This window comes from Micromonospora sp. NPDC005205 (genome assembly GCF_040608275.1).
GTDB lineage: Bacteria > Actinomycetota > Actinomycetes > Mycobacteriales > Micromonosporaceae > Micromonospora.
The window spans coordinates 57,014-114,684 of sequence record NZ_JBEXHV010000002.1; the positions used below are offsets into that span (position 1 = coordinate 57,014).

The following is a 57,671-nucleotide window of genomic DNA, read 5'->3' on the forward strand; positions in this document are numbered from 1 at the left end:
GTCGTTCGGGTCCATCCCCGGCGGGAGCTGCGGCATGCCGCCCGGGAAACCGGCGGGCATCCCGGCGCCGGCGCCGGTACGCGGACGACCGCCACCCTTGGTGCCCTTGCGCTTGTTCTTCGGCGACTTGGTCGCCTTGCGGCGGCCACCGCCGGGCAGGCCCATCATGCCGCCCATCTGCTTCATCATCTTCTGCGCGTCGGCGAAGCGGTTGAGCAGCTGGTTGACGTCCATCACGGTGACGCCAGACCCGTTGGCGATGCGCGCCCGGCGGGAACCGTTGATGATCTTCGGGTTGGTCCGCTCGCCCGGGGTCATCGACCTGATGATCGCGGTGACCCGGTCGAAGTGACTGTCGTCCAGATCGGCGAGCTGGTCCTTCATCTGCCCCATGCCCGGCATCATGGCCAGCACGTTGGCGATCGGGCCCATCCGCCGCACCGCGATGAGCTGGTCGAGGAAGTCGTCAAGGGTGAACTGCTCACCGCCCATCAGCTTGGCGGTCATCTTCTCCTTCTGATCGGAGTCGAAGGCCTGCTCGGCCTGCTCGATCAGAGTGAGGACGTCGCCCATGCCGAGGATCCGGCTGGCCATCCGGTCGGGGTGGAAGACGTCGAAGTCCTCCAGTTTCTCACCGGTGGAGGCGAACAGGATCGGCTGCCCGGTGACCTCACGGACCGACAGCGCGGCACCACCACGGGCATCGCCGTCGAGCTTGGAGAGCACCACACCGGTGATGCCGACGCCGTCGCGGAACGCCTCGGCGGTGCGGACGGCGTCCTGACCGACCATCGCGTCGATGACGAAGATGACCTCGTCCGGCGAGACGGCGTCGCGGATGTCGGCGGCCTGCTGCATCATCTCGGCGTCGATGCCGAGGCGGCCGGCGGTGTCGACGATGACGATGTCGCGGGCGGCGCGCTTCGCGTGCTCGATCGACGCGCGGGCCACCTGCACCGGGTCACCGGTGCCGTTGCCGGGCTCCGGGGCGTACACCTCGACACCGGCCCGGCCACCGAGCACCTGGAGCTGCCCGACGGCGTTGGGGCGCTGGAGGTCGGCGGCGACGAGCAGCGGCTGGTGTCCCTGGCCCTTCAGCCAGCGGGCCAGCTTGCCGGCGAGGGTCGTCTTACCGGAACCCTGGAGGCCGGCCAACATGATCACGGTCGGCGGCTGCTTGGCGAACTGGAGCCGCCGGCCCTCGCCGCCGAGCACGGTGATCAGCTCTTCGTTGACGATCTTGATGATCTGCTGGGCCGGGTTCAGCGCCTGGGAGACCTCGGAGCTGCGGGCCCGCTCCTTGACGGCCGCGATGAAGCCCTTGACCACCGGCAGCGCGACGTCCGCCTCCAGCAGCGCGAGGCGGATCTCGCGCGCGGTGGCGTCGATGTCGGCGTCGGTGAGCCGCCCCTTGCCGCGGAGCTTGGTGAAGATCCCGGACAGGCGGTCACTCAAGGTGTCAAACACGCGAACATCCCGTTTGTCAGTGTTCCGGCGGGCACAACGCGGCCGGCACTGCGGAGTCCGGCCACCGCTAGGGTAACCGCCCGGCCGTAGGGCCGCTGTCGCCCGGCCCGGGCCTCACCCCGACACCAACCCCGACTGGTACGCGAACACGACGAGCTGGGCCCGATCCCGGGCTCCCAGCTTGCCCATCGCCCGGCTGACGTGGGTCCGCGCGGTCGCTGGGCTGACCACCAACCGTGCGGCGATCTCCTCGTTGTTCAGGCCCTCACCGACCAGGCCGACGACCTGACGCTCCCGATCGGTCAGCGCCTCCAGTCGCGGGTGCGGACGAAGCACCCGGGACGGCCGGGTGGCGAACTCCCGCACCACCCGACGGGTCACCGACGGCGACAGCAGCGCCTCCCCCTCGGCGACGAGCCGGATCGCGCGCAGCAGCTCAGTCGGTCTGGTGTCCTTGGTGAGGAACCCGCTCGCACCGTGCCGCAGCGCGTCGAAGACGTACTCGTCCAGCTCGAAGGTGGTGAGCACCACCACCCGCGTGCCGGTCAGGTCGGGGTCGGCGACGATACGGCGGGTCGCCTCGATGCCGTCGATGCCGGGCATCCGGATGTCCATCAGCACCACGTCCGGCCGAACCCGGCGGGCCAACTCGACCGCCCGCAGCCCGTCGGACGCCTCGCCGGCCAGCGCCAGGTCGTCCTCGCTCTCCACCAGCGCGCGCAGCCCGAGCCGGACGAGATCCTGGTCGTCGGCGATCAGCACCCGGATCACGTGGTCGGCTCCACGGGCAGCCCGGCGTACACCCCGAACCCGCCCCCGGCGCGCGGCCCGGTGGTCAACCGCCCGCCCAGCGCCGCGACCCGCTCGCGCATGCCGGCCAGACCGTGGCCGCCCTCGCCGTCGGCCGGAGCCGTCCCGGCGCGGTCGGCACCTACCCCCCGGTCGGTGACCTCGACGGTCACCTCGTCGACGCGGTAGTTCACTGTCACCTCCGCGCTCGCCACTCCCGCGTGCCGCAGCACGTTTGTCAACGCCTCCTGCACCACCCGGTACGCGGCCAGGTCGACCGCGGCCGGCACCTCCCTGGGCTCCCCGACGACGCGCACCTCGACGGCGAGCCCCGCCCCGGCCAGCCGGTCGCGCAGCGCGGGAAGCCGGGCCAGGCCGGGTACCGGCTCGCGCTCGGCGCCCCGCCGCACCGCACCCAGGGTGACCCGCAGCTCGTCCAGCGCCTCGCGGCTGGTCCGGCTGATCGCGGTCAGGGCCACCTCCGCCTGCTCCGGCCGCTTCGGCAGCAGGTGCAGGGCGATCTCCGCCTGCATGCTGATCGCGGCCAGCCCGTGCCCCACCACGTCGTGCACCTCCTGCGCGATGCGCAGCCGCTCCTCGTCGGCCTGCCGTCGCGCCTGCTCAACTCGGCTGCGGGCCTCCTCGGCACGGGTACGCGCGGTCGCCTCACGGCTCACCCGCACCACCACCCCCACCGCGAACGGTACGACCGCCCAGGCCGACGCGGGCAGCACTCCCGTCCAACCCGGCGCGGGCCCCCGCCCGAAGAAGACGTGCGCCAACAACAGTACGAACGCGCCGCCGGTGGCGAGCGCCGCCGGTCGCACCGGCAGCCACCCGGCCACGGTGTAGACCGCGACCAGGAACGTGACCAGGATCGGCCCGTACGGGTAGCCGATCAGCAGGTACGTCGAGGTGGCCACTGTGACCACGGCGAGGACGGCGACCGGAGCACGCCGCCGCACCAGCAGGGCGAGCGCCGCGACGGTGATCAGCACCCGACTCACGGCGTCCACCGGCCTCGACCCCGGCTGGTTGTCCCCGGCCAGACCGGTGGCGAGCAATCCGAACCCGAGCAGCACCAGGGCGAGCACGGCATCCGCCGCAACCTCCGGCCACCGCCACTGCCCGCTGCCTCGCATGGCCGTCATTCTGCCCGCGCCGTGGCCATCTGACGTGCGTCAACGAGCGGCATCGCGGCTACGCCCCCGGACGTACCCGCCGCAGGGACCAAACACCCGATCGCACCGCGCTGGCGTCGGACGCCCTCACGAGCCTGATGACTGTGAGGCATCACGATGACTGTGAGGCATCACGCTCGTGGGAGTGACCGGCCGAGCGGCCGAGCGGCCGAGCGGCCGAGCGAGCATCCAGGCGCAACGCGCGGCACACGGCGACCAGTCGGCCGGCCGGGTCAGCGCGCCGCAGCCGACAGCGACGCCGACGGTGCCGCCGTGGGTCAGACGGCGGCTAGGACGGCGGCCTCCAGGCGGGCCCGGGTGGCGTCGTCCGGCCAACCGCCCACCAGGTAGAAGGCGTCGACCACGTCGGCGCCGAGGGTGGAGATGCGGGCCGCCCGCACCAGAGCGCCGGCCTCGTCGAGAGCGCAGGTGACTCGGTAGAGCAGCCCGGCGGCGTCGGCGGCGCGCAGTTCCAGCAGTACGGCGTCAGTGGCCGCCTCGCGGTGCCAGACCACTCGTGGAGCCGCGCCGCCGCCACGGCTGGCGAGCGCACGGCCCCGCAGCCGTTGGGTGACCGACACGTCGCCGGCTACCGCCCGGCGCAGGTCGGCGCGGAGCGGGACCGGGTCCGGCGGAAGGCCGTAGCGGGGCTGCACCCGGCACTCGACCAGGGCCCGGCCGTCGACGGCGGAGGCGTCCGCGGAGATCACCTCCAGCCGGTGCAGGGCCAGGCAGCCGGCCACAGTGGCGAGCAGACCCCGTCGGTCGGCCGCCGCGACCGACACCCGGTCGCCGGTCAGGTGGACGACCGGCAGGGGCCCGGCCAGCAGCTCCGGGTCCGGGGCGGGTGGCTCGGGGAGTACCCCGGTGTCCAGCGCGGTGCGGACCCGGGCGACCAACTCGGCGACGAGTCGGCCCTTCCAGTCGGACCAGGCCGCCGGCCCGGTCGCCGCCGCGTCGGCGCGGACCAACGCGTGCAGCACGTCGAGGGTGCCGGTGTCTTCGACCGCCTCGACCACCGAGGCGATGGTGACCGGGTCGCTCAGGTCCCGGCGGGTGGCCACGTCGGGCAGCAGCAGGTGCAGCCGGACCAGCTTGCCGATCAGCTCGACCTCGGCGGTGGGCAGACCGACCCTGGTGGCCACCGCCTGGGCAACCGGTACGCCGACGGTGCTGTGGTCACCGGGGAGTCCCTTGCCGATGTCGTGCAGGAGAGCGCCGAGGAGCAGCAGGTCCGGGCGCTCCACCTCGCGGGCGTGTCGGCTGGCCTCGTGCGCGGTCTGTACGAGGTGCCGGTCGAGGGTGAAGCGGTGCACCGGGTTGTGCTGGGGCAGGCTGCGCAGCCGGGTCCACTCGGGCAGCCAGCCGTCGACCAGCCCGTACCGGTCGCAGGTCTCCCAGGCCGGCACCAGGCCGGGACCGGCTCCCAGCAGGGTGATCAGCGCGGCCCGGGCCTCGGCCGGCCAGGGGGCCGGCAGGGGCGGACAGTACGCCGCCAGCCACTCGCACGTGGCCCGCGCGATGGGGATTCGGGTGGTGGCCGACGCGGCGGCCACCCGCAGCGAGAGGCTCGGGTCGGGGCGTGCCCCGATCGCCGTGCGGGCGAGCACCAGCTCGCCGTCGTGTTCGACCACGTCGCGGGCGACCGGGCGGCGGGCCGGACGGCCGTTGCCGCCGCGGGAGCGGCCGGAGCGCAGCCGGTCGGCGGCCCGGAAGGCGTCGTCCAGGGCGTGACTGACCGTGCGGGCGTCACCGGCGACCCGACGCAGCAGCACGTCACCGTCGTGCACCACGGCTCCCGGCCGCCCCTCGGCCTCGGACGCGCCGGGCTGGAGTTGTCGCAGGCCGAGCAGGTTGGCCACTCCGTCGCGCTCCTGGGCGACCAGCCGGTCGACCCGTCGGCCGACCTGCTGGTGCAGCGCGTCGCGGGTGTCCAACAGGCGCAGGTGAGCGGCGCGTACGGCAGGACGCAGCGCGTCGGTGATGCCGGCGGCGGAGATCGCCCGCAGCAGCCCCACGTCGCGCAGACCACCGGCGGCTTCCTTGAGGTCGCCCTCCAGCAGGAACGCCAGCTCACCGTGGGCCTGCCAGCGGGCCTCGGTGACCTCGCGCAGGCCGGCGAGGTGCCGGACGGCGGTACGCCGCCAATGATCGGCGGCGGTGCGGATCAGCGCGTCGGCCAGCGCCTGGTCCCCCACGATCAACCGGGCGTCGAGCAGCCCGAGGGCTACCTTGACGTCGTCCTGGGCCACCGAGAGCGCCTCGGCGACGGTGCGTACGGAATGGTCGAGCCGCAGGCCCGCGTCCCAGATCGGGTACCAGACCGAGGCGGCCAACTCGTCTGTGCCGGGCACCCCGGCGTGCACCAGCACCAGGTCGAGGTCGCTGTACGGAGCACACTGCCGCCGACCCAGGCCCCCGACGGCCAGGAGTGCCACCCCGTCCCGCGGCGGCAGCAACCCCCGCAGGAACGAGTCGTAGGCCGCGGCCCGCCCCCGCCGGGCCGCTTCCCCGATCCCCCCGGGAACGCCGACGACCTCGTTGATCAAGAGGTTCGCGTCGCCGTCATCGGCGGGTCCTGACGCGTTCTTCTTGATCAACGAGGTCATGTCAGTCGTGGCCGCGTCAGAGTGCGTCGAGGCCGCGTTCGCCGGTACGTACCCGGACGACCTCTTCGACACCGGTGACCCAGACCTTGCCGTCACCGATCTTGCCCGTGCGGGCCGCTCCGACGATGGCGTCCACCACCTTGTCGACGTCGATCTCGTCGGTGAGCACCTCGACCCGGATCTTGGGCAGGAACTCGACCGTGTACTCGGCACCCCGGTAGACCTCGGTGTGCCCCTTCTGCCGCCCGTACCCCTGAACCTCGCTGACGGTCAGCCCGGCCACCCCGAGGGCGTGCAGGGCCTCCTTCACCGCGTCCAGTTGGTACGGCTTGATGACTGCGGTCACCAGCTTCATGTCCAACCCCTCCATCCCAGGAACGTTAACCGGCGACCTTTTCGCTGACCGGCTCGGCGGGCTCCGCCTCCGGCTTGGCACCACTCGTCGTGCCGCCACCGGGGGTGCCGATGCCGGCCATCGCGAACGCGCCACCCGTGCCGCCGCCGGCCGGGGACAGGTCGTAGCTGCTCTCGGCGTGCTCGGCGATGTCGATGCCCTCGACCTCGTCCTCACCCTTGACCCGGAAGCCGATCGTCTTCTCGATGACGAAGGCCAGCACCCAGGCGATGCCGAACGACCAGACGGTGACGATCAGGCCGGCGAGGGCCTGCCGCCCGAGCTGGGTCGCGCCGCCGCCGTAGAAGAGGCCGTCGGAGGCACCCACCACGTCGCTGATCGCGGCGTTGACCGAGTTGGTGGCGAAGAGACCGAGCCAGAGCGAACCGATCCAACCACCGACGAAGTGCACGCCGACCACGTCGAGCGAGTCGTCGTAGCCGAGCTTGTACTTGAGGCTGATGGCGAGCGCGCACACCGCGCCGGCGACGACGCCGAGCAGGACGGCCGCCCAGGGGGCGATGAACCCGCAGGCCGGGGTGATGGCGACCAGGCCGGCGACGGCGCCGGACGAGGCACCGACCATGGTCGGCTTCCGGTCCTTGATCCACTCGACAGCGATCCAGCCGAGCACCGCAGCCGCCGTGGCGAGCTGGGTGTTGATGAAGGCGAGGCCGGCGACCGAGTCGACGGTCAGCTCCGAGCCGGCGTTGAACCCGAACCAGCCGAACCACAGCAGACCCGCACCGAGCGCGACCAGCGGGATGTTGTGCGGCTTCATGCCCTCCCGCGGCCAACCGAGCCGCTTGCCGAGGACCAGGGCAACGGCCAGGGCCGCCGCACCGGCGTTGATGTGCACCGCGGTGCCACCGGCGAAGTCCAACGCGTGGATGTCAGCGCCGATGATGCCGCCGCCCCACACCCAGTGGGCGACCGGGAAGTAGACCAGGGTGGCCCAGCCGAAGGCGAACAGCAGCCAGCCGGCGAACTTGGCCCGGTCGGCGATGGCACCGCTGATCAGCGCGACGGTGATCACCGCGAAGACCATCTGGAAGGCCATGAACACGTAGAGCGGAACCCCGATGCCGCTGGGGTTCTCCGCCGTGGCGCCCCACAGGTCGGTTTCGGCGAGGAAGGTCTTGGTGCCGAGGTACGCGCCCGGGTCGCCCCAGAAGCCGTTCACGTCGGTCCCGAAGGCGACGCTGAATCCGTAGAACCACCACAGAATTGAGATGAGCCCGATAGCCGAGAAGCTCATCATCATCATGTTGAGTACGCCCTTGGCCCGGTTGAGGCCGCCGTAGAACAGCGCCAGTCCGGGGGTCATGAGCAGCACGAGCGCGGTCGAAACCAGCAGCCACGTAGTATTGGCGCCGTCGATCGTCGGTGCTTCAGGCACGCTGGCCTCCTAAAGGTGAAGTCCTCCTTCGCGGCTTTCCGGGGCAGCGTCGCCCGTAGGCCGGTTGCGCGGAAGCTTCGCGGCCGCCTGTTTCACTTTGGGTCCCGTGCGGGTTTCCGTTTCGTGACGGGTTGTTTCGGACGTGTCACGAACTCCGCACAGTCGTCAGCATGGACGATTGTGGATCGACCGGACGGCGATCGTCGATGGCTGACCGGTCAACGGCATCGACCGGTGCGCGTGACGCGCCCGGCCGAGCATCGCCGGACCGGCGCTCAGCGGAGGGCGTTCTCCAGGGTGTGCCGCTCGTAGTCGAGCAGTCGCAGATCGCGCATCGGTCGACGCAGGTGGCCCTTGTGCACGATCCGGACGAACGCCGGCTCACCGGCGGCGGCCATCCGGCGGATCCCCTCGACGTGGTCCACGATCCGTTTACGGATGGTCCGGATCAGCCGGTGCCGGTCCCGGGGGATCAGCCCGTACGCGTCGGCGAAGAGCCGGAGGCGGCGAGGGCGGTCCGGGTTCTTCCAGCCCAGCGTGATCGAGTCGCGGTCCGCGAAGATCGGCACCCAGGTCCAGGCGGCGTACGCCACGTCGTAGATCCGCGCTCCGGGCGAGGCGAGGTCGAAGTCGATCAGCCCGAGGGTGCCGTCCGGACGCCAGATCACGTTGTGCGGCGCGGCGTCGTGGTGGCAGATCACCTCGGTGTCCGGCGGTGGGGGCCCGAACGAGCGCCAGACCGCCGCCTGCGGAGGAGTGAAGCCGTACTGCGCGTCGTGAAACATGCGCAGCATGGTGGCGACGGTGACCAGGGCCTCGTCGGTCACCCAGTGCGGGGCGAGCGGATATTCTCCGCACTCCCCCTCCAGGTACGACAGCACCTCACGGTTGCGCTCGTCCATCCCGAGGGCCCGGGGGGCTCCGGTGAACCCCACGTACTCCAGGTGGCGCAGCAGCGCGTGCACGGACGGGGTCCACGGACCGGCGTTGCGCCGGACCGTGTCACCCACGCGGACAACGGTGCTCACGTTGCCGCCGTGCAGCGGGATCTCCTGCGAAGTCACGTACGGTCTCCCGAGGCGCTGCGAAGGATGGCCCGGGTCACGCCAGCCCGCGTACGCGCGATCGTCAGTGGTCACCCGAGACTACGCGTCCCGGCCGGTGGCCTCGGTCCCCAGCAACGCGTCGACGAACTGCGCCGGGTCGAACGGGGCCAGGTCGTCCTTGCCTTCGCCGAGGCCGACCAGCTTCACGGGGATGCCGAGCTTGCGTTGCACGGCGATCACGATGCCGCCCTTGGCGGTGCCGTCGAGCTTGGTCAGCACCACGCCGGTCACGTTGACCACCTCGGTGAAGACCCGGGCCTGCTCCAGGCCGTTCTGCCCGGTGGTGGCGTCCAGGATGAGCAGTGTCTCGTCGATCGGGCCCTGCTTCTCCACCACGCGCTTGACCTTGCCCAGCTCGTCCATCAGGCCGATCTTGTTCTGCAGGCGGCCGGCGGTGTCGATGAGCACGGTGTCCACGCCGGTGTCGATGCCGCGCTTGACGGCGTCGAACGCGACGCTGGCCGGGTCGGCTGCCTCAGGCCCCCGCACGGTCTCCGCTCCGACACGCGAGCCCCAGGTCTCCAGTTGGTCGGCCGCGGCGGCCCGGAAGGTGTCCGCCGCGCCGAGCAGCACGCTGCGACCGTCGGCCACCAGCACCCGGGCGATCTTGCCGCAGGTTGTGGTCTTGCCGGCGCCGTTGACGCCGACGACGAGGACCACCGCCGGCACGCCGTCCTTGGGGGCGGTCCGCAACGAGCGGTCCAGGCTCGGGTCGAGCGCGTTGACCAGCTCGGCGGCGAGCAGTGCCCGCAGCTCGGAGGCCGAGCGGGTGCCGAGCACCCGGGTGCGCTCGCGAAGCCGGTCGACGATGTCGCGGGTGGCGTCGACGCCGACGTCGGCGGTGATCAGGCTGTCCTCGATCTCCTCCCAGACGTCCTCGTCGAGGTGGTCACGGGCGAGCAGGCCGAGCAGGCTCTTGCCGAACACGTTCTGTGAGCGGGACAGCCGCGAGCGGAGACGGACCAGCCGCCCGGCGGTCGGCTCGGGCACCTCGACCTGCGGTTCGAGCACCGGCGGCGGCTCGACCAGGACGCCGGTGGACAGATCGGACTCCGGTGCCTCGACCGGCGGGCCGGCGAGATCCTCCTCAGCCCTGGTGTCGACCTCCGTGCGTGGCAGCGGAGGCTCAGGTCGTCGCCGCAGGCGCGGCACGACCAGCCCGACTGTGCCGGCGATCAGCACACCGAGCAGGACCAGAGCGAGGACGAGATATTCGGCCATGCCGGAATCCTGTCAGATGCCGGCGGCGGCGTCCCAGCCACCGCACCCCGAGCCGTGCACGGAGTCTGAACCACCGCTCCCCTGGGCGGTGCCCGGCATCTCAGCCACGGCCCGCAGCCGGTGCCCGGAATCCGGCGGTAGGCTCGCGCCATGTCCGCCGCACACCTCCTCATCGGCCCACTCCTGCGGCGAGTCGTGGACACCCGGGCCACCATCTGGGTAGAGACCGCCGGGCCCGCCGTGGTCACCGTCCGTACCGCCGACGGCGCCACCGGCACCGCGCCCACCTTCTCGGCGTACGACCATCACTACGCCCTCGTGGTCGTGGAAGGGCTCACTGCGGACAGCGAGACCACCTACGAGGTGCTCGTCGACGACGAGCTCGTCTGGCCGGTGCCGAGCAGCGGGTTCCCGCCGAGCGTGATCCGCACCCGGGCCGCCGACGACCGGGACCAGCCGGTCAATCTGATCTTCGGCTCGTGCCGGGAGACCACCCAGCACGCCACCACCCGCAAGCTGCCACCTGACGCGCTGGACGCGTACGCCCGGCGGTTGATGGCGGACCCGGAGTCGAACCCGCTGCCCGACCTGCTGGTGCTGCTCGGTGACCAGGTCTACGCCGACGTCACCTCGCCCACTGTGCGCCGGCTGCTGCGTCGACGGCGGCGGCGGCCGAAGGGCGCTCCCGCCGACCAGGTGGTGAGCTTCGACGAGTACACCAAGCTCTATCTGGAGTCCTGGCGTGATCCGGAGATCCGCTGGCTGCTCTCCACGGTGCCCAGCGTGATGATCTTCGACGATCACGAGATCATCGACGACTGGAACACCTCGGCGGCGTGGCGGACCGAGGTACGCGAGCAGCCGTGGTGGGCGGAGCGGATCGGCAGTGGGCTCGCCTCGTACTGGGTCTACCAGCACCTGGGCAATCTCTCCCCCGACGAGATCGTCGCCGATCCGGTCTTCGCGAAGGTCGCCGCCGCGGAGGACGCCACCAGCGTGCTGCGTGAGTTCGGCCACCGGGTCGACCAGGAGTCCGACCTGGCGCACGACACCGAGCGCTGGCGCGCGGTGCAGTATCAGTGGAGCTACGCGCTGGATCTGGGCCGGACCCGGCTGGTCATGCTGGACAACAGGTGCAGCCGGGTGCTCGAGCCCAACAGCCGGGCGATGCTGCCGCCCGGCGAGTGGGCCTGGTTCCTCGACCAGGCGCACGGGGTCTACGACCACCTGGTGGTGGGCGCCTCGCTGCCCTGGCTGCTGCCGCAGGGCATCCACCACATCGAGGCGTGGAACGAGAAACTGGCGGACTCACGTCGACCGTGGGTGGCGCGCGGGGCGGAGAAGCTGCGGCGTGCGCTGGACCTGGAGCACTGGGCGGCGTTCCGGCGGTCCTTCGAGGCGCTCGCGGAGACGTTCGCCCGCATCGGCACCGGCACGCCGCGGCAGTCCGGCGCGCGGATCGGGGCCGGCCCGGCGTACGCACCACCGGCGTCGATCAGCGTGCTCTCCGGTGACGTGCACCACTCGTACGTGGCGCGGGCCCGGTTCGCGGACCCGGCGGTGGTCACTCCGGTGCACCAGCTCACCTGTTCGCCGATCCACAACCAGGTGCCGGCGGGCATTCGCCCGCTGATGAAACTGGGCTGGTCGCCGGGTCCGGCCGGGGCCACCCGGGCGCTGGCCCGTTCCGCGGGCGTACGCCGGCCGGGGGTGCGGTGGCGCAAGCTGGCCGGCCCGTACTTCGGCAACGCGGTCGCCACCCTGACGCATGAGGGGCGAAGGGCCGACGTGGTCATCGAGGGCACCACAAAGGACGGCCACCTACGCCCTGTGATGCGGCGCCGACTCTCGGCCGCCGCACGGCCGACCTCGCCGTAGTCTCTACGCGTGGACGAGCACCTGCCAGAACCGATCCGGGCGGTCGAGCACGAGTTGACCGCCCTGCTGCGTCGTGGGCGGGCGGTTTCCTGGGAAATCGCCCGCGAGGTGCACCCGAACCTGGAGCCGAACACCTACGGGCTGCTGCTGTGGTTGCGGCGCAGTGGGTCGATCCGGTTGACCGAGTTGGCGGCGCGGCTCGGTGTGGGCAAGGGAACGCTCAGCCGGCAGATCAACGCCCTGGAGGCCCTCGGCCTGGTCTACCGCGACCCCGATCCGAGCGACCGGCGGGCCGCGCAGATCACGTTCACCGAGGAGGGCCAGCGCCGGTTCGACGCCGCCCGGTCCGCGCGGGTGGGAGAGTTGCTGCGCACGCTGAACGACTGGCCGGCCCGGGACGTCGAGGAGTTCGCCCGGCTGCTCGGCCGGTTCAACGACTCCTGGCAGTAGGGGCATCGAACAGGGAATAGCATCGCGGTCCGTCAAGTTGTTGCTCTAGGCAACCAAGGCATACGGTTGCTCCAGGCAACTCTCAGGCGGCCCGTGCGTACCAGCCCCGCCGTTCCACCTCGACTCCGCTCGGAGGCAACAACGATGAGCCAGGCGACAGCGCCTCCCCAGGCGACCGCCGTGACCATGACCCACCGGCAGATCCTGGAAGCACTCTCCGGCCTGCTGCTGGGTCTGTTCGTCGCGATCCTCTCCTCCACGGTCATCTCGAACGCGCTGCCGCGGATCATCACCGAACTGCACGGCGGCCAGTCCGCGTACACCTGGGTGGTGACCTCGGCCCTGCTCGCGACCACAGCGACCACCCCAATCTGGGGCAAAATGGCCGATCTGACCAACAAGAAGACACTCGTCCAGCTCGCGCTCGGGATCTACGTGCTGGGCTCGGTGCTGGCCGGCCTCGCCCAGGGCACCGGTGAGCTGATCGCCTGCCGGGTGCTCCAGGGCGTCGGCGCAGGCGGCCTCACCGCACTGGCTCAGGTGATCATGGCCACGATGATCGCGCCGCGCGAGCGGGGCCGCTACAGCGGCTACCTCGGCGCCGTGATGGCCGTCGGCACCATCGGCGGCCCGCTGATCGGCGGCGTGATCGTGGACACCTCCTGGCTCGGCTGGCGCTGGTGCTTCTACGTCGGCGTGCCGTTCGCCATCATCGCGCTTGTCGTGCTCCAGAAGACCCTGCACCTGCCCGTGGTCAAGCGGAAGGCGCAGATCGACTGGTGGGGCGCCACCCTGATCACCGCCGCCGTCTCGTTGCTGCTGATCTGGGTCTCGCTCGCCGGGGACCAGTTCGCCTGGGCGTCCTGGCAGACCGCCGCGATGGTCGTCGCTGCCCTGGTCCTCGGTGCGCTGGCGATCCGGGTCGAGACCCGGGCCGCCGAGCCGATGATCCCACCGCGGCTGTTCCGCAACCGCACCATCACCCTCGCCGTCGTCGCCAGCATCGCGGTCGGTGTGGGCATGTTCGGCGCGTCGATCTTCCTGGGCCAGTACTTCCAGATCAGCCGTGGGCAGAGCCCGACCATGTCCGGCCTGATGACCCTGCCGATGATCCTCGGCCTGCTGGTCGCCTCCACGGTCATCGGGCGGGTCATCAGCAAGACCGGCCGCTGGAAGCGGTACCTGGTGATCGGGTCGGCACTGCTCACCATCGGCTTCGCGCTGATGGGCACCCTGCGCGCCGACACCAGCTTCACCCTGCTCAGCGTCTACATGCTGCTGATCGGTGTCGGCCTGGGAATGACCATGCAGAACCTGGTCCTCGCCGTACAGAACACCGTCGGCCCGCACGAGCTCGGCGCGGCCAGCTCGGTGGTGGCGTTCTTCCGCAGCCTGGGTGGCGCGATCGGCGTCTCCGCCCTCGGCGCGGTGCTCGCCCACAAGGTCAAGGACTACACCGCCGACGGGCTGGCCCAACTCGGCATCCCCGCCTCCAGCTCGGGCAGCGGCGGCGCCCTGCCCGACGTGCACACCCTGCCCGGGCCGCTGCGGGCTGTCGTCGAGAGCGCGTACGGCCACGGTGCCGGTGACATCTTCCTGGCCGCCGCCCCGTTCGCGTTGATCGCGCTGATCGCGGTGGTCTTCATCAAGGAGGTGCCGCTGCGCCAGCACAACGGCAACCCGGTTTCCGAGCAGGTCGAGCGGGAATCGACAGTCGCCGCCGGCGCTGGCGCACCCGTGATCCGTACCGGCGAGCAGAGGTGAGGTAGAGCCATGGGCGTGGGAGCACCGGACCGCGAGGAGTACGGCCCCCGGACCCGACCGCTGCCCTTCGAGCGCGGCACGGACGGCCCTCGGGTGATCATGGCGGGTGTCGACGGCACCCGCACCTCCGAGCGGGCCGGTGCCTACGCCGCCGGCCTGGCCCGTCGGCAGAGCGCCGCGCTGGTGGTGGTCTTCGTCAGCTCACCGAGCGGGCTGACCGCCCTGGTTCCCGGCATGGACGCCGGCGCGGTCCAACGCACGCACGACGAGCTGGCCGACGAGCTGCGCCGGGAGTGCCGGCGCGGGGCCGAGCAGTGGGGCATTCCGGTGACCCTGCTGGTGCGGCGCGGCGACGCGTACGGCGAGCTGTGCGCGGCGGCCGACGAGTTCCAGGCCGACATGCTCGTGGTCGGTGCCTCCGAGCAGGCCGGACACCGGCTGGTCGGCTCGGTCGCCACCCGGCTGGTCCGTGCCGGCCGCTGGCCGGTCGTCGTGGTGCCCTGATAACCCGTCGCGGCATGTCCGGGGTGCCGGGCAGGATGCGCGGCATGACCTGGACCGCACCGGAGATCACCCGGACCCACGAACCGTACGTCGGCGACGAGCGCACCATGCTCGACGGCTGGCTCGACTACCACCGACAGACACTGCTGCTCAAGTGTGCCGGGCTGACCGAGGAGCAGTTGCGCACGCCGAGCGTGGAACCGTCCGGGCTGACCCTGCTCGGCCTGGTCCGGCACCTGGCCGAGGTGGAGGCCTGGTGGTTCCGGGAGAACTTCGCCGGCGAGCCTGTCGACTACCCGTACTTCACCCCGGAGAACCCGGACGCCGACCACGACGTCAGCGCCGCCGACGCCGAGGCCGACTTCGCCATCTTCCACCGCGAGGTGGCACTGGCCCGCGAGGCCGCCGCCGGCCACTCGCTCGACGAGACGTTCACCGAGGTCAGCGCGAAGAAGCGCACCTTCAACCTGCGCTGGGTGTACGTGCACATGATCGAGGAGTACGCCCGGCACAACGGCCACGCCGACCTGATCCGGGAACGCATCGACGGCGTCACCGGCGAGTGACAGGCGCTCAGTAGTCCAGGGCCGCCCGCAGGTAACGCAGGTCGGCGTGGCCGCCCCAGCGGTGCGCCGACAACCCGGCGGACCGGGCACCCCGCACGGCCCAGTCCTCGTCGTCGACGCAGAGAACCCGGGCCGGCGGGGTGGCCAGGGCCACGCAGGCGGCCTTGAAGTATTCCGGGGCGGGCTTGTGTACGCCGATCACCGAGGAGTTGACCACCACGTCCAGCTCGCCGACCAGGCCGAGAGCTGCCAGGTCGGAGTCGAGCAAATCGGTGGCGTTGGTGCCCAGCCCGACCCGGACGCCCGCCGCACGGACCTCCCGAACGAACGCCAGCACCTCCTGGTCGACCTCTCCGCGGTAGCTCTGCCACTGCTCCACAGCGGCGCGGGCCCGTTCCGGGCTGCCCACCGATTCGGCCAGGGCGTCCGCCACGCTGTCCATCCACTCAGCGTGGTTGACCTGGCCGGTGAGCACCGGCTGGAGCCGCCCCCACTGCATGGCGATCTCACCGAGCACCCCCTCGGAGAGGCCGTACTCCCGCTCGACAACGGCGGCCACCGCCGGGTCCCACCTGCGCAGTACGCCGTCGAAGTCCAGCAGGAGCGCCGTCGCGCGTTCCCGAGCCACTACCCGTTCTCCTCGCCGCGGCCGTGCCGCTGGTCGTCCTCGTCGGCCCGGTTGAGCCGTTGGCTGATCACCTGGGTGACCCCACTGCGCATGGTCACGCCGTAGAGCGCGTCGGCGATCTCCATCGTCCGCTTCTGGTGCGTGATGACGATCAACTGACTCTTCTCGCGCAACTGTGCCATCAACGTGATCAACCGGCCCAGGTTGACGTCGTCCAGGGCCGCCTCCACCTCGTCCATGATGTAGAACGGGCTGGGCCGGGCGCGGAAGATCGCCACCAACATGGCCACCGCGGTCAGCGACCGCTCGCCACCGGAGAGCAGCGACAGACGCTTGATCTTCTTGCCCGGCGGGCGGGCCTCCACCTCGACGCCGGTGCTGAGCAGATCGTCGGGTTCGGTGAGGATCAGCCGTCCCTCGCCACCGGGGAAGAGCACTGTGAACACCTGCTCGAACTCCCGGGCGGTGTCCTCGAAGGCGCTGGCGAAGACCTCCAGGATCCGCTCGTCCACGTCCTTCACCACTGTGAGCAGGTCCCGACGGGTGGCCTTGAGGTCCTCCAACTGCTCGGAGAGGAACTTGAAACGCTCCTCCAGCGCGGCGAACTCCTCCAGCGCGAGTGGGTTGACCTTGCCGAGCAGGGCGAGTTCGCGTTCCGCCTTCGCGGCCCGCTTCTCCTGCACCGGCCGCTCGTAGCGCACCGGCTCGGGCACCGGCAGACCGTCACGTTCGGCCGTCGCGACGTCCACCGGGGTCGGCGGAACGGGCTGAGCCGGACCGTACTCGGCGACCAGCGTCTCCACGTCCAGCCCGAAATCCTCGGCGGCCTTCGCCTCCAACTGCTCGATGCGCAGCCGCTGCTCCGCCCGGGCCACCTCGTCGCGGTGCACCTGGCTGGTCAGTCGCTCCAACTCCGCGCCGAGCCGCTTGGCGGCACCGCGTACCTCCTGAAGCTCCGCCTCCCGCGCGGCGCGCTCCAGGGCGACCGCGTCGCGGTGCTCCTCCGCCGTCGCGATCGAGGTGGTCAGTCGGGTCAGCGCCTCCCGGGCGCCACCGGCGACGGACCGGGCGATGCCCGCACCCCGGGCGCGGGCGGCCCGCCGGGCCGCCGCGCGTTCCCGGGCAGCCCGTTCCGCGGTGGCCTGCCGCGTGAGCGAGTCGGCCCGGCCGGCGATCGAGGAGACCCGCTCCTCGGCGGTACGCACGGCGAGCCGGACCTCCATCTCGTTCTGCCGGGCCTGCGGCACCATGGCCGCCAGTTGATCCCGTTCCTCGGTGGAGGGCTCGGCGTCGACCGGGGTCTCCTCGGCCAGCCGTAGCCGCTCCTCCAGCTCGGCGAGCGCGGTGAGGTCCCGTTGCCGGGCGGCCTCGGCGCGGGAGCGGGAGTCGCCGAGCCGGTCGGTCTCGGCCTTCGCGGAGCGAGCCGCCGCGCCCAGCTCGGCCAGCCGGCGAGCGGCGGCGTTGCGGTGGCTCTCCGCCTCGCGCTTCTCGGCGGCGGCGTGCTGCACGGCCTCCTTGGCGGTCGCCACCTCGGCGCGCGCCTCGACCAACTGATCACGCAGCTCCAGGCCGGCGCGTTCGGCGGTGACCCGGTTGGCGCGGGCCTCCTCGACTGCGGCCTGAACCTCGATGTAGCTGGGAGCCTTGGCCGACCCGCCCGCCGCCGCGTACGCCCCGACCACGTCACCGTCCGGGGTGACCGCCCGCAGCTCGGGGTTGCTGGCGACCAGCTCGGCGGCGGCGGCGAGATCGTCGACGAGCGCCACGTCCCGCAGGGCCCGGTGCACCGCCGGACGCAGCTCGGCGCTGCACTCCACCAGATCGGGCGCCCACCGGGCGTCGTCCGGCAACTTCGGGCGCAGCGCGTCGGCGGAGCCGGTCATGCCGGGCCCCGCCGGGCTGCCGACCAGCAGTCCGGCCCGCCCGGCGTCGGAGATCTTCAACAGCCGCATCGCCTCGACGGCCTCGTCCACCCCACTGACGGCGACGGCGTCGGCGAGGCCGCCGAGCGCGGCGGCCAGCGCGGCCTCGTGACCGGGCGCGACGGTGAGCAACCCGGCGAGGCTGCCGAGCAGGCCGGGCACGTCTCCGGCGCGGGCGAGCAGCGCCCCGGAGCCGTCCTTGCGCCGCAGCCCCAGGGCGAGCGCCTCCTCGCGGGCCTTCCAGGAGGCGGCGTCCTTCTCCGCGGCCCGCTCGGCGTCGGACAGCGATCGGACGGTGGCCTGGGCCCGTTCCTGCACGGCGACCGCCTCGGCGTGCCGGGCGTCCAGGTCCGCGTTGTCCCGGTCGGCCTCGGTGGACTGGGCGGCGACCGCGTCCAGGTCGGCCTGCGCCTGCTCGGCACGGCCCAGCGCGTCGGCGTGCGCGATCGCGAGGCGTTCGATCTCCTCGCCGGCGCTGGTGGTCCGGGCCCGGGCGGAGTTGACCTGGCCGGTGAGCCGGGCCATCCCCTCGCGCCGGTCGGCGATGGCCTTGGCCGCGGCGACCAGCTCGCGCTCGGCGGCGGCCAGCTGCCGCTCCAACTCCTGGCGGTGCTCGACCGCCTCAGCCAGGCGGATCTGGTCGTCGGTGAGCGCGCCGCGCAGCTCCTCCTCCTGCTCGCGGACGCGTTCCGCCTCCGCTTCCAGCTGGTCCGGGTCGCGGCCGGGCCGCTCGTCGTCGCCGGTGGCGCTGAGGTGCCGCAGTCGCTCCCGGGCCAACTGCTCGATCGAGCGGAAGCGTTCCTGGAGGGCGGAGAGCTTGTACCAGGTGTCCTGGGCGGCGGCGAGCAGCGGCGCGTCCTGGGCGAGGGCGGCCTCCAACTCGCCGAGCCGACCCTGCACCTCGGTGTGCTCACCCTCGATCTGCTCGCGCCGCTCGCGCAGCGCGGTCTCGTCGGCGATCTCCCGGTCCAGGGTGGTCCGCAGGGTGGCCAGGTCATCGGCGAGCAGCCGTAACCGGGCGTCGCGCAGGTTGGCCTGGATGGCGGCGGCGCGCCGGGCCACCTCGGCCTGCCGGCCCAGTGGCTTGAGCTGACGACGCAGCTCCGCCGTGAGATCGGTCAGGCGATTGAGATTCACCTGCATCGCGTCGAGCTTGCGAAGCGCCTTTTCCTTGCGCTTGCGGTGCTTGAGGACGCCGGCCGCCTCCTCGATGAACGCGCGGCGGTCCTCCGGCTTGGCGTGCAGCATGCCGTCGAGGCGGCCCTGCCCGACGATGATGTGCATCTCCCGGCCGATGCCGGAGTCGGACAGCAGCTCCTGGATGTCGAGCAACCGGCAGGAGTTGCCGTTGATCTCGTACTCGCTCTCGCCGGAACGGAACATCCGGCGGGTGATGGAGACCTCGGTGTACTCGATCGGCAGCGCGCCGTCGGTGTTGTCGATGGTGAGGGTGACCTCGGCGCGACCCAGCGGAGCCCGGCCGGCGGTGCCGGCGAAGATGACGTCCTCCATCTTGCCGCCACGGAGGGCCTTGGCGCCCTGCTCGCCGAGGACCCAGGCGATGGCGTCGACGACGTTGGACTTGCCCGAGCCGTTCGGGCCCACCACACAGGTGATCCCGGGCTCCAGCTTCAACGTCGTGGCGGAGGCGAAGGACTTGAACCCCTTCACCGTCAGGCTCTTGAGATACACCTACTCGATCCTCGTCCGGTGGCCGCCGTACCGTCGCCGGCTGTGGGGACCTGGGTGAACCCGCAGACTAACCCGGCGGTGGGAGCGGGCCGGCACGCGACCCGCCCCGCGTCGCGTCGGCGGTGGGCGCGCTGTTGTTCGGTCGACCGCGAGAAAGACAAGCGCCTTTCATGATCGGCTTATCCGTCGACACGCTTTCGGTAACTGTGCGGCGCGCTTCCCGCACGATCGGCTGCAAGATCATGAATCGTCGGCGCCGAAAAGGTGCCGGACAGTGTTGCGCGCCGGCACTGAGGTGTCGGCGCGCATTTTTGCGGTGGTGCGATTCAGTTTTTGTGCGACGTGAAGATCAGGTCAACGCCGGCTCGGCCAGACGGAGAAGATCGTCCGCCTCCGCCGCAGCCGCCGCGAGCCGATCATTGTCGGCACGCAGACGCGTGATCTCGAACTCCAGCGCCTGAACCCTGGAACGCAGTCGGGTGACCTCGTCGAGCAGACGCCGGTCGGGCGCTGCACCTACGTGGCCGTAGAGGGCCTTCGCCATGCTGACTCCTTGATATGCGCTGCCGGAAAGGCCGGCCAAACGCGCGCCCATTTGTACGCGGCTGTCATTCCAGGCTGTATCTGGGCATGACCGGGCGCGACTGGCGACACCTATATATTGAGCCGCAAACCCCTCCTTCGTCAAGTTCTCGCAGGCCGTAGATCATCTCCACGTCGACCTGTCCACTTGCCGGGGGGCTGCCGCAAGGCACGGACACTCTCTGTCCGGACGCCTTTACTGTACGCCCGGATCCGCGGAAGTCAGCACCCTCGTGTCCCACTTCCCCTTAACTCTTTCTTAGCCACGTTGCCGCAGCTCGTAGGCGCGCCGTAGCGTCAGCCCGGCCCGCAACCGACCCGTGGAGGCATAGGCGTGTACGGCTGGACCGATCCGATGGACCCCAACGGCGCCCCCCGGCGCGCCGGAGGGCCGACCGACGAGCCGGCCTGGCTGCACGACCGCCCGGAGCCCCGCTCGGCCTATCTCTTTGGCGACGAACCCGGCCAGCCGGGCGACGAGTGGCACCGGGAGCAGCCCACCGACGGCCGGCAACCGGACCCGGCGATCCCCGCCGAGGAGGCCGACGCCCGCACCGCCGCGTGGGGGGGCCACCAGCCGGACGGCGAGATTCACGGTTGGGGCGACAGCCGCCCGGCCCAGGACACCACCGGCGGACGACGCGCCGAGGTGCCCGGCGGCTGGCACACCGACACCGACCCGGAGACCACCGACGGCTGGCACGGCGCCGCCGAGACCAGCCGGCCCGGCGAGGGACGGCACCGCTCCCCACGCCGCTGGCGCCGGCCACTGATGATCGGAGGGGCCGCCGCGGCCGCCACCCTCGTGGTGAGCTTCGGCGTCGGCGCGCTCACCCTGCCCGGCGGTGACGACGGGGCCGCCCAGCCGACGGCCGTCGACGACTCCTTCGCCACGTCGGCCGCGCCCACCGAAGAGCCGGCGCTGGACACCCTCGCCGCACCCTCTCCGTCGACCATCCCCAGCCCGGCTTCTCCGAGCCCGTCGCCAACCAAGGTCGTCAAGCCCACACCGGCGTCGTCGCGGAGCACCGCCGCGTCGCGCCGTAGCGTCCAGCGCAGCACCGCGCCGAGCAACACCGGCGGCTCCACCGGTTCCAACGGCTCCAGCGGCACCGTCAGCGCCCAGGCCCGCGAGGTGGTGGACCTGGTCAACGCCGAGCGGGCCAAGGCCGGCTGCAAGGCGCTGAGCATCAACACCAAGCTGATGACGGCCGCCCAGCGGCACAGCCAGGACCAGGCCGACAACAAGAACATGTCGCACACCGGCAGCGACGGCAGCAACGCCGGCACCCGGCTGGACCGGGTCGGCTACACCTGGCGCACGTACGGCGAAAACGTGGCCTGGAACCAGCAGACCCCGGCCGCGGTGATGGACGCGTGGATGAACAGCTCCGGTCACAAGGCCAACATCCTGAACTGCGCGTTCACCGAGATCGGCGTCGGCATCGCCAACAGCAACGGACCGTACTGGACGCAGGTCTTCGCGGCGCCGCGCTGACCGCGCGTCGTTCCCGCCCCCGCGCTCGTTGACCCGGTGAGGTACGTCGGGCCGGAGCGTGGGGGCCGCGTACCGGTGCGGGCGGCGACCGGCCGCCCGGGACCCGGGAGCTGCCGATGCGGATCCGGCCGCGGCGACGCGTCGCCGTACGCCCAGTGCGCCGTGTCCTGTCCGCCAGCGTCGCGCTGGTGCTGGTGGTGCCGGCGTACGGGTGCCGGCCCGCGCTGACCCCGCCCGGGGCGCCCACCGCGTGGCCGGCCGCTCAGGCCCGGCACTGGCAGTGGCAGTGGCAGCTCAGCGGCCCGCTCGACCCGGCGGTGGACGCCCACGTCTTCCTCCTCGACCCAGTGGCCACCACCGCCGCGCAGACCGCCGACCTGCGCTCCCGCGACCGCCGGCTGATCTGCCAGGTGAACGTGGGATCGGTCCGCTCCGACGACCCGGACGCCAGCCGGTTTCCCGAGGTCGTCCGGGGCGCGGCCGGGCGTCGACCCGACAGCCGGTGGCTGGACGTCCGGAGTTGGGACGCGCTCCGGCCGGTGCTGACCGACCGGTTCCGGCTCTGCCGGGGCAAGGGCTTCGGCGCGGTGGCGCTCTTCGACGCCGACGGGTACGCGGCGCGCTCCGGCTTCGCGCTCGACTTCGACGACCAACTGCTGTTCAACCGCCGGCTGGCCGAGCTGGCCCGCTCGCTGAGCCTCTCCCCGGGGCTGGTCAACGACGTGCCACAGCTCGCCGCGCTGGCCCCGGACTTCGACTTCGCTGTCAACGAGGAGTGTGTCCGGCTGGCCCAGTGCGCCAAACTGCTGCCGTTCAGCGACGCCGGCAAGCCGGTCTTCCACGTCGAGTACACCGGCTCGACCGACGACTTCTGTGTCACCACCGTCGGCTACGGCTTCGCGTCCATCCGAAAGGACCGCACCCTCGACGCATCCCGCGAACCCTGCCCCCTCCCCTAACCCCACGCCCGCGCCCCAGCCCGCCCACCCCCGCCCCCGCCCCCGCCCCCGCGATCTTGCACTTTCGGTTGCCGGGTTGCCGGGTTTGCCCCGCTTCACCGCGACAGTAACTGCAAGATCGACGGGCTGGAGGGCGGGGCGGCGCGGGCGCGGGGCAGGGGCGCGGGGCAGGGGCGCGGGGCAGGGGCGCGGCGGGGCGGGTGGTTAGGGCACTGGGACCAGCTTCGGGGCGGAGGACGGCGGGTCGGTGGGGGCGGGTGCCGGGCGGGGGCGCAGGAATCGCGGGGCCCACCAGTTGGCGTCGCCGAGCATGGTCATCAACGCCGGCAGCACCACTCCCCGGATGATGGTGGCGTCCAGCAGGATGGCCGCCGCCAGACCGATGCCGAGCTGCTTCATATCGATCGTGCTCAGCGTGGCGAAGATCGAGAAGACCCCGACCATCACGATCGCCGCGCTGGTCACCACCCCGGCCGACGACGTGATCCCGTACGACACGGCGTCGCGGTTGGGCAGGCCGGACCGCACGCCCTCGCGGATCCGACTGACCACGAAGACGTGGTAGTCCATCGAGAGGCCGAAGAGCACCACGAACAGGAACAGCGGCAGCCAGGACACGATCGCGCCCATCGAGGTGAAGCCGAGCAGCCCCTGCGCCCACTCGCCCTGGAAGATCAGCACCAGCAGTCCGTACGCGGCACCGGCGGACAGCAGGTTCAGCGCGATCGAGCTTGCCGCGATCACCACCGACCGGAAGGTGAACGTCATGACCAGGAAGGTCAGTACCAGCACGAAGCCCATGACCAGCGGCAACTTGTCCCGGACGTGCTGGGCGTAGTCCTCGCTGTCGGCGACGCTCCCGCCCACCGCGTACTCGATGCCGGGGATGCCCCGCAGTTCGGCCGGGACCAGGTCCCCGCGCAGCTTCTCCAACGACTGCACCGACCGGTCGTCCCGACTGGCGTACGGGGTGGGGACGTCCAGCACCGAGACCCGCCGGTCAGCCGACACCTCGATCTTTGGGCCGTCCGCCTCGGCCGGGGCGAACAGCGGATCGGCGGCCGCCCGGGTGGACAGGCCGGTGAGGGCGGCGCGTACCTGATCGGCCTGGTCGGCGGGCGCCCGGACAGCCACCACGTGATTGGTGCCGGCGCTCGGGAAGGCGGTGGTGAGCCGGTCGTACGCCTGCATCGCCGGAGTCGTGCGGGGCAGGTCCTCCATGCCGGGGAACTTCAGCTTCATGCCGAGCGCCGGCGCGGCCAGCGCGAGGAGCAGCCCGACCGAGATGATGAGCGTCGCCACCGGCGCGCGCAGCGCGGGCCGGAGCACCGCCGGCCACAGCCGGGGCGCGCGGGGCTCGCCGTGCCGGCCGGTACGCGGCGCGGTCAGTCGCCAGAGCAGCGGCACCCGGGGCCGATCCACCCAACGGCCGAGTCGGGCCAGCAGGGCGGGCAGGACGGTCAGTGAACCGGTCACCGCGACGGCCACCACGAGGATCGAGCCGATGGCGAGGGACGAGAAGACGACGTCGCCGGCGAGCAGCAGCCCGGCCATCGAGATGATCACCGCGAAGCCGGAGACCACGACGGCGTGCCCGGAGGTCTCCGCGGCGATCTCCACCGCGTCCAGACCGGACCGGCCCTTGGCGCGTTCCTCCCGCTCCCGACGGATGTAGAACAATGAGTAGTCGACGCCGACCGCCATGCCGATCAGCAGGATCACCGGTGCCGTGGTGTCGGTGGCCGGCACCAGGTGCGAGGCGAGAGTGGACAGACCCATCGCGGCGGCGACCGAGGAGAGGGCCAGCAGCACCGGCACGCTCGCCGCGATCAGCGCGCCGAACGCGATGATCAGGATCGCCAGGGTGACCGGCAGGCTGAGTAGCTCGGCGCGCTTGAAGTCCTTGCCCAGGGTGTCGTCGAGGGCCTGACCGATCGACGGTCCGCCGACATGCTCGACGCGAAGCCCGGGGTGCGCGGCCTGCACGGAGGCGGTGGCGTCCCGCAACGGCTGCACCCGCTCCGAGGCCGTCTCCGGGTCACCCGACATGGTGATCGGCAGCAGCAGCGCCGAGCCGTCCCGCGCGGTGACCGGCTGGCCCACCCCGGCAACCCCGGTGACCGTACGCAGCCGGGCCGCCGCGTCGTCGGCCGCCGACTTCGCCGCCGCCGGATCCAACGCGCCACCCCGGGAGGTGATGAGGACGTTGTCCACTGCCGGGTCGTCGAAGTTGGCGGCGTCGACGATCAGGCCGGCCCGCCCTGCCTCGCCGATCGCCTGGTCACCGCTGGTGGCCTCGTTGAGTCCGGCGGCGTTGCCGCCGACGAAGCACACCGCCACGAACACGGCCCACAGTGCGATCGCCCGCCACGGGTGCTCGGCGCTCCACCGCGCCAGTCGCACCGTCACCGGTCTTCTGCCCATCTCAGGTCCCCCCGTCACGTCAACCCCCTGTCAACGGTGCTGACGCTAGGTGCGTGACGAGGCGGTCACATCGGGGATCGACCCGGATCCACCCTGGAACCAGCGGACCGGGCGCGGGGGTGCGTTCGCCGGACATCGGCCCGCGATTCGGACGTACACCGGGGGCCTGCCCCGAGCGACAGGCCGCGACCCGCCGGCATCGCCCCGAGCCGGCTCCGGGTCATCCCCGAAGGGAACCCCGGGGCCGTGGCTGACAGTGCGGGCAACTGTACGAGGACCGGTTCATGAACGCCTCGCGGCGGATCGGCGCGCCACACCGACGGCACGGCTCGCCCTCGCGGCCGTAGGCGTTGAGCGCCCGGTCGAAGTAGCCACTCTCGCCGTTGACGTTCACGTAGAGGGCGTCGAAGCTGGTGCCGCCCTCGCTGATCGCCTCGGCCAGCACGTCGCGGACGTGGCCGAGCAGACGCTGCGCGGCCGGGCCGGTCAACGCGTCGGTGGGTCGTCCGCCGTGCAGCTTGGCGCGCCAGAGCGCCTCGTCGGCGTAGATGTTGCCCACCCCGGAGATCAGGGTCTGGTCGAGCAGCGCGCGCTTCACCTCGGTGTGCCGGCGACGCAGCGCCGCGACGAACGCCTCGTCGGAGAACTCCGGGTCCATCGGGTCGCGGGCGATGTGCGCGATCTCGTCGGGCAACTCGGCGCCGCCCTCGCTCACCGAAAGGCCGCCGAACGTGCGCTGGTCGACGAAGCGCAGCTCCGGGCCGTCGTCGCTGAACCGGAACCGGACCCGAAGGTGGGTCTCGTCCGTCGTCCCGGGTGGCTGGAGCAGCAGCTGACCCGACATGCCGAGGTGCCCGACGATCGCGTCACCGCTGTCCAGCGGCAGCCACAGGTACTTGCCGCGACGGCGGGCGTCCAGCACCGTCCGGCCGGCGAGCACGTCGGCGAAGTGCACGTCGCCGGGAGCGTGCCGGCGGACCGCACGCGGATGACGAACCTCGACCGAGGCGATCCGGCGGCCGACGACCCACTGGGCCACCCCCTGCCGGACGGTCTCCACCTCGGGCAGCTCAGGCACGCGGGCGACCCGTCTCGTGGCCGTCGGCGCCCCCGGCCGGCAGCGCCTGAGCCAGGTGGTCGGCCTGCTCGGCCTGCGCCGCCCGCTCGGCGCTCTCCAGCGGCCCGAACGGCTGGCCGCGGTCGGCCGAGTCGTCCCGGTCGACCGGCTGGTCCTGACGATCGTCGCCGACCCGACCACCCTGACCGCCGTCGCCGTTCTGGCCGCCGTCGCCGTTCTGACCACCCTGGCCGCCGTCGCCGTTCTGACCGTTCTGCTCGGCGAGCGTCCGCCAGGCGGCCTCGGCGGCCCGCTGCTCGGCCTCCTTCTTGCTGCGCCCCTCCGCGCCGCCGTACCGGTTGCCGGCAACCACCACCCAGGCGGTGAACGTCTTGAGGTGGTCCGGGCCGGTGCCTTCGATCCGGTACTCCGGTACGCCGAGACCGAGCGCCGCCGTCAGCTCCTGGAGACTGGTCTTCCAGTCCAGTGCGGCCCCACGACCGGCCGACTCGGCCATCAGCGGGTCGAAGAGCCGGTGGATGACGATCCCCGTGGTGTCCAGGCCGTACTGGAGGTAGATCGCGCCGAGCAGCGCCTCCAGCGTGTCGGCGAGGATGCTCGCCTTGTCCCGGCCACCGGTCGTCTCCTCACCCTTGCCGAGCAGCAGGTACGCGCCGAGCCCGTCCGGGCCCAGACCGCGGGCCACGTCGGCGAGCGCCCGCATGTTGACCACGCTGGCCCGCAGCTTGGCCAGCTGTCCCTCGGGGAGGTCCGGGTGGTTGTGGAACAGCGCCGTGGTGATCACCACGCCGAGCACCGAGTCGCCGAGGAACTCCAGCCGCTCGTTGGTCGGCAGCCCGCCGTTCTCGTACGCGTACGACCGGTGGGTCAACGCGCGCTGGAGCAGCTCGGGTTCCAGGCTCACTCCGAAGGCGGCTTCCAGGTGACCGACGGACGCCCGCCGCCGCTTGTCGTTGCTCATGTGCGTACCTCGGTGTCGGTGGAGCGGTCGGTGCGACCGGTCGCGGCGTCGCGGTCGAGCAACGCGGTGACCAGATCGGTGGCGCGCCGCCGCCACAGGTGGGCGGCGAGAGCTATGCCGGAGGCGACGTCGTCGGCGCGGGCGGACCCGTGACAGACGACCACCGTCCCCGCGACGCCCAGCAGGGCCGCCGCGCGGGGCGCGCCGCCCTGGGCAGGTGGGCCGCCGGCCATCGCGTACGCGCCCTCGATGGCCTTGAGCAGCACGTTACCGGTGAAGCCGTCGGTGACGACCACATCGGCGCGCGCGCCGAGGGCCACGTCGTACCCCTCGACCAGCCCGACGTAGCGCGCCCCGCCGGGCAGCGGTTCGACGGCGAGCAGGGGGTCGGTGGCGCGGCGGACCCGGTCGCCCTTGCCGGCCTCGGTGCCGACCGAGAGCAGTCCGACCCGGGGCGCGGCGATCGAGTGGGCCACCGCCGCGTAGGCGGCGCCGAGCACGGCGTGGCGGGCGAGGGTGGCCGGGCGGGGTTCCAGGGAGCCGCCGACGTCGAGCAACACGACCGGCCCCGCCACGGCGGGCAGGGTGGCGGCCAGCGCGGGCTGGCGGATCTCCGGCGAACGGCCGAGGCCGAGTACGGCCGCGGTGACGGTGGCGCCGGTGGCGCCGGCGGAGACCAGGGCGTCGGCGGTCCCGTCCCGGACGGCGGTGACCGCGGCCCGGACGGTGCTCTCGGCGCGGGCGGCGCTGGGATGGTCGGCCATGCCGACGACATCGCGAACGGGCCGCACCGTGATCCGGGCGCGTTGCGCGGGATCGAGGGCAGCAATCAGCTCGTCGGCGACCTCGGTCGGACCGACGAGAAGCAGATGCAGGTCGGGGTCGGCGCGCATGGCCCGCAGAGCGCCGTCAACCACGACGGCGGGAGCGTCGTCCCCGCCGAGGAGGTCAACGGCGATCCGCGCGGCGCCCGGCTCCACCGGAACGCCGGCCGGACTGGGCCGGCCGGCGTCGGAGGGAGCCGGGGCACCGGGCGAATGCCAGGATGCGCGCGCCGCCCGACCTGGGGTCGGGGGCGTCACTCGGCGTCCAGGTCAGACCTCGAGAACCTGGCGGCCGTTGTAGGTGCCGCAGACGGAGCAGGCGGCGTGCGGCAGCTTCGGGGACTTGCACTGCGGGCACGCGACGGTCGCGACCACTGTCGCCTTCCAGTTCGCCCGGCGGGACCGGGTGTTGCTGCGCGACATCTTGCGCTTCGGGACGGCCACGGTTCTTACTCCTCTGTAACGGTCAGTTGCGACAGGCCCGCCCAACGCGGGTCGATCTGCTGGTGACTGTGGTCGGCCGGCAGATCGTCCCAGTGCGCCCCGCATTCAGGGCACAGTCCTGGGCAGTCCTCCCGGCAGAGCGGGTTGGTCGGCAGCGTGAGCACCAACGCGTCCCGCAGCGCCGGCTCCAGGTCGATCAGATCGCCCTGCATCCGGCCCACCTCGTCCTCGTCGGTCGTGGCGTCCGTGGTGCTGTCCTCGTACGCGTACAGCTCCTGGATCGTCACGCCCATCGAGTCGTTGATCTCGCGCAGGCAACGGCCGCACTCGCCCCGGACGGGACCGGTGATGGTCCCGGAGACGAGCACGCCCTCGGACACCGACTGCAACCTCAGATCGAGGTCGAGGTCCGCGCCCGCCGGCACGCCGATCAACTCCACACCGAGGTCCGCCGGTGCCGGCACGACCCGCTGGACCTCACGCAACGCGCCAGGGCGACGCGGCAGGTCCCTCGTGTCGAGGACCAGCGGCGCCTTGGGGTTGAGTGTCGATGGCGAGTGCTTGGGCATAGTTAGACTCCGGCCGGTGAGAGGCCGACAAAAAAGGTTACCTGGACGACCGCCCGACCGTCGAACCGGGGGCGACGCCCGCCTGAGAAGTCGGCTGGTGAGGTGCCGCTCAGAAGGGTAGCGGGCGTTCCGCCTCATCCCCAGCGAAGGTGCCGATCTCCCGCAGCGCGTGCATCTTGTCCCGGCCGCGCTCTATCGAGGCCAGCGCCCGGGTGAGGAACTGCTCGAAGTTGGCCAGCGCGGTGTCGACGTAGTCGTCGACCTCCTCACGCAGGCGTTGCGCCTCGGCGCGGGCCTCGCCGATGATCCGGGCGCCCTCGTGCTCGGCCGACACGGTGATCTCGTTCACCGAGACCAGGCGGGCGTGTTCTGCCTCACCCTCGCTGATGATCCGGTCCGCCTCGCGCTTGCCGGCGTCCATGATCTTGTCCCGCTCCTCCAGGAGCGCGGCGGCGCGACGCAGGTCGGCGGGGAGATCGGCACGCATCTCATCGAGGGCAGCGATCATCTCACCCCGGTCGACCATGCAGTTGTTGCGCGACATCGGGACGGAGCGGGCCTGCTCCAGGATGGCGATCAGTTCTTCGATGCGATCGAGCGGGTCCACCGGCTACCTCACTCCTGTCGTTCGTCGGCCGACCTCCATGATGCGGGCTACGGCCGTTCCCCGCGCCACCAATCATGTCGTGCCGGCCCCGCCGCCGCCCCACTCACCCCAACCCGGCGAGTCGCGACATAGTCACCCGCAGCTCCCACCGCGCCGATCTTGCACTTTCGGTCACGTCGAACCATGCCGAAACAGGCGATGCGGGCACCGTAAGTGCAAGATCGCGGAGGTGGAATGGGGCCAGAGCCCGTTCAGGGGCGGGGGCCCAGGCGGGCCTGGAGGGCTTCGCGGACCGGGTCGGGGACGTGGGCGGAGATGTCGCCACCCCACTTGGCCACGTCCTTCACCAGGCTCGACGAGAGGAACGAGTAGAGCGGGTTGGTCGGCATGAAAAGCGTCTCGACGCCGGCCAGACCGATGTTCATCTGGGCCATCTGCAACTCGTAGTCGAAGTCGCTGACCGCCCGCAGGCCCTTGATCAGCACACTGGCCTGCTGCGCCCGGCAGAAGTCCACCAGCAGCCCTCGGAACGACTCGACCCGCACGTTGCCGTACGACGAGGTCACCTCGCGGAGCATCTCGATGCGCTCCTCGACGGTGAACAGGCCACTCTTCGACTGATTCACCAGCACACCGACGATCACCTCGTCGAAGAGCCGACTGGCCCGCCCGATGATGTCGAGGTGTCCGTTGGTGACCGGATCGAACGAACCGGGGCACACCGCACGTCTCATGATCGGCGACCGTACCAAAGGGTGGTCTCGCCGTAACGGCGACTGCGCTCGGCGGTGATCCCCTCCACCCAGTCGAACTCCCTGGTGCGGCGGGACCGCTCCACCACCACCAACGCGTCGGGCGCCAGCCAGCCGCCGTCGACCAGCGCGGCCAACAGCGCGGTGATCTCCTCGTCCGGCACTGCGTACGGCGGATCGGCGAAGACCACGTCGTACGGCCCGTCGTCCGGCCCGGCGGCCAGCACCGTCGCCACCTTGCCGGTGACCAGACGGGCCGCCGGACCCGCACGGAGGGCCGCCACGTTCTCCCGGATCACCCGGGCCGCCCGCGGGTCGGACTCGACCAGCAACACGTGCCGGGCACCTCGGGAGAGCGCCTCCAGCCCGACCGCGCCGGAGCCGGCGTACAGGTCCGCGAAGCGGGCACCGTCGAGATCGACAGCGGCCTGGACCGCACTGAACAGCGCCTCCCGGACCCGGTCCGAGGTGGGTCGGGTGCCGGCGCCGGGCGGCGCGGCGATCCGCCGGCCACCGAGCGTCCCGGCCACGATCCGGGTCACCGCTTCCTCCTGCTCATGCCCGCGACGCTACGCGATGCGGCGCGGACCCGGTCAGCACGGCGCGGATCCGGAGAAGGGGCCGGCCGGCGACGACGGGGAGCACCTGAGCAGCCCCGACGGCACGGCGTCCACCGTGGAGCCCGGGCGGGGCGGACCGTCCCCAGTGACCAAATCAACACCTTCGGTATATCAAAGATCACGAATCAACTACATTGCCGGATGGCAATGATCTGAACTCCCCTCATTAACCACCCATCAGTACAGTCTCCCCCTGTCCCCGCTTTCGCCGCGGGAACACCACCGCGTCGCGCGACGCCCCGGTGAGCAGTGACTCCCCGGTCACGATGCCTCCCGGCCTTCCGCCACGCGATCCGTACCCCCCTCACCAGGAGCAGGCGTGAACCCTCCCAAGTCTCCGTTCCGGCGCGCCGCGGCCATCGCCGCGGGCGCGCTGATCGGCCTCGCCGGCGTCGTGACGTTCGCCGCACCCGCCAGCGCCCACCACAGCGAGATCCAGGTCAAGGCCGACTGTGACACCGCCACCGGCGAGTGGGTCGTCAACTGGACGGTGAACAGCTACGCCCCGGGCGGCGTGGACAACTACAAGTTCAGCGAGGTCTCGGCGAAGACGTACGTCGGCGAGACCGCCAGCGACGCCGCCATCGACGGCATCGCGGTGACCGAGGGCGACACGTACCCGCTCGCTGTCAGCCAGGCCGTGAAGGCCACCCAGCGCCTGGACGCGAAGACCACCAAGGCCACCCTGTCGGTGCGGGCCATGTGGGACAACGAGTTCGAGGACGACCAGCTGCGCTCGAAGTCGATCGAGTTCAGCGGCACCTGCGCCGCGGAGCAGCCGCCGGTGCCGGCGACCCCGAAGCCGACCGCCAACGTGGCAGCGGACTGTGACGGCGACGTCGTCGTCAAGCTTCAGAACGCCGAGGACGCCACCGCCCCGGCGAAGTTCACCATCACCGGTGCCGACGGCTTCACCAAGACCGTCACCGTGAAGGTCGGCAAGAACGAGTCGGTCAAGGTGCCGGCCAAGAACGCCACCGCCATCAAGGTGGTCGCCGACGGCGTGGACAAGCCGCTCTTCGAGGGCACGCCCGCCGCCGCTGAGAACTGCGTCGAGCCCGGCGAGCCGGCCGGCAGCTACAAGTCGACCTGCACCGAGCTGATCTTCGACATCGCCAACCCGGCCGACGGTAAGACGATCACCATCACCTTCACCCCGAACAAGGGCAAGGCCCAGACGCTGACCGTCGAGCCGGGCAAGAGCGGCACCGTCACCTTCCCGGCCCAGGAGGGTCTGACCGTGACCCCGACCGCCGAGGGTCTCGACGACACCAGCCCGATCGCCTGGGAGAAGCCGGCCGACTGCGCCCCGGGTCAGGGCGGCGGCAAGGACGAGCCCGCTCTGCCGCTGACCGGTGCCGCCACCGGCGGCATCATCGCCGGCGCCGTGGTGCTGCTGGCCGCCGGTGCCGCCCTGTTCGTGGTGGCCCGTCGTCGTCGGGTTCGCTTCACCGCCTGAACCAACCCGCTCTGACACCTGAGGGCGCGTCGACCACCCGGTCGGCGCGCCCTCAGCCATGTGATGGCCTGCGTGCTCAGCCCTTCTCCAGGTACTCCGCGCGGTCCTCGTCCACCAGTGCGGCCACCGACGCGGCCAGTGCCGGGCTGCGAGCCAGCTCCGGGTCGTCCTCGATCAGGGTGATCGCCTCGGCGCGGGCGTCGCGAATCAGGTCGGCGTCGCGCCGCAGGGACAGCAACCGCAGGTGCGAGCGGTGCCCGGACTGGGTGGCACCCAGCACGTCGCCCTCACGGCGTTGCTCCAGATCCAGTTCGGCGAGCTTGAAACCGTCGCTCGTGGACGCCACCGCGTCCAACCGTTCCCGCGCCGACGAACCCTCGGCCGCCTCGCTGACCAGCAGGCACAGCCCGGCGGCGGCACCCCGGCCGACCCGGCCCCGCAACTGGTGCAGTTGGGAGACACCGAACCGGTCGGCGTCCAGCACGATCATCACTGTCGCGTTCGGCACGTCCACGCCGACCTCGATCACTGTCGTCGCCACCAGCACGTCCAGGTCACCGGCCGCGAAGGAGCGCATCACCGCGTCCTTCTCGTCGGCCGGCAGGCGACCGTGCAGCACCCCGATCCGCAGGCCCCGCAGCGGGCCCTCGGCCAGCAGCGGGGCCACCTCGGTCACCGCCAGCGGCGGCCGACGGCCATTGTCGTCCTCGGCTGGGGGCTCCTCGTCGCTGGTCGGCCCATCACCGATTCGCGGGCACACCACGTACGCCTGGTGGCCGGCGGCCACCTCCTCGCGCAGCCGACGCCAGGCCCGATCCAGGTAGGCGGGCTTCTCGGCGGCCGGCACCACGTGCGAGGCGATCGGCGACCGCCCACGGGGCAGCTGGGAGAGCGTGGACACCTCAAGGTCGCCGTAGACGGTCATCGCCACAGTGCGCGGGATCGGGGTGGCCGTCATCACCAGCACGTGCGGCGGCTGGTCGGCCTTGGCGCGCAGGGCGTCGCGTTGCTCCACGCCGAAGCGGTGCTGCTCGTCGACCACCACCAGGCCGAGGTCGGCGAAGTCGACCCCCTCGTAGAGCAGGGCGTGGGTGCCGAGCACGATGCCGGCGGCACCGCTGGCGACCTGGCCGAGCGCGCGGCGGCGGGCCGCCGCGCCGAGCGAGCCGGTGACCATCTCGACCCGGGTGGCGTGCTCGGCGGAGCCCAGCTCACCGGCCCGCCCGAGCGGCCCGAGCAGGTCGAGCATGCCGCGGTGGTGCTGGGCGGCCAGCACTTCGGTGGGTGCCAGCAGCGCGGCCTGCCCACCCGCGTCGACCACCTGGAGCATCGCCCGTAGCGCCACCACCGTCTTGCCCGAGCCCACCTCGCCCTGCAACAGGCGGTGCATGGGGTGCGGAGTGGCCAGGTCAGCAGCGATCTCCACACCGACCTCCCGCTGACCGGCCGTCAGCTCGTACGGGAGTCGGGCGTCGAAGGCCTCCAACAGCCCGTCCGGGCGCGCCGGGCGGGGCCGGGCCGGCCAGTCGGCAGCCCGGTGCTTGCGCTGCACCAGGGTCACCTGGACGGCGAAAGCCTCGTCCCACTTGAGGCGCCGCCGCGCCTGGTGCAACGCCTCCTTGCTGGACGGCCGGTGGATCTCGGTCAGCGCGACGCCCAGACCGACCAGCTTGCGGCTGGCCCGCACGGCGCCCGGCAGTGGATCGTCCGGCGGGGTGAACGTGTCCAGCACGACGCGTACGCAGCGCGCGATCACCCAGGTCGGTACGGCCGCGGCGGCCGGGTAGACCGGGATCAGCGCCCCGGCGAACTCCTCGATGTCGTCGCTGAGCGCCGCCTCGCCGTCGCCACCCTCACCGAGCAGGACGTACTCCGGGCCGTTGAGCTGCCGTTTGCTGCGAAACTCGGTGACCTTGCCGGCGAACAGACCCCACCGGCCCGGGCGCAGCTCGCGCTCCCGCCACGCCTGGTTGCCGAAGAAGGTCAACGTCAGCACCCCGCCGGAGCCGTCGCCGACGGTCACCTCCAGCAGGTTGCCCCGCCGCTGACGCATCGGGCGCACTGTGGTGCGCTGCACCTGGGCCATGACGGTGACCTGCTCACCGACGTCCAGTGAGCGGATGTCGGTGTGTTCACCGCGCTCGTCGTAGCGACGCGGGAAGTGGTAGACCAGGTCACCCGCGGTGTGCAGGTCGAGGTGCGAGGCCAGCGCCTTTGCTGTCTTGTCCCCGACCAGCTTCTTCAGCGGAGTGTCCACGGTGGCTGGTTCGCTCATTCGATCCCTACCAGGAGCGGATAAAACGGCTGGCCGCCCGGGTACGCGTGCACCTCGACGAACGGCCAGCGTCGCGCGACGTGCGCGCGGACGGCGTCGGTGAGCCCGGCCGGAGCGTCCACCCCGGCCAGCAGGGTGACCATCTCGCCGCCACCACCGAGCATCCGGTCGACCACCGCCGCGCAGGTGTCGGTGAGGTCGGTGCCGATCAGGTGCACCTCCCCCTCCACCAGCGCCAGCACGTCACCGGGACGGCACGGGCCGGCCACGGTCAGCGCCTCCCGGCTGGCATGGCAGACCTCGGCGTACCGGCAGGCGCCAGCCGCCTCGGCCATCGCGATGACGTCGTCCTCGAAACGGCGGTCGCCGTCGCGGACCGCGAGCGCCGCCAGTGCCTGCACCGGCGAGCGGGTCGGCACCACGCTCACCTTGATGCCGTACCGATGGGCCTCGCGGGCGGCGGCGCTCGCCACCGCCTCGGTGTTGGCGTCGTTGGGCAGCACCACCACCCGGGCCGCGCCGGTGCCGCGGACGGCGTCCAGCAACTCACCGGTGGACGGGTTGCCCGGCACGACGGTCGCGCCCTCCGCGGCGAACAGGTCGGCGATGCCGCCACCGGTGGCCACCACCACCGCGGCCCGGCCGGCCACCACCGGGCCGGAGGGCGACTCCGGCTGGTCGGCGAAACGGGTGACCGAGATGCGGTACGGGCGGCCGGCGGCGACACCCGCCTCCACCGCCGCGCCCACGTCGTTGACGTGCACGTGCACGTTCCAGGTGCCTTCCGGCTCACGCCCGTCGCCGACGACGACCAGCGAGTCTCCCAGGGCGTCGAGGGCCCGCCGCAACCCGTCGACCGCCTCGGCGCGGGCGTCGAGCAGGAACTGCACCTCGTACGCGTACTCGTCCGAACCGGTCTCGCGGGCGACGGCGGCCGCCGGGCGGGCGGAGCGCGGTGCCGGTGCGGGCCGGGCGGCGCTCTCCCCGGTCAGCACCTCGACCAGGGCGTCGAGCAGCACGCAGAGCCCCCGGCCACCGGCGTCGACCACACCCGCGCGGGCCAACGCCGGCAACTGCTCCGGGGTGCGGGCGAGCGCCTCGGCCGCCGCCCGGGCCGCGACGCCGGCCACCGCCGGCAGGTCGTCGCTGTCCGCGCCTTCGGCTGCGGCGGCGGCGGCCGAGATCACGGTGAGCAGGGTGCCCTCGACCGGCCGGGAGACCGCCGTGTACGCGGCGGTGGTGCCGGAGCGCAGCGCGGCGGCGAACTCCCGGCCACGCACCGCCGGCACGCCGGCGACCTGGTCGGCGAGACCACGCAGGATCTGCGAGAGGATCACCCCGGAGTTGCCCCGCGCGCCGAGCAGCGCGCCCTGGGCCATCAGCCGCAGCGCGTGCCCGTGCGCTGTCGGCCCGCTGTGCGGGAGAGTGTCCAGATCCATGGCGAGGGCCTGCTGCGCCGAGGTGAGAGTGAGCACCAGGTTGGTGCCGGTGTCGCCGTCGGGCACCGGATAGACGTTGAGCTGGTCGATCTCGCCCTGGTGACGCTTCAGTGCGGCCAGCCCGCTCGCGCACCAGCGGCGGACCGCGGCGGCGTCGAGGGTGTCCAGCACGGGCAGAAGCCTACTGGCGCGCACCGACACCCGTCGGACTCGTCCGGCGTGTCCTCGCCAGGCCCGGGCGGCGCGGGCCGCAGGCTCTCGGTGGCCCCGGGCGGCGCGGGCCGCAAGCTCTCGGTGGCCCCGGGCGGCGCGGGCCGCAGGCTCTCGCGGGGCCCGTGCGGCGCTGGCCGCAGCGGGGACGAGCGCCTCCGGTACCCTTGCCGCCGGGCCGGCCCACCGTAGGGCGGACGGGCCCACGACCAGGCGTGAGCCGGGGCACGGGCGAGCGCCGGACCGGGCCGGTTGGCCGGGTCGGCGAGTCATCGGGTAACCTGACCAGGTTGCCCGGGCAGCACCTGCCGGCGACCTCATGAACGTATCAATCCCAGGAGTATCCCGTGGCTAGCGTGTGCGACGTCTGTGGCAAGGGACCGGGCTTCGGCCACAACGTGTCCCACTCGCACCGGCGGACCAACCGCCGCTGGAACCCGAACATCCAGTCGGTGCGTACCCCGGCCGGTGGCGGCAACACCAAGAAGTTGAAGGTCTGCACCTCGTGCATCAAGGCCGGCAAGGTCACCCGCGCCTGACGCGGTAGCACCCACCTTTCGTTCGGCTCAGCCGGCGGACCCCGAGGGTCCGCCGGCTCTGTCGTGTTCCCGGGCGGACGACGCCCGTGTTCCCGGGCGGACGACGCCGCACACCGCCCCGCCGAGGCCCGGCAGACCGCCCCGCCGGGGGCCCGGCAGACCGGCCAGTCCGGGCCCGGCGAGCAGGTCAGAGGGTACGGCCGAAGGAGACGCAGCCCTCCGCGTCCTTGTAGAAGCCGAAGTTCGGGATCCGTTCGTACCCGGCGGAGCCGTACATGGCGATCGCCTCGGGCTGCTTGTCGCCGCACTCCAGGACCACCCGCTTGCGACAGTGCTCGCGGGCGGAGCGCTCGACGGCCGCCAGCACCGCGCGGGCCACCCCCCGCCCTCGTGCCGCCGGGGCCGTGTACATCCGCTTCAGCTCCGCGGTGTCCGCGCCGTGGCTGCGCCAGCCACCGCAGCCGACCGGCTCGCCGGCCAGGTAGGCCACCAGGAACGCGCCGTCAGGCGGCTCGAACTCGGCCGCGTCCACCGGGGTGTCGTCGCCGGTGCCGCCGTAGCGGGCACCGAGGTCGGCCAGTGCGGCGTGGATCAGGTGCTGTGCCACCGGTGCGTCGAACCGCACCGCCCGGATCTCGATCTCACTCACGGTATCCAGGGTACGGCGGCGCGCGGGCCTCACCGGAAGTGGTCCCAGCCGGCCGGGCCGTCGTAGGCGATGCCGTCCACCGTCACGCCGGCACCGTCGGTGACCAGGCCGATCGGCCGCCAGCCCGACGGCAGGACCACCGCCGGGGGGAAGGTCGCGGCCAGCGCGTGGTCGTCGCCACCGGCGAGGATCCAGGTGTACGGGTCGACGCCGAGTGCCTGCGCCGCGTCGGCCATCTGCCGGGGCACCTCGAACCCGTCGCGGCGTACGTCGATCGCCACCCCGCTGGCCGCCGAGACGTGCCCGAGGTCGGCGAGGAGTCCGTCCGACACGTCGATCATGGAGGTGGCGCCGAGCTGGGCGGCTTGCGGGCCGGCCTGGTAGGGCACCTCCGGCCGCCGGTACGCCTCGACCAACAGCCGGGGCGTACGGAAGCCCCGGGTCAGCACTGTCAGCCCGGCTGCCGCGTACCCGGTGCGCCCGGCCAGAGCGAGCACGTCCCCCGGTCGGGCGCCCGAGCGCAGCACGGGCGGACGGCCCGCCAGGTCGCCCAGCGCGGTGACCGCGACGGTCAGCGTGGGACTGGCCGACATGTCCCCGCCGACGACGCTCGCGCCGACCGTCGCCGCCTCCGCGGAGAGCCCGTCGGCCAACTCCTCCGCCCAGGCGGTGTCCAGGTCCGCCGGCATGCAGAGAGCGACCAGCAGGGCGGTCGGCGTGGCACCCATCGCCGCGATGTCCGCCAGGTTGGCGGCTGCCGCCCGGTGCCCGACGTCACGGGCCGAAGACCAGTCCCGCCGGAAGTGCCGCCCGTCGACCAGCACGTCGGTGGAGGCCGCCACCCGGCCGTCCGGCGCGGCCACCACCGCCGCGTCGTCGCCCGGGCCGAGCAGGGTCGTCGGCCCGTACGACAGCCGAGCGGTGATCTTCCCGATCAGCCCGAACTCTCCGACCCCGGACACCCCGACGCCACCGCGGGCGTTCCGCCCGTGCTGTCCGGCCCCGCCGTGCTCGCTCACCGCTGCTCCTTGACCACCGATAGGGATCAGACCTGGTCCGTAAGGTAGTTTCACCCTTCGGGCCGCTCCCGGGCGGCGACGGACGGAGGTCGAGTCGTGGTACAGGCGTACATCCTCATCCAGACCGAGGTCGGCCGCGCACGTGACGTGGCGGGTCTCATCGCGGACATCCCCGGCGTGGTACGCGTCGACGCCGTCACCGGGCCGTACGACGTGGTCGTCCTCACCGAGGCGAACACCGTCGACGAGCTCGGCAAACTCATCGTCAGCAAGGTGCAGATGGTGCCCGGCATCACCCGCACCCTCACGTGTTCGGTGGTGCGGCTGTAAGTGGACGAGATGACGACCTCCTCCTCGGCTCTGGACGACGGCGGTGCGCGCGACGCGGCCGACGGGACGTCCGAGCCGGCTGACGGTAACCGCGAGTCGACCGATCCCGCCGCCGCCGCGCCGGCCGGCCGTGATCGGACCATGCGTGGCGCGGCCCTGCTGGCCACGTTGATCGCGCTGCCGATCACGCTGCTGGTGGCCGTGCTGGCCTTCAGCAAGCTCAGCCCGGACGCGCCGGCCGCAGCGCCGACGCCCTCCGCGACCACCGCCCGGGTGCAGTCCACCACCCCGGTGGAGATGGCCGCCCCGGCGCTGGCCGCCCGCCCGGCCACTGTCTGCCGGGCCCTGCTCTCGCAGCTTCCGGCGAGCATCCGCGACCTGGCCCAGCGGCCCGTGACCGCCGGCCCGGAGCAGAACGCCGCTTACGGCGACCCCGCGCTGACCGTGGCCTGCGGCGGCACCGAGCCGACCTTTCCCAGCACCGACGAGGTCTGGACGGTCAACCGGGTCTGTTGGCACCTGGCCGATCAGGCCGACGCGGCGGTCCTCTCCACTGTCGACCGGGAGACGCTGATCACCGTGCGCATTCCGCGCTCGTACGAGCAGCCGTTGCAGTGGTTGCCGACGATCTCCAGCACGATCGTGGCGAGCGTGCCCTCCGGCGGCGCGATCCCGTCCGGCTGCCAGCGCTGAACCCGAACCGACTCCGCCCGCGCCGGTCAGCCGGCGCGGGCGGGGTTCGGACGGCTCAGTGCAGGCCGACGCCGCGCCGCTGGGCGGTACGGATCAGCCGGTTGACCAGCTTCGGGTACTCCAGGCCGGAGGCCGCCCACATCCGCGGGAACATCGACGTCGGGGTGAAGCCGGGCATCGTGTTGATCTCGTTGAGGTAGACGTCCAGCTCGGGAGTGACGAAGAAGTCGGCCCGGGCGAGACCGGCGCAGTCCAGCGCGGTGAACGCGCGGACCGCGTACTCCTGCACCTGGCGGGTCACCTTCTCCGGCAGGTTGGCCGGGATGTCGTACTCGCAGGAGTCGTCGAGGTACTTCGCCTCGAAGTCGTAGAAGTCGTGGTCGGCGACGACCCGCACCTCGGCCAGCACTGACGCCTCGGGCGTGCCACCGGCCTCGCCCTCCAGCACACCGCACTCGATCTCGCGGCCGACGATCGCGGCCTCGATGATGACCTTGGGGTCGAACTGCCGGGCGGCGGCGACCGCCGCATCAAGCTCGGCCCAGTCGGTGACCTTGCTGACGCCGAACGACGAACCGGCCCGGGACGGCTTGACGAAGACCGGCAGGCCGAGCCGCTCCTTGTCCTGCTCGCTGAGCGTCATGCCGTTGCGCAGCACGGCGTACGTGCCGACCGGGATGCCCTCGACGGCACAGAGCTTCTTGGTGAACTCCTTGTCCATGGCGGCCGCGGAGGCGAACACGTTCGCCCCGACGTAGGGGATGCCGGCCATCTCCAGCATTCCCTGGATCGTGCCGTCCTCGCCGTAGGTGCCGTGCAGCACCGGGAAGACCACGTCCACGTCGGCCAGCGCCCGGGGGCCCTCGGTCGGGTCGAGCACCATCAGTCCGTTACCGGTGGGGTCGGCGCGCAGCACGATGTCGTCACCCGAGTCGGCGGTGATCTCCGGCAGCTGACGGGCGTTGATCGCGAGCTGGGCGGGGTCTCCGTTGGTCAGCACCCACTGGCCGGCCCGGGTGATGCCCACCGGCACCACCTCGAACTCGTCCGGGTCGAGTGCGCCGAACACGCTGCCGGCGCTGACGCAGGAGATGCCGTGCTCCGGGCTGCGTCCGCCGAAGACGATCGCCACGCGGGTCTTGCCTGGGGTGGTCACTCCGGTCACCTCTTCGTACGCGACTGCGGCTGGTCGTGCTCGCCGGTGGCGCTCACCCGGTTGACCTTACTGTGCGTGGCCGCGAGGCGAGGCGATACCCGGCGAGCCACGGGACGACACGGCAAACAGTCAGGAGAGGATATACGGTGCGTAATCGGACGGTGGCAGTGTCACGGACCGCCGACCTGGGGCTGTTCAGTCCCGGGAGTGCCGACGGCCGACCGCGATCACCTTCACCCGCTGCCGGCCGGCCCGCACCATCCCCAGCGCCATGAACGCTCCGGCGATGCGGTCGGCGGCCTCCCGGCTGCTGGCCCCGACGACCTGCCGGCGCCGTTCCGGCGCGACCCGCTCGTTGCGGTTGACGCCCTCGACGGGACGCACGTCGGTGAGCACCACGAGGAAGCGGGTCATCGCACTCCGCCCGAGGGTACGGCGGGGGGCTCCGGGCGGGTTCGCACGTCGTCTCCTTCCGGCGGGCCGGGGGTGGAGGGGCGGCACGCGACGATCGGGTACGGGGGAGAAACCCGATCGCCGCGCGCCCCATCCCCTCCGGTCGCTCACCACCACCGTCGCCACGACAACCGGCGGTGAGGACGCCATAACAGATTGACACGTGTACAGGCGTGAATGCAACTCCCATAGACGTTCTCTCATGCAGACGTTCCCGCAAATGTATGCGACCATCGATGTATGGCCCCCAAGACCGCCCGCGCCCGCCGGCTCGGCATCGCCCTGCGCCACCACCGGGAAGCCGCCGGGCTGACGCTGGAGACTGCGGCGGATGAGATCAACAGCACCCGCAGCACCCTCTCCCGCTACGAGAACGCCCAGACCCTGATCAGCCCCGCCACCGTGCGCGCCCTGCTCACGTCGTACGGGGTGAGTGCCGAGGAGGTGGCTGCGGCGGTGCAGCTCGCCAAGGACGCCCGCAAGCCCGGCTGGTGGGTGTCGTACTCCTACCTGCTGGATCCGCGCACCATCGACTTCATCGCACTGGAGGCCGAGGCGACCGCCATCGCCAACTTCGAACCCTCGGTGGTGCCCGGCCTGTTGCAGACCGCTGACTACATCCGTGGCGTCATGCGCGGCGGGCCGCACACCCTCGGCGACGACCTGGTGGAGCAGCGGGTCAAGATTCGGCTCGACCGACAACAGCGGCTCACCGCCGACCAGCCGCCCATCCTCGACGCGATCATCGACGAGGGCGCGCTGCTACGGCCGGTCGGTGACCAGTCGGTGATGAACGGGCAATTACGGCACCTGGTCAAGATGGCCGAGTTGCCGAACATCAGCGTCCAGGTGATCCCGCTCTCCGCCGGCTACCACCGGGGCACCCGGGGTTCCCTGCACATTCTCGAGTTCGCCGACCCGGAGGACCCGATCATCGCGTCGGTGGAGACCGTCGCGGGTCAGATGATCCTCGACCGCGCCGGCGAGACGCGTACCTGCACCAAGATCATGGAGCATCTCCGAAGCGTGGCGCTCAGCCCGGCGGACAGCCGCGAGATGCTCCTGTCAGTCCTGAAGGGACGGTAGGACCGATGACCCCGATGATCACAGCGGCCTTGGCCGCGGCGCGCTGGCGCAAGAGCAGCCGCAGTGGCGACGAAGGCGCCTGCGTGGAGGTGGCCGCGATCCCGCGGCTCATTGCCGTGCGCGACTCCAAGGACCCGGCCGGCCCGGCCCTGCTGTTCCCCACGGCGGCCTGGGCCGCCTTCGCTCAGGCGCCACCGCAGCGCTGACCAGAGGTGCCGCCTGGGCCGCCATCGTCCAGGCGGCACCGCAGCGCTGACCAGAGGTGCCGAGCCGGTGCGGGCCGAGGCCCGCGCCGGCTCAGGCAACCAGCGGGCGGGGCCCAGGAACAACGCTCGCGCCGGCTCAGGCAACCAGCGGGCGGGGCTCCGGAGCGGCGCGTAGCGCCTCCAGCGCGGCGATCGCGACGCCTCGGGCACCGGCCATGTCCCGATCCGGCACCAGGGCGAAGGTGGCCACCGCCGCCTGCTCCTCGCGGAGCACCGTGTGCTCGCGGACCGTCGCCAGGAACCAGTCGCGGAACTCCGGTGCCGCCTCCACCACTCCGCCGCCGACGAAGTACGCGTGCGGGTCGCTGAAGTTCGCGGCGACGGTGAACAGCCGCCCCAGCGCCATCGCCTGCTGGGTGAAGAGGTCCCGCGCGAGGGCATCCTCGCGCTCGCCGTACCCCCGGACCAGCTTTGCCGCCCGGGCCACCGGCTCGGCGGCGAGCGGGTGGTCGGGGTACCGGGTCAGCCAGTACGGCAGCAGGTTGCGTTCGATGCCGGTCAGCGAGGCGATGCTCTCGACATCTCCGGTGAAACCGCAGGCGCAGGTGGGCTCCGGCTGACCCGGACCGAGCAACCCGCTCAGCGGGATGTGCACGTGGCCCAGCTCCCCCGCCATCCCGGCCGCACCGGCGATCACCCGACCGCTCTCGACCACACCGCCACCCAGGCCGGTACCGACGATCGCGGACACCGACGAGCGGCTCATCGCGTCGGCGCCGAAGTAGACGTGGTGGGCGTAGAGCGCTGCCGCGTTGCCGTCGTTGTGATAGATCACCGGCAGCCCGAGCCGTCGCTCCAGCGCCCCTCGCACGTCGAAGCCTCGCCAGGCCGGCTGAGAGAAGTTGGTGGAGCCCCGCGACGAGATGACGCCGTCGGCGCTGGCCGGGCCGGGAGTGTCCAGCCCGACCGCCTGGACCAGGTCACGCGGCACGCCGGTCTGCGCCAGGGCGCCGTCCAACGCCTGGGCCAACGCCTCGATCGCCGCCTCCGGCCCGGCCCGCACCTCGCTGGGGATCTCCAACAGCCCGTCCACCAGGAAACGGCCGTCCGCCGTCAGCACTGTGGCGTTGTTGCTGGTGCCGCCGTTGTCCAGCCCGACGACCACCGGCACCCCTGCGCTGCCCACCGAAACCGCCTCCCGCCGTCATGAGTGTGAGCCGAGGCTAGTGCCAACCCCTCTCCCCCGCCATGCCCGGGCGGCCCCGCCAGCCCCTCCCCGGCCAGAAAACGGACAGCCCGCCCGGGTCGATCAATGAGTTGTGGTGGGGGACAAATAACGCATAGCTGCATCAACCAGGCGCCACAACTCCATGATCGACGCGGGCCAGAGGTCGGGTCAGGGGTTCGGGGGTTCGGGTTAGGCGGGGCGTCGGGCGGTCAGGGCGGTGGCGTCCAGGTCCTCGTCGTGGTGGACGGTGGGGATCAGGCCGGCTTCGCCGAATGCGTCGCAGAGGGCTTCGATCTGGGTGGTGCCGGCTTCCACCACCAGGTGGCCGCCGGGGGCGAGCCAACCAGCCGCGTCGACACCTACCCGGCGCAACACGGAGAGCCCGTCCGGGCCGCCGTCGAGCGCCACCGGGGCCTCGTGCAGCCGCGCCTCCGGCGGCATCAGCGCGACCGCGTCGGTCGGCACGTACGGGGCGTTGGCGACCACCAGGTCCAGCCGACCCCGCCACCGCTCGGGCAGCGGCGCGAAGAGGTCACCCTCGTACACCTCGACGCCCAACCCGACGACGTTGCGACGCGCACACGCCACGGCCGCCGGGTCGATGTCGGCGGCGGCCAGCCAGCGCGGCGCGAGCCGGTGCGCCAGCGCGACGGTGGTGGCCCCGGAGCCGCAGCACAGGTCGACCACTGCCGGTGCCGCGCCGGTCAGCTCGGCAGCCATCTCGACCAGCAGCGCGGTCCGGGCCCGGGGCACGAAGACGCCCTCGTCGACCGCTATCCGCAGGCCACAGAACTCCGCCCAGCCGAGCAGGTACTCCAACGGCTCGCCCGCCACCCGACGGTCGGTCAGGTCGGCCAACGCCGCCGGGCTGCGCGCGGCGGCCAGCAGCAATTCGGCCTCGTCCTCGGCGTAGACGCAACCGGCGGCCCGCAACCGACTCACGAGAGCGGCCCGCTCGGTGGGGGAAGGAGACGTCAAGCCGGTCCGGCCACATCGAGCGCGGCGGCGATGTCCGCCACCAGGTCCGCGGTGTCCTCCGCGCCGCAGGAGAGCCGGACGAAGCCGGGAGCGGTGTCGTCGCCCCACTGCGCCCGCCGGTCCGCCGTGGTGTGCAGGCCACCGAAGGAGGTCGCCGCCGCCACCAGCCGGGCGGCCTCGACGAATCGGCCCACCCGGTCGGCGTCGCCCAGGTCGAACGAGAGCACCCCCGGTATCCGGCGCATCTGCGCCGAGGCCACCGGGTACGCCCTGTCGTCCGGCCGCCCCGGCCACCGCAGGCCGGTCACGTCCGACCGGTTGGCGAGCAGGTCGACGACCGCGGCGGCGTTCGCGCTCTGCCGCGCCAACCGCAGGTCGAGAGTGGCCAGTGACCGGTGGGCCAACCAGGCGTCGAACGCGCCCGGAACCGCCCCGGTGGTGGTACGCCAGGTCGTCACCGCGTCGATCAGCTCGGTGGACCGGCTGGCCAGATAGCCCAGCAGCAGGTCGGAGTGGCCGGTGAGCGCCTTCGTCCCGGAGGCGACCACCAGGTCGGCACCGAGATCCAGCGGACGTTGTCCGAGCGGGGTGGCGGTGGTGTTGTCCACAGCGAGCAGCGCGCCGGCGGCGTGCGCCCGCTCGGCCAGGGCCGCCACGTCGACCACGTCGAGGCCCGGGTTGGCGGGCGTCTCCACCAGCACCAGCCGGACGCCCTCGAACGACGGGTACGGCCCGACGGTCGGCGCGAACAGCACCCGGACGCCGATCGCCTCCAGCACACCGGTGGCGAACGCCCGGACCGGGAAGTATCCGTCGGTGGGAAGCACCACCGTGTCCCCCGGCCGAAGCAGGGTGAGCAGCAGGCCGGTGATGGCCGCCTGACCGGTCGCGAAGACCCGGCAGTCACCGCCCTCCAGCTCGCCGACCGCCACCTCCAACAGCCGACGGGTCGGGTTGTCGGGGCGGCCGTAGCCGTTCGGTGACGTGCCCTGACCCTCGAACGGGTCGAGGTGGTACGGCGCGGCGAAGACCGGCCCGGGCAGGAACGGGTCCCCCGGCACCGGCTCGGGCAGGCCAGCGCGTACGCAGCGGGTGCCGTCCCCCCACTCGCTCATCGGGTTCCTCACTCGTACGACTCGGGTTTGGCGGTGCGGCTCATCAGGGTCTCCACGGCGAGCCGCGGGTCCATCCCCTCGTGGCAGATCCGCTCGACATGCTCGGTGATCGGCATCTCCACGCCGTGCGCCCGGGCCAGGTCGCGGATCGCCAGGCAGCTCTTCACGCCCTCGGCGGTCTGCCGGGTGGCGGTCTGGGCCTGCTCCAGCGTCTCACCCCGGCCCAGATGCTCGCCGAAGGTGCGGTTGCGGGCCAGCGGGGACGAGCAGGACGCGACCAGGTCGCCCATGCCGGCGAGGCCGGCGAAGGTGATCGGGTCCGCGCCGAGCGCCACGCCCAGTCGGGCCGTCTCGGCCAGCCCACGGGTCATCAGCATGGCCCGCGTGTTGTCGCCGAAGCCCATCGCGGTGGCGACGCCGTACGACAGGGCGATCACGTTCTTGACCGCCCCGCCCAGCTCACAGCCGATAACGTCGTCGTTCGTGTAGGGGCGCAGGTACGGCGTCCGGATCGACGACTGGACGAGCGTGGCGCGGGCCCTGTTCGTTCCGGCGACCACTGTCGCGGCGGGCTGCTCGGCGGCGATCTCCGGGGCCAGGTTCGGGCCGGAGACGACGACCACCCGGTCCGCGGCGACCCCGGCGGTCTCCACGATGACCTCGCTCATCCGCTTGGTGGTGCCCAGCTCGATGCCCTTCATCAGCGACACCAGGGTGGAATCCGGGTGCAGGTGCTCGGCCCATTCGGCGAGGTTGCCGCGCAGGGTCTGCGACGGCACCGCCAACACCACCACCTCGGCCCCGGTGATCGCCTCGGCGGCGTCGGCGGTGGCCGTGACACGGGCCGGGAGCAGCAGATCGGGCAGGTACTCCGGATTACGGCGCTCGGTCCGGATGCTCTCGGCGACGGGCGCCCGGCGGGCCCACACCGTAACGTCCCGCCCCGCGTCCGCGAGGATCTTGGCGAACGCGGTGCCCCAGGAACCGGCACCGAGCACCGCAACGTGACCGCTCATGCCACCGCTCCGCTTCGCTGCGCGGCGGCCTGAACGGCACCGCTGCTGAGCCCGATGATTCGCTCGCTTCGCTCGCTCATGCCGCGTCGTCCCGCTGCTCGCGGCCGACGGACGGTCGGGCCGGCCGCTCCCACAGTGGCGGCGGGGTACCGCCACGGATCTCGGCGAGCATGTCCCGCAGCCGCAACATGATGGTGTCCGTCATCTCTTCGAGGGTGTCCCGGGTCGGCTGGGCGTCCACCCACCGGCTCAGGTCGATCGGCTCCCCGGCGGCAACGGTCACCGGGATCCGGGGGCGCAGGCTGACACGGGTCGTCCGCGGGTCGAAGATCCGTTCCGGCCCCCACATCACCACCGGTACGACCGGGGCGCCGGTGGCCAGGGCCAGGCGGGCCGCACCGGTCTTGGCCTTCATCGGCCAGAGCTCCGGCTGTCGCGTGGTGGTGCCCTCAGGGTAGATCACGACCGCGCCGCCCTCGTCGAGCGCGGCGACCAGTGCGTCCAGCGAGCGGACGGCGTCCACGCTGCCCCGCTCGACCGGGATCTGCCGGCACCGGTGCAGGATCCAGCCGACCACCGGCACCCGGAACACGCTGGCCTTGCCCAGGTACTGCGGCCAGCGCCCGGAGTCGTAGATGAAGTGCGCGGACACCAACGGGTCGGCGTGGGAGATGTGGTTCGCCACGATGATCATGCCGCCGTCGCCGTGGAGATGTTCCTGACCACGCCAGGTACGCCGGGTCCAGATGGTCATCACCGGCTTCACCAGCCACACGGCGAACCGTTGCCAGAACCCCAGGCTCCGCCGTGCCACAGTGCCTCCTCGTCGCGCCCCAACCGCCGCGAAATCCCGCCCGCGACGCCCGCAGCGGAAATCATGCCTGCTCGCCCCCGGTACGGCCAGCGAGGGGCCCGCCGTACGGCTGGCAGGATTGCGGACGTGACTCAGCCGAGGTGGGCCGTGGTGGTGCCGGTGAAGCGGCTGGCCGTGGCCAAGAGCCGGCTGCGGGGCGCGCTGCCCGGCGTACCGCATGAGGAGTTGGCGCTGGCCCTGGCGGCCGACACGCTCCGCGCGGTGCTGGCCTGCCCGGCGGTCGCCGAGGCTCTGGTGGTGACCGACGACGCCCGGGTGGCGGCGGCGGCGCGGGCCGCCGGCGCGGGGGTGCTGCCGGACGAGCCGGACGCCGGCCTGAACGCCGCGTTCCGGCACGGGGCGGCCACTGCCGCCGCCGGGTGGGTGGCCGGGATCACCGCGGACGTGCCGGCGCTGCGCCCGGCCGAGTTGGCCGGCGCGCTGCTCGCGGCGCAGAACGGTCGACCCGGGGTACGCCGGTTCCTGCCGGACGCGCCCGGCGGTGGCACGGTGCTGCTCACGGCGGGGCCGGGTGTGCCGCTGGATCCGCGTTTCGGGGTGGGCTCGGCGGTAGCGCACGCGGCGAGCGGGGCGCTGCCGCTCGACGGGGACTGGCCCAGCCTGCGCCGGGACGTGGACACCGCCGCGGACCTGGCCGCCGCCGCCCGGCTCGGGCTGGGGCCGCGCACCGCCGCGCTGGTGGCCGCCGGTCGCCCGGCCCGCGCCGCAGGCTGAGCCGCCCGGTGGGCCGAGCCCGCGCCACAGGCCGAACCGCCCGGTGTACGGTGCCAGCATGCAGGGCACTGTGGCCAGCTACGACGCGGCGACGCGCAGCGGTGTCCTGCTGCTCGACGACGGCACCGAGATGCGTTTTCCCGCCCGGGCCTTCGACGCCTCCGGGCTGCGGCTTCTCCGGCTCGGGCAGCGGGTCCGCATCGACACGGATCCCGACGGCGAGGTTGTCCGGGTGACATTGCCGACGATGATCTGAGCCGGCGAGCCCAAGTTCATTTTGCGTTAACCGTAATCGGGTGATTATGAGCGGGTGAGCACCCCTCGCGAGCAACCGGCCCGCCCGCCCGCCACCGACCTCCGCAACGGCTCCCGTACGCGCGGCACCGATGGGCGCTTCCGCCCGTCCCGCGCCGAACGTGCCGGTGCCGCCCGCGCCGACACGCTCGCCGACGATCCCGGAGCCGCCTCCTCCGGGCTGGACGAGGTCATCGACCCCGCCCCGAAGGTCCAAGCGGACGGCCCCGCCGCCGGTGGCGTCCACCAGGTCCTGCCCGACGACCTGCCGACCCGTGCCGCGCCTGAGGACGACAACGAGGCCGCAGCGCCCCCGCCGCTGCCCGAGGACCGGTTCCTCAACCGGGAGCTGTCCTGGCTCGACTTCAACGCCCGGGTCCTCACCCTGGCCGAGGACCAGCGCACCCCGCTGCTGGAGCGGGCCAAGTTCCTGGCCATCTTCGCCAGCAATCTCGACGAGTTCTACATGGTGCGCATCGCCGGTCTGAAGCGGCGGCTCTCCGCCGGCCTACCGGTGCGCGGCGGGGACCGGCTGCCCCTGCGTACGCAGTTGGAGCTGATCGCCGAGCGGACCGCCGCGCTGGGCGCCCGGCACGCCGCCTGCTTCGTCGACGACGTGCTGCCCAAGCTGGCCGACGAGGGAATCCGCATCCTGCGCTGGGGCGAGCTGGGCGACGGCGAACGGGAGCGGCTGCGCACCTACTTCCGGGAGCACATCTTTCCGGTGCTGACCCCGCTCGCGGTGGACCCGGCGCACCCGTTCCCGTACATCTCCGGGCGGTCGCTGAACCTGGCGGTGGCGGTCCGTGACCCCGACGGCGGTTCGGAGCTGTTCGCCCGGGTGAAGGTGCCCAACAACGTCCCCCGCTTCGTCCGGGTGGACCGGGACCAGCCGGGCGTCCGGATGCTGCCGGTGGAGGACCTCATCTCGGTGCACCTGGGGCAGCTGTTCAGCGGCATGCAGGTGGTCGAGTGCCACCTGTTCCGGGTCACCCGCAACGCCGAGGTGGAGGTCGACGAGGACCGCGACGAGGATCTGCTCCAGGCCCTGGAGCGGGAGCTGGCCCGACGGCGGTTCGGTCCCCCGGTCCGACTGGAGGTCGCCGCGTCCATCTCCGACCACATGTTGGAGCTGCTCGTCCGCGAGCTGGACATGGACGACCAGGACGTGCTGCGGGTGCCCGGTCTGCTCGACCTGTCCGCGCTGTGGCAGGTGTACGGCGAGGCGGACCGGCCGGACCTGAAGGACCCGCCGTTCGTGCCGGCCACCCATCCCCGGCTCGCCGAGGGCGAGGTGCCGCGCAGCGTCTTCTCCACCCTGCGCGACGGGGACATCCTGGTGCACCACCCGTACCACTCGTTCGCCACCAGCGTGCAGCGCTTCATCGAGCAGGCCGCCGCCGACCCGAACGTGCTGGCCATCAAGCAGACCCTCTACCGGACCAGCGGCGACTCCCCGATCGTCGACGCGCTCGTCGACGCGGCCGCCGCCGGCAAGCAGGTGGTGGTGCTGGTGGAGGTGAAGGCCCGCTTCGACGAGGTGGCGAACATCGGCTGGGCCCGCACGCTGGAACGCGCCGGCTGCCACGTCGTCTACGGCCTGGTCGGCTTGAAGACGCACTGCAAGACCGCGCTGGTGGTCCGGCAGGAGGGCAACCAGATCCGTCGCTACTGCCACATCGGCACCGGCAACTACCACCCGAAGACGGCCCGACTGTACGAGGACTTCGGCATGCTCACCGCCGACCCGGAGATCGGCGCCGACCTCACCGACCTGTTCAACGTGCTCACCGGGTACAGCCGGCAGACCGCGTTCCGGCGGTTGCTGGTGGCCCCGCAGGGCATCCGCAGCGGCCTCATCGAGCGGATCGAGCGGGAGATCTCGCACGTCCGCCTGGGCATGCCCGGCCTGGTCCAATTCAAGGTCAACTCCCTGGTCGACGAGGGGGTGACCGACGCGTTGTACCGCGCCTCCCAGGCCGGCGTCCACGTCGACCTGCTCATCCGGGGCATGTGCACGCTGCGCCCGGGGGTGCCGGGGCTGTCGGAGAACATCCGGGTCCGCTCGATCCTCGGCCGGTTCCTGGAACACTCCCGGGTCTTCCGGTTCGGCAACAACGGCGACGCCGAGTTCTGGATGGGCTCGGCGGACCTCATGCACCGCAACCTGGACCGACGCGTGGAGGCGCTGGTGCGGGTGAGCGACCCGATCGCCCGTGCCGAGTTGGACCAGGTGCTCACCGCCGCGATGAGCCCCGAAGTGGACGCGTTCGAGCTGTCCGGCGACGGGACCTGGACCCGGCGTACCGGCGATGACAACGCGGCCCGGGCCCATCTTCAGGAACTGTTGCTGCGCCGCGTCGGTGGCACGGCCAGCTGACCGCGCAGCGCATAGGCTGAGCTGATGGTCGAGGAGGAGCAGAAGTACGAGGTGGACGACGCCTACGTGCTGCCGGACCTGGCCGGCACGGCCCCGGCCGGCGGCCGGGTCCGGGCCCTGCCACCGGTGACGCTTGTCGCCCGCTACCTCGACACCGTCGACCTGCGGCTGGCCCGGGCCGGTGCCTCGCTGCGCCACCGCAAGGGTGACGAGCTGCCCTGGACAGTGAAACTGCCGACCGGGACCCCGGGCGTCCGGCACGAGATCTCCCGCCCCGGGGCGAAGGGGCAGCCGCCGCCGGAGCTGGTGGAGTTGGTCACCGTCCTGCAACGGGGTGCGCCGCTGGCCCCGGTGACGGTGGTCCGCACGGTGCGGCACGCGTACGAGGTGTGTGACCGGGCCGGCACCGTCCTCGCCGAGGTGGTGGACGACCGGGTGACAGTGCTCGACGACTCCGGCACCACCACCGACACCTTCCGCGAGGTGGAGGTGGAGCTGAAGGCCGGCGACCGGGAGCTGCTCGACCGGGTCGGCGGGGTGCTGCGCGAGGCCGGCGCCCAGGGCGGGTCGTTCACGCCGAAGCACGTACGGGCGCTGGGCGCGACGGCGCAGGCCGATCCGGATCTGGTCGCGCCGGCAGGGTTGACCGCCGAACCGAACGCCGGTGACGTGGTGACCGAGTCGCTCCGTAAGGAGATCCGCCGGCTGTTGGCGCACGACCCGCTGGTCCGGCTGCGCGCCCCGGCCGCCGGTGGCGACACCGCGGTGCATCAGATGCGGGTGGCCTGCCGACGCCTGCGCAGCGACCTGCGCACCTTCAAACCGTTGCTGCGAAAGACCTGGTCCCGCCCGCTGCGCACCGAGCTGCGCTGGCTGGCCGACGTGCTCGGCGCGGCCCGCGACGCCGAGGTGCTGCGCGCGCGGCTGCGCCGTACCGCCGACGCCGATCCGCTGAGCCCGCTCGACCGGGGCGCTGTGGACCGGCTCGACGAGGTGCTCGCAGAACGGCAGCGGCAGGCGCTCACCGCCATCGACGAGATGCTGCGCTCCGCGCGCTACCTGGCCCTGGTGGACTCCCTGGTGCTGGCCGCCCGCGCGCCCCGGTTCACCCGAGGGGCGGCAGCGCCCGCCGCGCAGGCGCTACCCGCGCTGGTGGCCCGCCCCTGGCGGCGGTTGACCGGGCCGGACGGCGTCGGCGGGCTCGACGCGCAGTCGCCGGACGACCGCTGGCACGCCGTCCGCAAGGAGGGCAAGCAGACCCGGTACGCGGTCAACGCGGTGGCCCCGACTGTCGGCAAGGGCGCACGGCGGCTGTCCCGCGCACTCGCCCAGGTGCAGGACGTGCTCGGCGAGCACCAGGACGCGGCGGTGGCGGCGGACACCTGGTTGGAGATCGCCGCCGAGCGACCGGGCGACCACGAGCTGGCTGTCACCGCCGGGCGGCTGGCCGAGCGGGAACGCCAGTCGGTACGCCGGACGCGGGGTCTCCTCCCGGCTGCCTGGCACCGGGCCACCCGGCGACGGCGCACCAGTTGGCTGCCGTGACGGGCATCCGGGCAGCGGGCGGGGTGGCCTGGCGGCCGACCGACGACGGCGTACGCGTCTGCGTGGTGCACCGTCCCCGTTACGGCGACTGGACGCTGCCGAAGGGCAAGCTGGAACCGGGCGAGCACGCGATGGCCGCGGCGGTCCGTGAGGTGGCCGAGGAGGCCGACGTGCGGGGCGTGCCGCAGGTGCGGCTGCCGTCGGTGCGCTACCGCAGCGAGGGGCAACCCAAGCTCGTCGACTACTGGTCGATGCTCGCGGTGGCCAGCGGCGGTTTCCAACCGGACACCGAGGTGGACGACATCCGCTGGCTCGCGGTGGACGACGCGATCCGGTTGGTCAGCTACCCGCACGACGCCGAGGTGTTGGCGGCGTTCGCCGCGCTGCCGTCGGTGACGGCGACTGTCGCGCTGGTCCGGCACGCGCACGCCGGTAAGCGGGCCACCTGGTCCGGCCCGGACGTCGGGCGACCCCTGGACGCCGAGGGGTGGGCCCAGGCGAGCACGCTGGCCGGGCTGATCGCCCTGATCCGGCCGGCCCGGCTGGTGTCGGCGTCGCCGCGACGGTGCGTGCAGACACTCGATCCGGTCGCCGCGTTGCTCGATCTGCCGATCGAGGTCTGTGGCGACCTGGACGAGCCGCAACCCGGCCAGCAGGGCGACGAGCAGATCCTGCACACCGCCGCCCGGCTGCTGGAGTTGGCCGGCACCGGTGGGCAGTCGGCGGTGTGCAGTCAGGGCAAGGTCCTGCCGGGCGCCCTGGAGCGGCTGACCGGCCGCACCGATGAGGACTTCACCACGCCGAAGGGCGGAGGTTGGCTGCTCTCCTTCGCCGCCGACCGGCTGTTGGCCGCCGATCGCCTGTAGGGCCCGCCTTCGTCAGCGGGGCGGCAGGGTCACTGTCACCGCGACCGGCAGGTGGTCGCTGGCGGTGCTGCGCGGCGCGACCGGATCGCCGGGGGTCAGGCCGGGCGAGACGAAGATGTGGTCGATCTGCTGGCGCGGGTCGTCCGCCGGGCTGGTCGCCAGTGGTCGGGCGGCGGCCAACGCGTCGACCAGGCCGGCCTTGGTGAACTCCACGAACGCCTCGTCGCCCGGTTCGGTGTTCAGGTCACCGGCCACCACCAACGGCCGACCGGCCGCGTACCGGGTGGCGAAGTCGGCGACCGCGCGGGCCTGGACCACCGGGCCCTTGCCGGGTGGCGGTTGAAGGTGGGTGCTGACAACGGCGGTACGGACACCGTCGCCGAGGTCGAGCGTGACGGCGAGGGCCTGCGCACCGGTGGGCGCGCCGACGGCGGCCAGCGGCAGGGTCCGCGGATCGTCCACCGGCCAACGGCTGAGCACCGCATCGCCCCAGACCGGGTCGGCTGCCGGCCCGAAGACGTACGGCATACCGAGCCGGTCGGCCAGCAGATCCAGGGTGTCGTGCCCGCCGTTGAGCAGCCACGCCCGGTCCACCTCGCTGAGCAGCACCACGTCGGGCCGTTGCCGCTCGACCACCTCGGCGAGACCGGCCAGGTCGAACCGGCCGTCCAGCCCGAACCCCATCCGGATGTTGTACGCCACCACTGTCAACCGTTCCGGTGGGCCGTCCCGGTTGCTGGCCACCGGCACCTCGTCGGCGAGCACCGGTGCCAACAGGGCCAACGCGGTGACCGCCGCGGCGGCCCGGAGCGGCGGAAACGGCCCGGGCAGCCGGTCGCCGACGGGGCGGGCGGTGAACGCCACGGCGGCGATCAGCACGGCCACCACCACCGGCACCGCCGCGTTGGGGTAGCCGAGGTCGTAGGCCGAGTAGTAGCCAACCGCCCCCAGCGCGAAGACGAGCATCCCGGCGGCCACCGCGTACCCCCGCCGGGCGGCGCTGGTGCCGGCGCTCGCGGTGTCGGCGGCGGGCGGGCGGGTGTCGTCGGTCAGCGCGAGGCAGGCACCGAGGCCGACCGCGGCGAGGAGGATGGCCGGCAGGAGCAGGTCGCCCCGGTCGAGGGCGAACAGCACCGCGCCGCCGAGCAGCGCCACCGGGCCGTACGCCCGGCCCCACCCACGCGGCGGCCCTGTCAACGCGGCGCAGAGGAACCCGGCGACCGCCACCGGCACCGGCGCCAGGCCGAACAGTGGCGAACGAGCCACCCCGTCTCCAACGACCAGGTACGACATTCCGGTTCGGGCCAGCGCCGGGGAGAGCGCCACCATCCCGGCCAGCAGCAGCGCCGGCCCGGCCAGCAGCCAGGCCCGGCCACCACCAGGGCCGACAGGGGCCTCAGCGGGGCCGACAGGGGCCTCAGCGGGGCCGACAGCGGCGTCAGCGGGGCCAGCGAGGGCGTTACCCGCACCGCCGCGCTGGCCGGGTTGCGCCGTGCCGACCAGGAACACCGCCACCGCGACGGCGCTGAGCAGCCAGGCCACCCAGTCACCCCGCCAGACCAGGTCGACGGTGTCCAGCACCGCGTGCACTGCCGCGTTGACAGCGAACCCCAACGCCAGCCCCGGGACCGGACGGTCGGTGTCGGCCGCGACGCCGACCAGCCAGACCAACCCGGCGAGCAGACCGGCGGTGGCCAACCAGAGCTGCGTACGCCCGCCTGGAGCGGCGGTGAGCGCGAGCCGGGCAACGGCGAGCGCGACGGCGGCGACGACAGTGACCGGGCGGGCTCCGACCCGGCGGACCACGGCGGGTGCGCCCATCGCGAGCACGAACCAGCCGAGGGCGAACGCCCCCATCAGCTCGGCCGGGGTGGACGCCGCCTGACCGAAGATGGTGATGATGCCGGGCAGCCAGACCCGCAGCACGTCGATGAGGAGGAGCACGCCCAGCGCGAGCGTGCCGGTGGTGAGCTGTCGGTAGCGCACCGGCGCCCCATTTCCCGTCGACGGGCCGGCCCAGGGGTGGCCGGCACGGCGATTCTGCGCGAGCGGGCCAACCCGGTCAACGGTCCCCGTACGCCGAAGAAGTCGTCCTGGTACACCGAAAGGGCGCCCACCCACTGGTGGACGCCCTCGCGGTACCTGTCGGTCAGCGCTTGCTGGCCGCCTTCTTGGCCGGAGCCTTCTTCGCCGGCGCCTTCTTGGCCGCCGTGCTCTTGCTCGCCGCCGCGGTGGTCTTCTTCGCCGCGGTCGACCGGGTCGCGGCGGTGGTCTTCTTCGCCGCTGTGGTCTTCTTGCTGGCGGCCGTCTTGGTCGCCGTGGTGGTCTTGCTCGCCTTGGCCGGGGCGGTCTTCTTGCTGGCGACCGTCTTGGTCGCCGTGGCGGTCTTGCTCGCCTTGGCCGGGGCGGTCTTCTTACTGGCCGCCTTCGCCGTGGTCGCCTTGGTGCCCGCCGCCTTGGCGGTAGCCGCCTTGGTGCCGGTCGCCTTCGTGCCCGCCGCCTTGGCCGTGGCGGTGCTGGTGGCGGTCTTCTTCGTCGCCGCCGCGGCCTTCGGCACCTTGCCGCTGGCCACCATTTCCTTGAACCCGGCGCCGGGGCGGAAGGTCGGGACTGACGTCTTCTTGACCTTCACCGCCTCGCCGGTACGCGGGTTGCGCGCTGTTCGCGCGCCACGCACACGCTTTTCGAATGCTCCGAATCCGGTGATCGCCACCTTCTCGCCCTTGGTGACCGCCGCCTGGACCTCGGTGAGGACCGCGTCGAGCGCGGCCGTCGCCATCTTCCGGTCCCCCAGGCGAACGGCGAGCGCCTCGATGAGCTCGGCCTTGTTCACGACTTCCTCCCGATTGTGCAACTGACTCGTCGCGAGCCATTCTGCGCGCACGGTATGCCCTGTGCTGCCGGGACACAAACATTCGGTAGAAAAAAGCCCTTGTGTCGTAACGGATTCACCCCCACCGGATGGACCGATGGGGGTGAAATCCGCTGCGCGGGCGGCCTAACGGCTATGCCACGGAGGGCAGGAAGGGCAGTCGGCGCGCCTCGTAGGAGTCGATGTCGGCGGCGTGGCGGAGGGTGAGTCCAATGTCGTCGAGGCCCTCCAGGAGGCGCCAACGGCTGAAGTCGTCAAGCGGGAACGACCAGCTGGCGTCCCCCGCCCGGAGCTGGCGGGCGGTCAGGTCGACCGTCACCGGAGTGGTGGGATCCGCTTCGACCAGGTCCCACAACTCTTCGACGGCTTTCAATTCCAACTCGACCGGCAACAGACCTTCCTTGAGGGCGTTGCCGCGGAAGATGTCACCGAAGCGCGGGGCCACCACGGCACGGAAGCCCCAGTCCCGTAGCGCCCAGACGGCGTGTTCCCGGGAGGACCCCGTGCCGAACTCCGGACCGGCGATGAGGATCGACGCTCCGGAATAGTTTTCATCGTTGAGCACGAATGCCGGATCTTCCCGCCAGGCGCTGAACAGCCCGTCGGCGAAGCCCGTCCGGGTCACCCGCTTGAGGTACACGGCGGGGATGATCTGGTCGGTGTCCACGTTGGACCGGCGCAGCGGCACGGCGGTGCCGGTGTGGGTGGTGAACTTGTCCATCTCGTCGGTCCCTTCTACAGGTCGGCGGGGGCGGCCAGCCGGCCGACCACGGCGGTGGCGGCGGCCACCGGCGGGGAGACCAGGTGGGTGCGCCCGCCCCGGCCCTGACGGCCCTCGAAGTTGCGGTTCGAGGTGGAGGCGGAGCGCTCGCCCGGCTTCAGCGTGTCGGGGTTCATCCCCAGACACATGGAGCAGCCTGCGAACCGCCACTCCGCCCCGGCGTCGGCGAAGACCTTGTCCAGGCCCTCGGCCTCGGCGGCCTCGCGCACCGCGGCGGAGCCGGGCACCACGAGCATCCGGACGCCGTCGGCGACCCGGTGGCCACGCAGCACGTCGGCGGCGGCCCGCAGGTCCTCCAGGCGACCGTTGGTGCAGGACCCCACGAACACCACGTCGATCGGCAGCTCCCGAAGCGGGGTGCCGGGACGCAGGTCCATGTACTCCAGGGCGCGGCGTGCGGCGGCACGCTCCGAGTCGGTGACGAACTCCTCCGGGTCCGGCACCGGCGCGCTCAGCGGCGCGCCCTGCCCCGGGTTGGTGCCCCACGTGACGAACGGGGTGATCTGGCTGGCATCCAGGGTCACCTCGGCGTCGAAGCTCGCGCCCTCGTCGGTGGGAAGCGTCCGCCACCACGCCACCGCCGCGTCCCAGTCCGCGCCCTGCGGC

At 72.4% G+C, this 57,671-nt stretch carries 52 protein-coding genes and 1 pseudogene (2 of these 53 running past the window's edge); 18 read left to right on the plus strand and 35 right to left on the minus strand.

From position 1 onward, the window contains the following. The 8 genes from ffh to ftsY all read right to left on the minus strand — a co-directional run. Positions 1 to 1,467, minus strand: partial view of a signal recognition particle protein gene (gene ffh, locus ABZU43_RS04915; RefSeq protein WP_112581984.1) — the 5' portion only. The gene continues 93 nt to the left of window position 1, outside the view; only the first 1,467 of its 1,560 coding nucleotides appear in the window; it begins with the start codon at positions 1,465 to 1,467; its stop codon lies off the left edge, out of view. A gap of 114 nt (positions 1,468 to 1,581) precedes the next feature. After that, a complete protein-coding gene (locus ABZU43_RS04920) occupies positions 1,582 to 2,238 on the minus strand; it encodes a response regulator transcription factor (protein WP_355005249.1) in 657 nt (218 codons plus the stop codon). Continuing rightward, positions 2,235 to 3,398 carry a sensor histidine kinase gene (locus tag ABZU43_RS04925; RefSeq protein WP_355005250.1) on the minus strand — a complete coding sequence of 388 codons (1,164 nt, stop codon included), beginning with the start codon at positions 3,396 to 3,398 and terminating at the stop codon, positions 2,235 to 2,237. Before ABZU43_RS04925 ends, ABZU43_RS04920 begins: the two co-directional genes overlap by 4 nt. A gap of 317 nt (positions 3,399 to 3,715) precedes the next feature. Further along, a complete protein-coding gene (locus tag ABZU43_RS04930; protein WP_355005251.1) occupies positions 3,716 to 6,046 on the minus strand; it encodes a [protein-PII] uridylyltransferase in 2,331 nt (776 codons plus the stop codon). A gap of 16 nt (positions 6,047 to 6,062) precedes the next feature. Beyond that, the gene (locus tag ABZU43_RS04935; protein WP_172862163.1) at positions 6,063 to 6,401 is read right to left on the minus strand and encodes a P-II family nitrogen regulator; all 339 of its coding nucleotides are present in this window, start codon (positions 6,399 to 6,401) and stop codon (positions 6,063 to 6,065) included. A 25-nt stretch (positions 6,402 to 6,426) separates the two neighbouring features. After that, positions 6,427 to 7,839, minus strand: a complete 1,413-nt coding sequence (locus ABZU43_RS04940; protein WP_355005252.1) for an ammonium transporter — start codon at positions 7,837 to 7,839, stop codon at positions 6,427 to 6,429. Between the two features lie 275 nt (positions 7,840 to 8,114). Further along, on the minus strand, positions 8,115 to 8,978 hold the full coding sequence (locus ABZU43_RS04945; protein WP_355005253.1) for an aminoglycoside phosphotransferase family protein: 864 nt from the start codon (positions 8,976 to 8,978) through the stop codon (positions 8,115 to 8,117). Positions 8,979 to 8,984: 6 nt separating this feature from the next. After that, positions 8,985 to 10,166 (minus strand): signal recognition particle-docking protein FtsY, encoded by a 1,182-nt coding sequence (gene ftsY / locus ABZU43_RS04950; protein ID WP_355005254.1) that lies wholly within the window; start codon positions 10,164 to 10,166, stop codon positions 8,985 to 8,987. Between the two features lie 150 nt (positions 10,167 to 10,316). Here ftsY and ABZU43_RS04955 point away from each other — a divergent pair, with 150 nt between their 5' ends. The 5 genes from ABZU43_RS04955 (at position 10,317) to ABZU43_RS04975 (ending at position 15,328) form a co-directional block, all read left to right on the plus strand. After that, the gene (locus ABZU43_RS04955) at positions 10,317 to 12,044 is read left to right on the plus strand and encodes an alkaline phosphatase D family protein (RefSeq protein WP_355005255.1); all 1,728 of its coding nucleotides are present in this window, start codon (positions 10,317 to 10,319) and stop codon (positions 12,042 to 12,044) included. 9 nt (positions 12,045 to 12,053) lie between these two features. Continuing rightward, on the plus strand, positions 12,054 to 12,494 hold the full coding sequence (locus tag ABZU43_RS04960) for a MarR family transcriptional regulator (protein WP_355005256.1): 441 nt from the start codon (positions 12,054 to 12,056) through the stop codon (positions 12,492 to 12,494). 144 nt (positions 12,495 to 12,638) lie between these two features. Beyond that, a complete protein-coding gene (locus ABZU43_RS04965) occupies positions 12,639 to 14,258 on the plus strand; it encodes an MDR family MFS transporter (RefSeq protein WP_355005257.1) in 1,620 nt (539 codons plus the stop codon). Positions 14,259 to 14,267: 9 nt separating this feature from the next. Further along, on the plus strand, positions 14,268 to 14,762 hold the full coding sequence (locus ABZU43_RS04970; RefSeq protein WP_355005258.1) for a universal stress protein: 495 nt from the start codon (positions 14,268 to 14,270) through the stop codon (positions 14,760 to 14,762). 44 nt (positions 14,763 to 14,806) lie between these two features. Next, a complete protein-coding gene (locus tag ABZU43_RS04975; RefSeq protein ID WP_355005259.1) occupies positions 14,807 to 15,328 on the plus strand; it encodes a DinB family protein in 522 nt (173 codons plus the stop codon). 7 nt (positions 15,329 to 15,335) lie between these two features. On the opposite strand, the gene ABZU43_RS04980 is transcribed toward ABZU43_RS04975, so the two are convergent. The 3 genes from ABZU43_RS04980 to ABZU43_RS04990 form a co-directional block, all read right to left on the minus strand. Further along, complete coding sequence (locus ABZU43_RS04980; RefSeq protein ID WP_355005260.1) at positions 15,336 to 15,956, minus strand: HAD-IA family hydrolase; 621 nt, start codon at positions 15,954 to 15,956, stop codon at positions 15,336 to 15,338. Further along, positions 15,956 to 19,570 carry a chromosome segregation protein SMC gene (gene smc, locus ABZU43_RS04985; protein WP_355005261.1) on the minus strand — a complete coding sequence of 1,205 codons (3,615 nt, stop codon included), beginning with the start codon at positions 19,568 to 19,570 and terminating at the stop codon, positions 15,956 to 15,958. The genes ABZU43_RS04980 and smc overlap by 1 nt, the downstream gene beginning before the upstream one ends. A 349-nt stretch (positions 19,571 to 19,919) precedes the next feature. After that, entirely contained in the window at positions 19,920 to 20,114 is a 195-nt protein-coding gene (locus tag ABZU43_RS04990; protein ID WP_030487463.1) for a hypothetical protein, read from the minus strand. 372 nt (positions 20,115 to 20,486) lie between these two features. Here ABZU43_RS04990 and ABZU43_RS04995 point away from each other — a divergent pair, with 372 nt between their 5' ends. Continuing rightward, complete coding sequence (locus tag ABZU43_RS04995) at positions 20,487 to 21,650, plus strand: CAP domain-containing protein (protein WP_355005262.1); 1,164 nt, start codon at positions 20,487 to 20,489, stop codon at positions 21,648 to 21,650. Positions 21,651 to 21,766: 116 nt separating this feature from the next. Further along, positions 21,767 to 22,609: an endo alpha-1,4 polygalactosaminidase gene (locus tag ABZU43_RS05000; protein WP_355005263.1), complete on the plus strand. Its 843-nt coding sequence runs from the start codon at positions 21,767 to 21,769 to the stop codon at positions 22,607 to 22,609. Between the two features lie 204 nt (positions 22,610 to 22,813). On the opposite strand, the gene ABZU43_RS05005 is transcribed toward ABZU43_RS05000, so the two are convergent. The 9 genes and pseudogenes from ABZU43_RS05005 to rsmD all read right to left on the minus strand — a co-directional run bounded on the left by ABZU43_RS05005 (position 22,814) and on the right by rsmD (position 30,810). Beyond that, positions 22,814 to 25,033, minus strand: a complete 2,220-nt coding sequence (locus ABZU43_RS05005) for an MMPL family transporter (protein ID WP_355005264.1) — start codon at positions 25,031 to 25,033, stop codon at positions 22,814 to 22,816. 220 nt (positions 25,034 to 25,253) lie between these two features. Then, entirely contained in the window at positions 25,254 to 26,111 is an 858-nt protein-coding gene (gene mutM, locus ABZU43_RS05010; RefSeq protein ID WP_112582008.1) for a bifunctional DNA-formamidopyrimidine glycosylase/DNA-(apurinic or apyrimidinic site) lyase, read from the minus strand. 253 nt (positions 26,112 to 26,364) lie between these two features. Beyond that, positions 26,365 to 27,072, minus strand: a pseudogene (gene rnc / locus ABZU43_RS05015) (ribonuclease III); the annotation flags it as partial. Then, a complete protein-coding gene (locus tag ABZU43_RS05020) occupies positions 27,069 to 28,052 on the minus strand; it encodes a phosphate acyltransferase PlsX (RefSeq protein WP_355005265.1) in 984 nt (327 codons plus the stop codon). The gene ABZU43_RS05020 and the pseudogene rnc, both read right to left, overlap by 4 nt. Positions 28,053 to 28,166: 114 nt before the next feature. Continuing rightward, positions 28,167 to 28,340, minus strand: coding sequence for a 50S ribosomal protein L32 (rpmF, locus tag ABZU43_RS05025; RefSeq protein WP_030335284.1), 174 nt, complete (start codon positions 28,338 to 28,340; stop codon positions 28,167 to 28,169). Between the two features lie 5 nt (positions 28,341 to 28,345). Then, positions 28,346 to 28,909, minus strand: coding sequence for a YceD family protein (locus ABZU43_RS05030; protein ID WP_355005266.1), 564 nt, complete (start codon positions 28,907 to 28,909; stop codon positions 28,346 to 28,348). 109 nt (positions 28,910 to 29,018) lie between these two features. After that, positions 29,019 to 29,516, minus strand: coding sequence for a hypothetical protein (locus ABZU43_RS05035; RefSeq protein ID WP_355005267.1), 498 nt, complete (start codon positions 29,514 to 29,516; stop codon positions 29,019 to 29,021). A gap of 251 nt (positions 29,517 to 29,767) precedes the next feature. Beyond that, complete coding sequence (coaD, locus tag ABZU43_RS05040) at positions 29,768 to 30,250, minus strand: pantetheine-phosphate adenylyltransferase (protein WP_091393067.1); 483 nt, start codon at positions 30,248 to 30,250, stop codon at positions 29,768 to 29,770. Further along, entirely contained in the window at positions 30,247 to 30,810 is a 564-nt protein-coding gene (gene rsmD / locus ABZU43_RS05045) for a 16S rRNA (guanine(966)-N(2))-methyltransferase RsmD (protein ID WP_355005268.1), read from the minus strand. Before rsmD ends, coaD begins: the two co-directional genes overlap by 4 nt. A 397-nt stretch (positions 30,811 to 31,207) precedes the next feature. Here rsmD and ABZU43_RS05050 point away from each other — a divergent pair, with 397 nt between their 5' ends. Beyond that, the gene (locus tag ABZU43_RS05050; protein ID WP_355005269.1) at positions 31,208 to 32,347 is read left to right on the plus strand and encodes an LPXTG cell wall anchor domain-containing protein; all 1,140 of its coding nucleotides are present in this window, start codon (positions 31,208 to 31,210) and stop codon (positions 32,345 to 32,347) included. A 76-nt stretch (positions 32,348 to 32,423) separates the two neighbouring features. Here the strand turns inward: ABZU43_RS05050 and recG are convergent, their stop codons facing one another. Then, on the minus strand, positions 32,424 to 34,622 hold the full coding sequence (recG, locus tag ABZU43_RS05055) for an ATP-dependent DNA helicase RecG (RefSeq protein WP_355005270.1): 2,199 nt from the start codon (positions 34,620 to 34,622) through the stop codon (positions 32,424 to 32,426). After that, entirely contained in the window at positions 34,619 to 36,232 is a 1,614-nt protein-coding gene (locus ABZU43_RS05060) for a DAK2 domain-containing protein (RefSeq protein WP_355005271.1), read from the minus strand. The genes recG and ABZU43_RS05060 overlap by 4 nt, the downstream gene beginning before the upstream one ends. Positions 36,233 to 36,618: 386 nt before the next feature. Between ABZU43_RS05060 and rpmB the strand changes: the two genes are divergently transcribed. Continuing rightward, positions 36,619 to 36,810 (plus strand): 50S ribosomal protein L28, encoded by a 192-nt coding sequence (gene rpmB / locus ABZU43_RS05065; RefSeq protein WP_011905179.1) that lies wholly within the window; start codon positions 36,619 to 36,621, stop codon positions 36,808 to 36,810. A 187-nt stretch (positions 36,811 to 36,997) separates the two neighbouring features. Here the strand turns inward: rpmB and ABZU43_RS05070 are convergent, their stop codons facing one another. Both ABZU43_RS05070 and ABZU43_RS05075 read right to left on the minus strand, forming a co-directional pair. Next, the gene (locus ABZU43_RS05070; RefSeq protein ID WP_196921498.1) at positions 36,998 to 37,459 is read right to left on the minus strand and encodes a GNAT family N-acetyltransferase; all 462 of its coding nucleotides are present in this window, start codon (positions 37,457 to 37,459) and stop codon (positions 36,998 to 37,000) included. A 29-nt stretch (positions 37,460 to 37,488) separates the two neighbouring features. Next, positions 37,489 to 38,478 (minus strand): thiamine-phosphate kinase, encoded by a 990-nt coding sequence (locus ABZU43_RS05075; RefSeq protein ID WP_355005272.1) that lies wholly within the window; start codon positions 38,476 to 38,478, stop codon positions 37,489 to 37,491. Positions 38,479 to 38,574: 96 nt separating this feature from the next. Between ABZU43_RS05075 and ABZU43_RS05080 the strand changes: the two genes are divergently transcribed. Next, entirely contained in the window at positions 38,575 to 38,808 is a 234-nt protein-coding gene (locus tag ABZU43_RS05080) for an Lrp/AsnC ligand binding domain-containing protein (protein ID WP_030487446.1), read from the plus strand. A 9-nt stretch (positions 38,809 to 38,817) separates the two neighbouring features. Continuing rightward, a complete protein-coding gene (locus ABZU43_RS05085) occupies positions 38,818 to 39,501 on the plus strand; it encodes a DUF3515 family protein (protein ID WP_355005273.1) in 684 nt (227 codons plus the stop codon). Positions 39,502 to 39,556: 55 nt separating this feature from the next. On the opposite strand, the gene ABZU43_RS05090 is transcribed toward ABZU43_RS05085, so the two are convergent. After that, positions 39,557 to 40,657, minus strand: coding sequence for a D-alanine--D-alanine ligase family protein (locus ABZU43_RS05090; protein WP_091393084.1), 1,101 nt, complete (start codon positions 40,655 to 40,657; stop codon positions 39,557 to 39,559). Positions 40,658 to 40,852: 195 nt separating this feature from the next. Further along, entirely contained in the window at positions 40,853 to 41,071 is a 219-nt protein-coding gene (locus ABZU43_RS05095; RefSeq protein WP_030335309.1) for a hypothetical protein, read from the minus strand. A gap of 279 nt (positions 41,072 to 41,350) precedes the next feature. Between ABZU43_RS05095 and ABZU43_RS05100 the strand changes: the two genes are divergently transcribed. After that, a complete protein-coding gene (locus tag ABZU43_RS05100; protein WP_091393087.1) occupies positions 41,351 to 42,196 on the plus strand; it encodes a helix-turn-helix transcriptional regulator in 846 nt (281 codons plus the stop codon). A gap of 5 nt (positions 42,197 to 42,201) precedes the next feature. Then, positions 42,202 to 42,402: a DUF397 domain-containing protein gene (locus tag ABZU43_RS05105; protein ID WP_355005274.1), complete on the plus strand. Its 201-nt coding sequence runs from the start codon at positions 42,202 to 42,204 to the stop codon at positions 42,400 to 42,402. A gap of 136 nt (positions 42,403 to 42,538) precedes the next feature. Here the strand turns inward: ABZU43_RS05105 and ABZU43_RS05110 are convergent, their stop codons facing one another. The 5 genes from ABZU43_RS05110 to ABZU43_RS05130 all read right to left on the minus strand — a co-directional run bounded on the left by ABZU43_RS05110 (position 42,539) and on the right by ABZU43_RS05130 (position 47,553). Then, positions 42,539 to 43,588 carry an ROK family protein gene (locus ABZU43_RS05110; protein ID WP_355005275.1) on the minus strand — a complete coding sequence of 350 codons (1,050 nt, stop codon included), beginning with the start codon at positions 43,586 to 43,588 and terminating at the stop codon, positions 42,539 to 42,541. Between the two features lie 231 nt (positions 43,589 to 43,819). Continuing rightward, complete coding sequence (locus tag ABZU43_RS05115; RefSeq protein ID WP_355005276.1) at positions 43,820 to 44,608, minus strand: putative protein N(5)-glutamine methyltransferase; 789 nt, start codon at positions 44,606 to 44,608, stop codon at positions 43,820 to 43,822. Continuing rightward, positions 44,605 to 45,723: a cystathionine gamma-lyase gene (locus ABZU43_RS05120; protein ID WP_355005277.1), complete on the minus strand. Its 1,119-nt coding sequence runs from the start codon at positions 45,721 to 45,723 to the stop codon at positions 44,605 to 44,607. The genes ABZU43_RS05115 and ABZU43_RS05120 overlap by 4 nt, the downstream gene beginning before the upstream one ends. A gap of 8 nt (positions 45,724 to 45,731) precedes the next feature. After that, entirely contained in the window at positions 45,732 to 46,739 is a 1,008-nt protein-coding gene (locus ABZU43_RS05125; protein ID WP_355005278.1) for an NAD(P)H-dependent glycerol-3-phosphate dehydrogenase, read from the minus strand. A gap of 76 nt (positions 46,740 to 46,815) precedes the next feature. After that, positions 46,816 to 47,553, minus strand: coding sequence for a lysophospholipid acyltransferase family protein (locus ABZU43_RS05130; RefSeq protein WP_355005279.1), 738 nt, complete (start codon positions 47,551 to 47,553; stop codon positions 46,816 to 46,818). A 126-nt stretch (positions 47,554 to 47,679) separates the two neighbouring features. Between ABZU43_RS05130 and cofC the strand changes: the two genes are divergently transcribed. Genes cofC through ABZU43_RS05155 form a run of 5 tightly spaced genes read left to right on the plus strand, consistent with a single transcriptional unit; the run spans position 47,680 to position 53,412 of the window. Continuing rightward, complete coding sequence (cofC, locus tag ABZU43_RS05135) at positions 47,680 to 48,327, plus strand: 2-phospho-L-lactate guanylyltransferase (protein ID WP_355005280.1); 648 nt, start codon at positions 47,680 to 47,682, stop codon at positions 48,325 to 48,327. 58 nt (positions 48,328 to 48,385) lie between these two features. Beyond that, positions 48,386 to 48,583 (plus strand): hypothetical protein, encoded by a 198-nt coding sequence (locus ABZU43_RS05140; protein WP_030335323.1) that lies wholly within the window; start codon positions 48,386 to 48,388, stop codon positions 48,581 to 48,583. Between the two features lie 54 nt (positions 48,584 to 48,637). Then, on the plus strand, positions 48,638 to 51,001 hold the full coding sequence (locus ABZU43_RS05145; protein WP_355005281.1) for an RNA degradosome polyphosphate kinase: 2,364 nt from the start codon (positions 48,638 to 48,640) through the stop codon (positions 50,999 to 51,001). Between the two features lie 24 nt (positions 51,002 to 51,025). After that, entirely contained in the window at positions 51,026 to 52,546 is a 1,521-nt protein-coding gene (locus ABZU43_RS05150) for a CYTH and CHAD domain-containing protein (protein ID WP_355005282.1), read from the plus strand. Continuing rightward, on the plus strand, positions 52,534 to 53,412 hold the full coding sequence (locus ABZU43_RS05155; RefSeq protein ID WP_355005283.1) for an NUDIX hydrolase: 879 nt from the start codon (positions 52,534 to 52,536) through the stop codon (positions 53,410 to 53,412). The genes ABZU43_RS05150 and ABZU43_RS05155 overlap by 13 nt, the downstream gene beginning before the upstream one ends. 12 nt (positions 53,413 to 53,424) lie before the next feature. Here ABZU43_RS05155 and ABZU43_RS05160 read toward each other — a convergent pair whose 3' ends face one another. The 4 genes from ABZU43_RS05160 to leuC form a co-directional block, all read right to left on the minus strand. After that, complete coding sequence (locus ABZU43_RS05160) at positions 53,425 to 55,398, minus strand: endonuclease/exonuclease/phosphatase family protein (RefSeq protein ID WP_355005284.1); 1,974 nt, start codon at positions 55,396 to 55,398, stop codon at positions 53,425 to 53,427. Between the two features lie 163 nt (positions 55,399 to 55,561). Next, a complete protein-coding gene (locus tag ABZU43_RS05165; RefSeq protein ID WP_355005285.1) occupies positions 55,562 to 56,245 on the minus strand; it encodes an HU family DNA-binding protein in 684 nt (227 codons plus the stop codon). Between the two features lie 172 nt (positions 56,246 to 56,417). After that, a complete protein-coding gene (gene leuD / locus ABZU43_RS05170) occupies positions 56,418 to 57,005 on the minus strand; it encodes a 3-isopropylmalate dehydratase small subunit (RefSeq protein WP_355005286.1) in 588 nt (195 codons plus the stop codon). Positions 57,006 to 57,019: 14 nt separating this feature from the next. Continuing rightward, a protein-coding gene (leuC, locus tag ABZU43_RS05175; protein WP_355005287.1) for a 3-isopropylmalate dehydratase large subunit crosses the window boundary here: on the minus strand, positions 57,020 to 57,671 show its 3' portion. 794 nt of this gene lie beyond the right edge of the window; only the last 652 of its 1,446 coding nucleotides appear in the window; the start codon falls outside the window, past its right edge — the gene reads right to left on this strand; its stop codon occupies positions 57,020 to 57,022.

Excerpts from the sequence above, each read along its gene's own strand:
- ABZU43_RS05005 (WP_355005264.1), bottom strand. The coding sequence starts at position 25,033 with ATGGGCAGAAGACCGGTGACGGTGCGACTGGCGCGGTGGAGCGCCGAG.
- coaD (WP_091393067.1), bottom strand. The coding sequence starts at position 30,250 with ATGAGACGTGCGGTGTGCCCCGGTTCGTTCGATCCGGTCACCAACGGA.
- ABZU43_RS04955 (WP_355005255.1), top strand. The coding sequence starts at position 10,317 with ATGTCCGCCGCACACCTCCTCATCGGCCCACTCCTGCGGCGAGTCGTG.
- leuD (WP_355005286.1), bottom strand. The coding sequence starts at position 57,005 with ATGGACAAGTTCACCACCCACACCGGCACCGCCGTGCCGCTGCGCCGG.
- ftsY (WP_355005254.1), bottom strand. The coding sequence starts at position 10,166 with ATGGCCGAATATCTCGTCCTCGCTCTGGTCCTGCTCGGTGTGCTGATC.
- ABZU43_RS05150 (WP_355005282.1), top strand. The coding sequence starts at position 51,026 with ATGGTCGAGGAGGAGCAGAAGTACGAGGTGGACGACGCCTACGTGCTG.
- ABZU43_RS05125 (WP_355005278.1), bottom strand. The coding sequence starts at position 46,739 with ATGAGCGGTCACGTTGCGGTGCTCGGTGCCGGTTCCTGGGGCACCGCG.
- ABZU43_RS05095 (WP_030335309.1), bottom strand. The coding sequence starts at position 41,071 with ATGACCCGCTTCCTCGTGGTGCTCACCGACGTGCGTCCCGTCGAGGGC.
- ABZU43_RS04990 (WP_030487463.1), bottom strand. The coding sequence starts at position 20,114 with ATGGCGAAGGCCCTCTACGGCCACGTAGGTGCAGCGCCCGACCGGCGT.
- ABZU43_RS05030 (WP_355005266.1), bottom strand. The coding sequence starts at position 28,909 with ATGCCCAAGCACTCGCCATCGACACTCAACCCCAAGGCGCCGCTGGTC.
- ABZU43_RS05120 (WP_355005277.1), bottom strand. The coding sequence starts at position 45,723 with ATGAGCGAGTGGGGGGACGGCACCCGCTGCGTACGCGCTGGCCTGCCC.
- ABZU43_RS04925 (WP_355005250.1), bottom strand. The coding sequence starts at position 3,398 with ATGCGAGGCAGCGGGCAGTGGCGGTGGCCGGAGGTTGCGGCGGATGCC.
- ABZU43_RS04965 (WP_355005257.1), top strand. The coding sequence starts at position 12,639 with ATGAGCCAGGCGACAGCGCCTCCCCAGGCGACCGCCGTGACCATGACC.
- ABZU43_RS05100 (WP_091393087.1), top strand. The coding sequence starts at position 41,351 with ATGGCCCCCAAGACCGCCCGCGCCCGCCGGCTCGGCATCGCCCTGCGC.
- ABZU43_RS05140 (WP_030335323.1), top strand. The coding sequence starts at position 48,386 with ATGCAGGGCACTGTGGCCAGCTACGACGCGGCGACGCGCAGCGGTGTC.
- ABZU43_RS05000 (WP_355005263.1), top strand. The coding sequence starts at position 21,767 with ATGCGGATCCGGCCGCGGCGACGCGTCGCCGTACGCCCAGTGCGCCGT.
- ABZU43_RS04975 (WP_355005259.1), top strand. The coding sequence starts at position 14,807 with ATGACCTGGACCGCACCGGAGATCACCCGGACCCACGAACCGTACGTC.
- ABZU43_RS04930 (WP_355005251.1), bottom strand. The coding sequence starts at position 6,046 with ATGACCTCGTTGATCAAGAAGAACGCGTCAGGACCCGCCGATGACGGC.
- ABZU43_RS04970 (WP_355005258.1), top strand. The coding sequence starts at position 14,268 with ATGGGCGTGGGAGCACCGGACCGCGAGGAGTACGGCCCCCGGACCCGA.
- ABZU43_RS04935 (WP_172862163.1), bottom strand. The coding sequence starts at position 6,401 with ATGAAGCTGGTGACCGCAGTCATCAAGCCGTACCAACTGGACGCGGTG.
- recG (WP_355005270.1), bottom strand. The coding sequence starts at position 34,622 with ATGAGCGAACCAGCCACCGTGGACACTCCGCTGAAGAAGCTGGTCGGG.
- ABZU43_RS05085 (WP_355005273.1), top strand. The coding sequence starts at position 38,818 with ATGACGACCTCCTCCTCGGCTCTGGACGACGGCGGTGCGCGCGACGCG.
- ABZU43_RS05105 (WP_355005274.1), top strand. The coding sequence starts at position 42,202 with ATGACCCCGATGATCACAGCGGCCTTGGCCGCGGCGCGCTGGCGCAAG.